This window comes from Arthrobacter sp. Y3223065, from assembly GCF_059090885.1.
The window spans coordinates 1-55,582 of the sequence record NZ_JBNHGC010000004.1 but is presented as its reverse complement, the minus strand read 5'-3'; the positions used below and the strand labels follow the sequence as shown (position 1 = coordinate 55,582).

The following is a 55,582-nucleotide window of genomic DNA, read 5'->3' as shown; positions in this document are numbered from 1 at the left end:
CAGTAGCGATACGCTGGAGGGCATGACTGAGCAACTTGCCGTGGCCGTGCTGGGCGCCGGCGGACGGATGGGCAGCGAGGCCGTCAGGGCCATCCAGACCGCCCCCGACCTGGACCTGGTGGCCGCGCTGAAGCGGGGCGACGCGCTGGAAGAACTGGTGGCCGCGGGGACACAGGTCGTGGTGGACCTGACCACGCCGGACAACACCGAGGCCAACGTCCGCTTCGCCGTCGAGCACGGCATGCACGCGGTGGTCGGCACCACCGGCTGGGACCAGGCCAAGCGGGAGTCGTTGACGGAGCTGCTGGAACAGCACCCTGGAACGGGCGTGCTGATTGCCCCCAACTTCGCGCTCGGTTCCGTGCTGGCATCAGCCTTCGCGGCCACCGCAGCCAAGTACTTCGAATCGGTGGAGATCATCGAGCTGCACCACCCGGACAAGGTGGATGCACCCTCCGGCACCGCCGTCCGGACGGCGCAGCTGGTGGCCGCCGCCCGCCAGGACGCAGACGTCCCCGCCGGCCCTGACGCCACCACCAAGGCGCTCGACGGAGCCCGCGGCGCCGACGTTGACGGCGTGCGCGTGCACAGCGTGAGGCTGCGCGGCCTGGTGGCGCACCAGGAAGTGCTGCTCGGCGGGCCGGGCGAACAACTGACCATCCGGCACGATTCGTTCGACCGCGCCTCCTTCATGCCCGGCGTCCTGCTGGGCGTGCGGACCGTCACCGGGCGGCCCGGACTGACCTACGGACTAGACGGGTACCTGGAACTTCCATGAGCAACACCGGACACACGGGCCCCGCAGCGGACGGCGGCAACGGCAGCATCGGCTGGTATGCCCGGCACGGAGCCAAGATCTGGGTCGGTGTGATCATCGTCCTGCTGGTGGGCTACCTGGGAGCCACGCTGCAGCGGGCCTGGCTGATGCTCACCGAACCCGACCCCGTGGCCAAGGGCCTGGGCGTCGCGCTGGTGGTCCTGCCGGTCATCGGGGCCTGGGCGCTGAGCCGGGAACTGCTGTTCGGCTCGCGGATGTCCAAGCTGGCCCGGACCCTGGAAGCCGAAGGAGGGTTGCCGGTGGACGACCTGCCGCGCACGCCCGGCGGGCGCATCGTGCGGGAGGCGGCCGACCGGGAGTTCCTGGTGTACAAGGCCGAGGCCGAGGCCGCGCCGGACGACTGGCGCAGCTGGTTCCGCCTCTCGTGCGCCTATGACGCTGCAGGGGACCGCAAGCGCGCCCGCGAGTCCATGCGCCACGCCATCACCCTCAGCCGCTCCTAAACCGTTCAGCGGCCCCGGCTGCCGGCCGGCCGGAGTGCCTCGCGGGTCAGCCGCGCCGCGGTGGAGGTCACCAGTTCGAACGGTCCGCGCCACCCCAAGGCCAGGAAAGCCATGCCCACCGCCACCGCCGCCAACGCCTGCCACAGGTAGGCCGGAAGTTCCGGAGCGGCCGGCGGCAACGCGCTGACGACCCAGACGTGGGCAGAGTAGAGGGTCAGCGTCATGGCGCCGGCGCCCGCGAGCGGCAGCAGCAGCCACGGCAGCCGGGAAGTCAGCAGCAGGCACACCGCCAGGACCGCGGCGGAGGTGCCCACCGTGTGCAGCAGGTCAAAGGTCGTTCCGGAATGCGGCGACGCGCCGCCCAGCCACCACCACGAGCCGCGTTGCTCGATCCAGCTCATGTTCACCTGGTACACCAGATCGAAGTCCGGCCGCCGTGCCGCTTCGGTCGCCGCTACCTCCGCATAACCGCCGAGCCGGTCCATCAGGAACCAGGAGCCGGCCTTGGCGGCCACGGCCAGCACCGCGCCCACCGCCAGCAGCCCGAGCTGCACGCCCGTGCGTTGCAGTTCCATGCGCCCGATCAGCAGGCCGGCCAGCAAATACCCGAGCCACTGCACCACGGGATAGTAGCCGGTGAGGAAAATGTCGCTGAGCAGCGTAGCCGGCGTCAGCAGGTCGTAGACCATGGGGTTGTGGCCCAGCTCGGCCGGATGCACGGCCGCTTCGGCCAAGGGCCGCAGCAGGTGGGCCAGCACCGGCGAGAAGACGATCCAGCCGGCCGCCCACAGCGCCAGCACCCCGCGGCGCAGCTGAAGGAACGGCAGCGCACACAGGAACAGGACGCCGTAGTGGACCAGGATCACCGCGACGTTTACTTCCAGCGCGCCCAGCAGCATGCCGACCGTGGCAATGAGCAGCGCACGCACGGCAATGCCCCCGCGGTCCGCGGCAAGGCTCCCGCCGCGGTGGCCGCGGCTGCCGCCGGTGAGCAGCGCCAGCCCGACCCCGGCCAGGACCGCGAACAGCGCCGACGAGCGTCCGGAGAGCACCAGGCCCACGAAGTTCGGCTGCGGATCCGTGCCGGCGGTCCACGGCGAGAAGATGTGGGTCGCCATCATGCCCAGCAAGGCGATGCCGCGGGCCGCATCAATCCCGGCAATCCGCGGGCGGGTGGAACCTGGGCGCATGCACCGATAATCTCACAGCCGGCGGGGAGGCGGCTGTGAACCCAACGGCCGGCGCACGATACCGTGAGGGAATGAACAGGTTCCAGAACCCGGCTGCCGCGCTCACGGAGCGGCCATGATGGGATTCGCAGTCAACGGGGACGACGGCGTGCGGCTGGCTTTCGAGGACACCGGCACCGGGGAGCCGCTGCTGCTGGTCCATGGAACCGCCCTGTCCAAGGCCACCTGGCGGGGGCTGGGCTACCAGCGTGCCCTCAAACCGCGGCACCGGGTGATCTCCCTGGACATGCGCGGGCACGGCCGCAGCGACAAACCGCACGATGAGGGCGCCTACACGATGGAGCGTTTCATGGGCGACGTCGAAGCGGTGCTGGACGCCTGCGGGCTGGAAAGCGCGGACTACTTCGGTTATTCCTTCGGCGCACGGGTCGGACTCGCGATGGCCGTTTACCGGCGGGAGCGCCTGCGTTCGCTCACGATGCTTGGCGGAACCCACCGGAGCATGGCCGGCCAGGTCGGCAAGCTCTTCTTTCCCGACTATCTGGACGCGCTGGAGACGGGCGGGATGGAAGAGTTCCTCCGCCGCTGGAACGAGCGCCGCGCCGTGCCGGTTGACGCGGCCACCCGGCAGGCCTTCCTGGCCAACGACCCGGCAGCGCTTGCCGCCTACTTCCGCGCGGGCGAAGAGCTGCCCGGCCTCGATCCCCGCCAAGTCCAGCGGATCCGGTTACCCGTCCTGCTGATTGCCGGCAGCGAGGACCACCCCCGCGCCGCGGAATCGCGCCAGGCCGCCGCCTTGCTGCCCGACGGACACTTTGCCGAGCTCCCGGGCCTGGACCACGCCGGGTGCCTCTCCGCCCAGGACGACGTGACCGCCTTGCTGACCGATTTCCTGGGCCGCGTCCACACGCCCCGCTGACGAACCCGGGCTGCGCGCCCCGGGCTTGGCGGAGCCACGGCACGTGACGTGTAACTCTGTGTCGCGCCTTGTACGCCATTGCTGATCGGGCCGTCGGACACGGTAACGTTTTCCCTATGGTTGAGTCTGACGTTCGTGAGTATCCTTTCGGCACCATGGTCACCGCTATGGTCACCCCCTTCACGGAGGAGGGCGAGGTCGATTACGGGAAGGCAGCCGAACTGGCGGACAAGTTGGTCCAGGACGGTTCCGACGGACTCGTCGTCACCGGCACCACCGGCGAGACCTCGACGCTCACCGACGATGAGAACGAGGGAATGTTCCGGGCCGTCGTTGAGGCAGTGGGCGGACGGGCCAAGGTGATTGCCGGGTCCACCACCAACGACACCCGCCACTCGATCAGCCTCTCCCGGCGCGCCGCCAGCGCCGGCGTGGACGGACTGCTGATCACCGCCCCCTATTACAACAAGCCCAGCCAGGCCGGTGTGCAGGCCCACATCGAAACCATCGCTTCGGCCATCGGCCTGCCGGTCATGGTCTACGACATCCCCGGCCGCGCCGGCATCAACATCGAGACGGAAACCCTGATCCGGCTGGCGGAGCATCCGCTCGTCGTCGCGCTCAAGGACGCCAAGGCGGACTACGCCGCAACCACCCGGGTCCTGGCCAACACGGACCTGGACGTCTACGCGGGCGACGACGGCCTGACGCTGCCGCTGATGGCGGCCGGCGCCGTCGGCGTGGTCAGCGTGAGCGCGCACGTGGCCACCCGGCAGTTCCGGGAACTCGTCGATGCCGCACTGGCGGGGGACTTCGCCACCGCACGCCGGCTCCACTTCGAACTGGACCCGATCATCCGGGCGGTGATGACACACATCCAGGGTGCGGTCGCTGCCAAGCAAATCTTGAAGTGGCAGGGCGTCCTGCCGAATTCGGTGGTCCGGCTCCCGCTGGTGGAACCGACGGAGGCCGAGCTCGCGCCGGTCCGCGCCGACCTGGCCGAGGCCGGCCTGGCGCTGGGGGTCTGACCACCCTATGAGCGAATCCACCATCACACAGCTGCGCACGCCGCCGCTGCTTGAACCGGGGACGCTCCGCATTGTTCCGCTCGGCGGACTCGGGGAAATCGGCCGCAACATGGCGGTCTTCGAGATCGACTCCAAGCTGCTGGTGGTCGACTGCGGCGTGCTGTTCCCGGAAGAGCACCAGCCGGGAGTGGACCTGATCCTGCCGGACTTCTCGTACATCGAGGACCGGCTCGACGACGTCGTCGGCGTGGTCCTTACCCACGGGCATGAAGACCACATCGGCGCGGTCCCGTACCTGCTGCGGATGCGGCAGGACATCCCGCTGATCGGTTCCCGGCTCACCCTGGCCCTGGTCGAGGCCAAGCTGGCCGAGCACCGGATCAAACCGCATGCCCTCACCGTCACGGAGGGCCAGATCGAGCAGTTCGGTCCCTTCGAATGCGAATTCGTGGCGGTCAACCACTCGATCCCGGACGCCTTGGCAGTCTTCATCCGCACTGCGGCCGGCACGGTGCTGCACACCGGCGACTTCAAGATGGACCAGTTGCCGCTGGACGGCCGGATCACCGACCTGCGCGCGTTCGCCCGGCTGGGGGAGGAAGGCGTGGACCTCTTCATGGCCGACTCCACGAACGCCGACGTCCCCGGCTTCACCACGGCGGAGAACGAAATCGGCCCGGTGCTGGAGCGTTTGTTCGGCCAGGTGCAAAAACGCATCATCGTCGCCTCCTTCGCCTCCCACGTGCACCGCGTGCAGCAGGTGCTCGACGCCGCCGCGGCCCACGGCCGGCACGTGGCGTTCGTCGGCCGCTCCATGGTGCGGAACATGGGCATCGCGGCCAAACTGGGCTACCTGAACGTTCCCGACGGCATCCTCGTGGACCTGAAAAACGTCGAGGACTTCCCGGACGACCGGATCGTGCTGATGTCCACCGGATCGCAAGGCGAGCCGATGGCGGCGCTGTCCCGCATGGCCAACGGCGACCACCGCGTCCAGGTCGGCGCGGGGGACACGGTGATTCTGGCGTCGTCGCTGATTCCGGGCAACGAGAACGCCGTCTTCCGGGTGATCAACGGGCTGCTGAAGCTTGGCGCCGACGTCATCCACAAGGGCAATGCCAAGGTCCACGTGTCCGGCCACGCTGCCGCCGGCGAACTGCTGTACTGCTACAACATCCTGCGGCCCAAGAACGCCCTGCCGGTGCACGGTGAGACCCGCCACCTGATCGCCAACGGCCGGCTGGCCGAGCAGACCGGCGTGCCCGCCGCGAACGTTTTGCTCGCGGACGACGGATCGGTCGTCGACTTGAAGGACGGCACGGCACGCATTGTCGGCCAGATCGAATGCGGCTACGTGTATGTGGACGGATCCAGCATCGGCGAAATCACCGACGCCGACCTCAAGGACCGCCGGATCCTGGGCGAGGAAGGCTTCATCTCCGTCATCACCGTGGTGAACCGCAGCACCGGCCAGATCGTCTCCGGCCCCGAAATCCATGCGCGCGGGTTCGCCGAGGACGATTCGGTGTTCGACGACATCAAACCCAAGATCATCGCCGCCCTGGAAGAAGCCGTGGTCAACAACATGGACCACACGACGTACCAACTGCAGCAGGTGGTCCGCCGGGTGATCGGCACCTGGGTCAACAAGCGGCACCGCCGCCGGCCGATGATCGTTCCCGTGGTCCTGGAGGCCTGATCCCGCAACCGGCGCAGCCGATCCGCCGGGGCGAAATCCCGCGGATGACGCCGGACAGCCGGTAACCTAGCCACTATGGCGACTCGTACTTCCCCTGCCCGAAAAGGCACCCAGCAGTCGCGCGGTAAGGCTACAGGCACCACTGCGCGCTCCTCCTCGGGGCGTTCCAGCAAGACCAAGGTGCTCGACGTGCAGCCCCAGGAGGAGCAACTGCCGCTGCTGGCCCGGCTGATCCATGGGCTGTGGATGGGCGTGGCGCGTCCGGTGGCGGCGGGCGTCCGGAAGCTGGGCCCCGATGTGCGGCCCGATCCCGCACTGCGCCGCGACGGCACCGGCTTCTTCCTGCTGCTGTTGGCCGCCTGCGTGGCCACGGTGGAGTGGTGGGCGCTTGACGGCTGGTTCGGAAACGCCGTGCATGCCATGGCGGGCGGGACCTTCGGCTGGATGGCGCTGGTGTTGCCGGTGCTGCTGCTGATCATGGCCGTGCGCCTGATGCGCTACCCGGAGGACTCGCCCGCCAACAGCCGCATCTCCATCGGCCTCATCCTGGCGCTGGCGTCCGGTTCCGGGCTGGCCCACGTCATCGGCGGGCAGCCCGCGCTGGCCGACGGCTTCGATGCCCTGTGGGCGGCCGGCGGCATGGCCGGCTTCCTGCTTGCCGCACCGCTGGCGGCGGTCAACCTGTGGCTGCCGGTCGCCTTCTACGGGCTGCTGGCCTTCACCAGCATCCTGATCGTGACCGCCACGCCGTTCCGCCACATCCCCATGCGCCTGCGGATGCTCTACGAGCACCTGATGGGCCAGGACCCGTCGGCAGAAGCCGGGCACCGGCCGGCCACCGACGGGCATGACCAAAGCTACCTCTACGCCGATGACCCGGCCAAGGAACGCAAGCCGCGGCGCAGGCTGTTCGGCAAGCGCAAGACCGAAGAGGCCGAGGGCGCCGACGACGAAAGTTTCTACTTCGACGAGGCGTTCGAAACACCGGTGATTGAGGCCGAGGAACCTGAGGAAGAAGCCGGAACGGAGCAGGCGGCACCGGCCGTGCCGCCGGGGGTGCGCAGGCCCACCCAGGCCGAGCTCGCCGTCGAAAAAATCAAGCGCAACCAGGGGCTGGTACCCGAGGGCGCCACCGAGGCGTTGCCGGTGCTGCCTGCCGCCGCGCCGGCGGCCGCAGCCCCCACCGTCCCGTCCAATCCGGTGCAGCCGCAGCCGCCGACCACCCCGATCCCGCAGCGCACCGAGCAGTTGCAGTTGGCCGGGGACGTCGCCTACACCCTGCCGCCCTCGGATTTCCTGCCGCCGGGTCCGCCCTCGAAGGAACGCTCGGAGGCGAACGACGCCGTCGTCAAGGCGCTGACCGAGACGCTGGACCAGTTCAAGGTGGACGCGAAGGTGACCGGGTTCTCCCGCGGCCCGACGGTGACCCGCTACGAGATCGAGCTGGCGCCGGGCACCAAGGTCGAACGGGTCACGGCGCTGTCGAAGAACATCTCCTACGCGGTGGCCAGCTCCGACGTGCGCATCCTGTCGCCGATTCCCGGAAAGTCGGCCATCGGCATCGAAATCCCGAACACGGACCGCGAGACGGTCTCGCTGGGCGACGTGCTCAGGTCGAACAATGCCCGCAAGACCGAGCATCCGATGGTCATGGGCGTGGGCAAGGACGTGGAGGGCGGCTTCGTGCTGGCCAACCTCGCCAAGATGCCGCACCTGCTCGTCGCGGGCGCCACCGGCGCGGGCAAGTCTTCGTTCGTGAATTCGATGATCACCTCGATCCTGATGCGCTCGACGCCGGACGAGGTGCGGATGGTCATGGTGGACCCCAAGCGCGTGGAACTGACCGCGTACGAGGGCGTGCCGCATCTGATCACGCCGATCATCACCAATCCGAAGAAGGCAGCCGAGGCGTTGCAGTGGGTGGTCCGGGAGATGGACACCCGCTACGACGACCTCGCCAACTTCGGCTTCAAGCACATCGATGATTTCAACAAGGCCGTGCGCAACGGGAAGGTTGTGCCGCCGGCCGGGTCCAAGCGCGTGATCAAGCCCTACCCGTACCTGCTGGTGATCGTGGACGAGCTCGCGGACCTGATGATGGTCGCCCCGCGGGACGTTGAGGACTCCATTGTCCGCATCACCCAGCTTGCCCGCGCCGCCGGCATCCACCTGGTGTTGGCCACCCAGCGGCCCTCGGTGGACGTGGTGACCGGCTTGATCAAGGCCAACGTCCCGTCGCGGATGGCGTTCGCCACCTCGTCGGTGACCGACTCCCGCGTTGTGCTCGACCAGCCCGGCGCCGAGAAACTGATCGGCCAGGGCGACGCCCTGTTTCTGCCGATGGGCGCCAACAAGCCCATCCGCGTCCAGGGGGCCTGGGTCTCCGAATCGGAAATCCACCGGGTGGTGGAACACGTCAAGGGACAGCTGCAGGCCGTCTACCGGGAGGACGTCGCCGTCGAGGCGCCGAAGAAGCAGATCGACGACGACATCGGAGACGACCTGGACGTGCTGCTGCAGGCGACCGAACTCGTGGTCACCACGCAGTTCGGCTCGACGTCGATGCTGCAGCGGAAGCTGCGCGTGGGCTTTGCCAAGGCCGGCCGCCTGATGGACCTGCTCGAGTCCAGGGGCGTGGTCGGCCCCTCCGAGGGCTCCAAGGCACGCGACGTGCTGGTCAAGCCGGACGACCTGGCCGCGACGCTCGCCGCTATCCGGGGCGACGAGCCGCCGGCGGCCGCCCCGGGCGAGCCGAGCGAAGCCGATTCGCTGACGGAGGCGCTGGCAGAGAACGCCAACGCGAACCACGGTTTCGACGGCCCGCGTGACTTGGTCGCCGAGGACCTGGACTCCCGGCCGCAGGCGGAGGACTATTACGACGGCGACGATTCAGGGTCCGAGGACGCCTGGAGCCTGACCGGGCGCTGACGAACGTGCCGCACGCCCGGACGGCGGCTGAAGGGGCACGGCAGGCGGGTAGCCTTGAAACCGTGACTGATTCAGTGTCCCGGCCCGTGCCCCTGCTCAATATCGCCAACGTCCTCACCACGGTGCGGATCCTGCTGGTTCCGTTTTTCATCTGGTTCCTGCTGGTCGACGCCGGAGCGGGGCAGCTGTTCCGGTGGCTGGCCGTGGTGGTTTTTGCCATCGCGATCTACACCGACAAGCTTGACGGCGACCTGGCACGGTCCCGAGGCCTGATCACCAACTTCGGCAAGATCGCCGACCCGATCGCCGACAAACTCCTGATCGGCTCGGCCCTGATCCTCCTGTCGGTGCTGGGCGACCTGCCGTGGTGGATCACCATCGTCATCCTGGTCCGGGAGCTGGGCATCACCTTGCTGCGTTTCGTCGTCATCCGCTACGGCGTCATGCCGGCCTCGCGCGGCGGCAAGCTGAAGACCGTACTGCAAACCTTGGCGATCTTCCTTTTCCTCCTGCCGCTGGAGGCATGGCTCGGAGCCTGGGCCGTCTGGGCGGCCTTTGCCGTCATGGCTGTCGCCGTCGTCGTCACCGTGGTGACCGGGGTCGACTACGTGGTCAAAGCCGCGGCGCTGCGCCGTACTGCCCTCGCGAAGACACAGGGCCGGCAGTGAACCACACACCCGCGTCCGAGGTCGTAGGCGCCGCCATCGCAGCGAAGGTGACGTTGGCCACCGCCGAATCCCTGACGGCAGGAATGGTGGCGGCGGAGCTGGCCACCGTGCCGGGAGCTTCGGGTACGCTCCAGGGCGGTGTCGTGGCTTACCAGAGCCGGATCAAGACGACGGTGCTCGGCGTCGACGCGGGGCTGTTGGCGCGCGAGGGCGCGGTCACGGAAGCGGTCGCGTGCCAGATGGCCGACGGCGCCAGGCGCGTGTTGCAGGCGGACATCGCGGTGTCCACCACCGGAGTGGCGGGACCGGAACCGCACGGCGGACGGGATCCAGGAACCGTGTGGGTCGGCGTTGCGTCCCCGGCAGGCACGCGGGCCGTCGAGTTCCGCTTCGAGGGGGACCGCGCCCACATCCGGCGGCTGGCGTGTGAAGCCGCCATCGATGAACTGGGCCGCGCGATCGACGCGGCCGCGGGCCTGGCGGTAACGCGGATTCGGGCCCGGGAACAAAAACTTTGATTCAGTAGTTATCAAAGGGTGTCAGCAACTGTTACGTTGTTGGCCTAGGCTTTGAAGACAGCGGCGCAGGCCGCACACCTCATGAGGGAGCAAGGCGATACAGATGGTAAAGCAGCCCGTGTCCGTAAACGGTGTAGTCCGTTGGCGTGATGTGGGATTGGCCGAAGAACCGCGCACGGAGCAGAAGGAGCGCAAAATGGTGGTGCTACGACACGAAATTGGCGACGTCCTCCGCGATGTCCGGCAGCGTCAGGGACGTACCCTTCGCGAAGTGTCGCACAGCGCCCGTGTCTCCCTTGGATACCTGAGCGAAGTCGAACGCGGTCAGAAGGAAGCCTCGTCGGAACTCTTGTCCTCGATCTGCTCGGCCTTGGACGTTCCCCTGTCGCACATGCTCCGGGAAGTCAGCGACCGCGTCGCTGACGCCGAGGGCGTTGTCATCCCCGACACCGTTCCGCAGGAACTGTCCCGGGAGTTTGTCGGGGCCATTCCCGACGAGCTGCCCGACGAGCTCCGCGGATTGGCTTCCGCCCGCTACTGACCCCAAAACCTGAACCGGCCGGTTTCGCCTCCGTGGCGGAACCGGCCGGTTTTGTTGTACCCGCCGGTGTCCGCGGGCCGCGCCTGCCCGTCGACCGGAACTGCTGCTAGTGGACCGGCGGCTCGTTCGCGTACGAAGCGTTGAGCCGGTCCAGCAACTGTCCCAGCGTGGACAAGTCTTCGACGGACCAGTCGCCAAGACGCTCGTGGAAGGCGACTTTGCGGGCGGCCTGTGCCTCGGCCAGCTTCTCCAGCCCGGCAGGAGTCAGGGTGATCGATTGGGCCCGCCCGTCCAGTGGATCCGCCTCCTTGCCTACCAGTCCCAACTGCTCCAGCATGGCGATCTGGCGGCTGACAGAGGGTTTGCCAACGCCGATGGCCGCCGCCAGTTCGGTCAGGCGCATGGAGCGCTCCCGCTGGAGGATCAGCAGCAGCCCGTAAGCGGCAGGCTCCATATCCGGGTGGACGTTCCGCGCCACCCGGTGCGAGTTCGCCCTGGCCCGGCGCCAGAGCAGGCTCAACTGCCGTTCAAGAGCTTCGATGGCCGCATCGAACCCTGCATCTGCGCTGCCTGTGGCATGGTCTGTCATGGGCTAATTGTAATGAGCGGGATGCAGACGAAGGGCAAGGGCGGCGTGACGCGCCGGATGCGCCGGCGGCTGGCGCTGAATCCGGGTCGCGACCGGTTGTTACCGGACGCACCCGTGAGAAGATGGACGCGTGCGAACCAGTGACTTCTGGCGGTTGATGGACGATGAATTCGGTCCCGCGTACTCGCATGTCCTCGCTGCCGATCTGGTGCTGGGGCAACTCGGGGGCCGTACCGCGGCGGAAGCTCTGGCCGCAGGAATCCCGCCTAAATCCGTGTGGCTGGCCCTCTGCGATGTCCAGGACGTTCCCCCGGAACGGCGCTGGGGCAAGGACCGCGAGCCGCGCGGCTGAAACAGACACGCCCGCGCACAAAAGCCGATATGTTCGAAAGTGTGTTCGGATCCCGCTAAACTTCTACACAGACCCCCGGGTGGACGGATTATCCACACGCTCCGCTGCCGATCCCATATTGTCCGAACCGGCGGTTACGGTCGGAAGACGTCAAGACAAAAAGGCCCGAGGGCCGCAAGAGACTGAGGTGAACAATGGCCGCACCAGCTGACCGCGAGAAGGCACTGGAAGCTGCGCTGGCGCAGATCGACAAGCAGTTCGGCAAGGGGTCGGTGATGCGGCTCGGTGACGACACGCGCGCCCCCATCGAAACGATCTCCACCAGCTCCATCACCTTGGACGCGGCACTGGGCATCGGCGGTTTGCCGCGGGGCCGCGTGGTGGAAATCTACGGTCCGGAATCTTCCGGCAAGACCACCGTGGCGCTTCACGCCGTGGCCAGCGCGCAGAAGAACGGCGGCATCGCAGCCTTCATCGACGCCGAGCACGCCCTGGACCCCGAATATGCCAAGAAGCTTGGCGTTGACACCGACGCCTTGTTGGTATCGCAGCCGGATACCGGCGAGCAGGCCCTGGAAATCATGGACATGCTGATTGGTTCCGGCTCGCTGGATATCATCGTGATCGACTCCGTCGCAGCCCTCGTGCCCCGCGCGGAAATCGAGGGCGAAATGGGCGACAGCCACGTTGGTCTCCAGGCGCGCCTGATGAGCCAGGCCCTGCGAAAGATCACCGGGCGGCTCAGCCAATCGAAGACCACGGCGATCTTCATCAACCAGCTGCGCGAAAAGATCGGCGTGTTCTTCGGCAGCCCGGAGACCACCACCGGCGGTAAGGCGCTGAAGTTCTATGCCTCGGTGCGCATCGACGTGCGCCGGATCGAAACCTTGAAAGACGGCGCCAACCCGGTGGGCAACCGCACCCGGGCCAAAATCGTCAAGAACAAGATGGCCCCGCCTTTCAAGCAGGCAGAGTTCGACATCCTCTACGGTCACGGCATTTCCCGCGAGGGCAGCCTGATTGACATGGGCGTGGAGCATTCGCTGGTCAAGAAGTCAGGCGCCTGGTTCACCTACGACGGTGACCAGCTGGGCCAGGGCAAGGAAAACGCCCGTAAGTTCCTGATCGACAACCCGGACCTGGCAGATGAACTGGAGCGCAAGATCCGGCAGAAGCTCGGGATCGACCCCGTACCGGACAGCGGAGAAGAAGGCGGGCCGAAGCTCAAGGCCGTCGACGGATTCTAGGTGGCCCGCAGGCACGGTCCGGCCGCCGGGCCCACGCCGGGCAGCCCGGCCGATCTGGCGGCCGAGGCGGATCCTCACGCCGTGGCACGCTCGATTGTGCTGGGCGCGCTGACACGGTCCCCGAAGAGCCGCGCCCAGCTGGCCGCAAAGCTGGCTGAGCGCGGCGTCCCGGACGACGTCGCCGAGTCGGTCCTCGATCGATTCGAAGAAGTCAAGCTCATCGACGACGCAGAGTTCGCCGAAATGTGGGTGCGCAGCCGCTCCCAGACCCGGTCCCTTGCCCGCGCCGCCCTCAAGCGGGAACTCGCGGAAAAGGGTATTTCCGGCGACATCGCCGAGCAGGCGCTTGACCAGCTTTCGCCCGACGACGAGCTGGAAGCCGCGCGGGGACTGGTTCGCCGCAAGATCCGTCCCGATTGGCACCTGACGGACCGGTCGGAAAGGGACAAGCATCTGCGGCGGTTGGTTTCCATGCTGGCCCGCAAGGGCTATCCGCCCTCCCTCGCCTACCGGGTTGCGGATGAGGAACTCGGCGACGCCGCCGACCCGGAGTCCTAAGCCCAGCCGTTATGGCTTTGAGACTTTTCCTGAAATGGTCGGTATCATTGTGCGACTGTGAGCCCATCGCATAATGAACGTCGACAATCCACCCAGCTACGCAGGAGCACCCGCAGGCGGCGCCGCCTCCGGATTGCGGCAGGCCTGGCCCTTGGCTCTGTCGCTGCCGTCGGTGCAACGGCGGCAGCGGGCCTCCACAACGGTCAAGGCCCATCCGCAGCCGTGGGAGCCATCGGAGCCCCGGTGGAGCAGCTGATGGGGTGGAGCGACCCGGACGAGGGACAGCGGGCGTTGGCGCGTGCTGCCCAGCGGCAGCAAGAGCACCGGGCGTCCACAGACGCAGCCGCCCCGAAGAATGCCGCCCGGGCGGGGGAAGCACGCCGCGCGGGGGAACCGGAAACTGCCGCCGGACAGCCGGAGGAAGCCGCTGCCGCGGAGGGCGCAGAGCAGGAAGCCGCCGCCCGGAAGAGTGCAGGGCAACAAGGCACCGCCGGGGAGCAGACGGATCCGGCACCGGAGGCCGCGCCGGCGGACGCGGCCGGCGAGGCGGCTGCGGCGGACACGGCCAATGAACACGTCGCACCGGGCGCGGCCGAAGAACAGCTCGCAGCTGGTGCAGCCGCAGAACAAGACGGCTCCCGGGCGCCCGCCGAAGCGCCGAGGAGCGATTCCGGGCCAGGAGACGCCCACGTCGGAGGCGCCCTGTTTTCCCCCGGCTGGGGCGCCGGGGAGTTGGGCTGCCTCGAAACGCTCTGGAACAAGGAAGCGGAAGGGAGCTCCAGCGCTGACGAACCGGCCGGCGGCAAGTATTTCTTCCGGATCGACCGGGGCTTGGACTACATCGAGTCCCGGTACGGTTCGCCGTGCTTGGCACTGGACTTCCGGCTGGACAACAACTGGTACTGATCTTCGGCCCGCAGATTGTGGCCCGTCCCGCCGCAGGCCGTACCCTTGTAAGGTGAGTTTGACTGCCCCTGCCCCGACCATCGAGTTGCAGCCCGAAGCCCGCACCTACCAAGTGCGCACGTTCGGCTGCCAGATGAACGTACACGATTCCGAGCGGCTTGCCGGGCTTCTCGAAGCAGCCGGCATGGTCGAATCCCAAGGCGCGCAGGCCGACGTCGTGGTGTTCAACACCTGTGCGGTGCGGGAGAACGCCGACAACAAGCTGTACGGCAACCTTGGCCAGCTCGCCCCCGTGAAGGAACGCAACCCCGGCATGCAGATCGCCGTCGGTGGTTGCCTGGCGCAGAAGGACCGCGAGACGATCCTCCAGAAGGCGCCCTGGGTGGACGTCGTGTTCGGCACTCACAACGTGGGTTCCCTTCCCGCGCTGCTGGAGCGTGCCCGGCACAATAACGAAGCGCAGCTGGAAATCCTCGAATCGCTCGATGTCTTCCCCTCGACGCTGCCCACCAAGCGCGACGCGGTGTACTCCGGGTGGGTTTCCATCTCGGTCGGTTGCAACAACACCTGCACGTTCTGCATCGTGCCCTCGCTGCGCGGCAAGGAACGCGACCGCCGGCCGGGGGACATTCTGGCGGAGGTCCAGGCCCTGATCGATGACGGTGCCATCGAGGTCACCCTGCTGGGGCAGAACGTGAACTCCTACGGAGTGGAATTCGGCGACCGCGGCGCCTTCGCGAAGCTGCTGCGCGCCTGCGGCAGCATTGACGGCCTCGAACGGGTCCGGTTCACCAGCCCGCACCCGGCGGCATTTACCGACGACGTCATCGACGCCATGGCCGAAACCCCCAACGTGATGCCGCAGCTGCACATGCCGCTGCAGTCCGGTTCGGACAAGGTCCTGAAGGACATGCGCCGCTCCTACCGGTCCACGAAGTTCCTGGGTATCCTCGACAAGGTCCGGGAACGGATTCCGCACGCGGCCATCTCCACCGACATCATCGTCGGCTTTCCGGGGGAGACGGAGGAGGACTTCCAGGCCACGCTGGACGTGGTGGAACGGGCCCGCTTCGCCAGTGCCTTCACCTTCCAGTACTCCAAGCGGCCCGGCACGCCGGCCGCGGAACTGCCGGACCAGCTGCCCAAGGCCGTGGTGCAGGAGCGCTACGAGCGTCTGACTGCCCTTCAGGACCGGATTGCCGCTGAAGAGAACGCCAAACAACTGGGCAGACGGCTCGAGGTCATGGTGACAGCCCAGCAGGGACGCAAAGCGGAAGCAACCCACCGGCTCTCCGGGCGGGCCCGCGATCAGCGGCTGGTGCACTTTTCCGTGCCCGAGGGCGCGCCGGTGCCGCGGCCCGGCGATCTGGTCACGGTGACAATCACCGAGGCGGCCCCCTTCCACCTGATCGCCGACCCGCTGTCCGAAGCGGACTACCAACTGCGCCGCTCACGGGCCGGTGATGCGTGGGACCGCTCCCAGGCAGATTCCTGTGCGGTGCCCGCGGCGCCAGGCAGGCCTGCCCAGGTGTCGCTGGGCATGCCGGCGCTGCCCGGCCGAACCAGCTGACGGCGATGCCGGTCCGCCCGCAAGCGCTGCCGGACGGCCCGGCGGTCATCGCCGTCGTCGGCCCCACCGGATCCGGAAAGTCTGACCTCGCCGTGGCGCTGGCCCGGCGGCTGGGCGGGGAAGTGATCAACGCCGACGCCATGCAGTTTTACCGCGGCATGGATATCGGCACGGCCAAAATAAACCTCGCCGAGCGGCAAGGGATCGAGCACCACCTGCTCGACATCCTCGACGTGACGGAAGAGGCGAGTGTCTCGGCCTACCAACAACAGGCCAGGGAAGCGATCGATGCCGTGCACGGACGGGGGCGCAGGGCCATCCTCGTCGGTGGCTCAGGATTGTATGTACGGGCTGCCCTCGATGCCATCGAGTTTCCCGGCACCGATCCGGCCCTGCGCCGGGCCCTGGAGGAAGAGCTGGAGGCGCGCGGCCTCGCAGCCATGCGGGAACGGCTGGGGCAGGTCGACCCGGTTTCCGCCGGGCGGCTGGCTGATGCCCGCCGGGTCATCCGGGCGCTGGAGGTCCGGCAACTCACCGGGCGTCCGTTCAGCTCCTACATGCCCGAGCGGGAGTATGTCCGCCCCACCGTGCAGATCGGCCTCCGGGTGGACCGCGAGCAGCTAAAGCACCGCCTGGCCGGTCGCGTCCATACGATGGTGGAACGCGGACTCCTGGACGAGGTCGCCGCACTGGACCGGCAGGGTCTGCGCCAGGGCCGAACAGCCTCGCGGGCGCTCGGCTACGCGCAGTTCCTGAAGGTGGTCGACGGCGAATGGACCCGGGACGAGGCTGCCGAGGACACCATCACCGCCACCCGCAAGTTCGCGCGGCGCCAGCTGACGTGGTTCCGCGCCGATCCCAGGATCCACTGGCTCGACTGGGAGGATCCGCTGGTGGCGGACAAGGCGGCCGCGCACATCGCTAAGCTTGAGCCGTGAACAACCCCATTCCTGATCATCTGTCAGCCCTCGCCGGGCTGTCCTTTGCCAAGGGGCACGGCACCGGCAACGACTTCGTGCTGATTGCCGATCCGGACGGCGTCAAGAACATCGGAGCCGAAGCGGTCGCCGGGCTCTGCCACCGCCACCTGGGCATCGGCGCAGACGGGCTCATCCGTGCGGTCCGGTCCCGGCACCTGCCCGAGGGCCGGGAGCTGCTGGAGAGGGCGCCGGAGGCCGAGTGGTTCATGGACTACCGCAATGCCGACGGCTCAACCTCGGAGATGTGCGGCAATGGGGTCCGCGTCTTCGTGCACTTCCTGCTGGCCGAAGGACTGGTTGAGCTGGCGGCGGGGGAATCGCTGACGATCGGCACGCGCGCGGGAGTCAAAATCGTCAGCAGGTCCGCCAACGGCTATGCCGTGGACATGGGGCCTTGGGAGTTCATCTATCCAGCGGAGGCTGCCGCCAGGGCGATGGACTCCACGGTAAGCGCAGGAGGCCTCCAGGTGCCGCGGCCCGCACTGTCGGTGAGCCTGGGGAACCCGCACACGGTGGTCGCCCTTGCCGGGCTCGAAGAACTGGCCGCCACCGAATTGTTCCACGCGCCTGCCGTGGATCCGGTTCCGGAGAACGGCACGAACGTGGAATTTGTCGTGCCGGCGGAACCCCTCGTGGCCGACGGAGCCGGGCACATCAGCATGCGCGTGCACGAGCGCGGGGTGGGGGAGACGCAGTCCTGCGGGACCGGCGCCTGTGCTGCTGCCGCCGCCATCCGCTACTGGGCGGGTGCGGGCGCTCCCGACGACTGGCAGGTCGGGGTGCCGGGCGGCGTCGTCCGCGTCCGGTTCATCCCTGCGGCCGACGGGCGGGAACATGTGGAGCTGAGCGGCCCTGCCGTGCTGGTGTCCCGAGGCACCCTGGCCTGAGGAAAGCGCCTCAGCCGGCCCGCCGGACACAGAGCACACGGAACGCCTTTGCGGTGCTTTCACGGCTCACGGTATAGCCCGACGGCAGCTCGGCCGAAAGCCAGCGCTGCAGGGAGTCCGACCCCAGGTTCTTTTGGACGACCAGCCAGGCGGAGCCCCCCGGTGCGAGCCGGGGCAGCCACATCAACAGCAGTTCGTGGAGCTCGCTCTTGCCGATCCGAATCGGAGGATTGGACCAGATGGTTTGGAACTGCAGGCCCGGGTCGACCTCTTCGGGGCGGCAGGCGCGAACATTGACCAGTCCCAGGGCCGCGGCGTTGTCATTGGTCAAAGCGATGCTGCGTTCGTTGACATCCACAGCCAGCACCGTGGCACCGGGGGACTTCAGTCCCATCGTGAGCGCAAGAGGTCCCCACCCGCAGCCGACGTCCAGCAGGTTGCCTTCCGGTGCCGGCGGCGGGACCTCGTCCAACAGCACCGCCGTGCCCTTGTCTACGCCGTCCGGGCTGAAGATGCCGCCGGCTGTCTGCAGCTGCCGCATGCGGCCGTCCAGCTCGACGGCGAGGGTGCGGCGAACCTCGGGATTGCCTGGCTGCGCGCTGAAGTAGTGCTCTGTTCCCATAATCGGCCAGATTAGTGCGCATACAGCGGAATCGGTATCAAGGCCCACCTAAGCAGCGTCCGCTCTGATACCGTGGAACGCATGAAAAAACAGTGATTGCGCCGCAGCCTGCTGCCCCGTTCGCACCGGGACAGAACGTGCCGATGGTTGAGGCCCTGTCCTCCCCGGCCGCCGGACAATCACCGTTTCCGAAGGCCTCCCCCTTCTGAATGATCCAGCGCAGCCGTTTGAGAAGCCGTGACGGCCCCGGCACTCCCGGTGGCTCCGGCCCCGCACCCGCAGGCGCCGGCAGCCATGCATTTCCCTGCCCGGCACCGCCCGGGCCCATGCCAGGAGGACTTTTGGCGAATCATCCACAAACTGCATCTTCGGGCTCTGCCGGGCGCATCCCGGAGGACTACGATAGGACCACGGACATTTCGAAGGAGAGCATGACCACCAACCACCCCCAGCCGACACCGGAGCCGGAAATGACGCCTGATGAGATCCAGGCAGTCATCGACCGTATCCTGGCCCGCGACACTGCGGCGCGAAGCAAGCCGGGCGTCGGCGGCAGAGCACAGGCTCTCTCCGAACTTGGTGCCGAACATTCCGAATTCGACGGTGACCAGCAGGACCTCGCCGAACGCCGCGCCCTGCGGCGCGTAGCGGGCCTTTCCACCGAGCTTGAGGATGTCACCGAGGTTGAGTACCGGCAGCTGCGTTTGGAACGCGTGGTCCTCGCCGGCCTCTGGACCGAAGGAACGGCCGACGACGCGGACAATTCCCTGCGGGAACTAGCAGCGCTGGCGGAAACCGCCGGTTCCGAAGTGCTGGACGGTATCGTTCAGCGCCGGCTAAAGCCGGATCCGGGGACTTTCCTGGGTTCCGGCAAGGCACAGGAGCTGCGCGACATTGTGATGTCCACCGGTGCGGACACGGTCATTGTCGACGGCGAGCTGTCGCCGTCGCAGCGCCGCGGTTTGGAAGACATCGTGAAGGTCAAGGTCATTGACCGTACCGCGCTCATCCTGGACATCTTCGCGCAGCATGCCAAGAGCCGCGAAGGCAAGGCCCAGGTAGAGCTTGCCCAACTTGAGTATCTGCTGCCCAGGCTCCGCGGCTGGGGCGAGTCGATGTCCCGCCAGGCCGGCGGGCGCGTGGGGGCTGCCGGCGGCGGCATCGGTTCCCGAGGGCCCGGTGAGACGAAGATCGAGCTGGACCGCAGGCGCATCCGTACCCGGATGGCGAAGCTGCGCCGCGAGATCACCGCCATGAAGCCGGCACGGGAAACCAAGCGTGCCAACCGGCGCCGGAATGCGGTGCCGTCGGTGGCCATTGCCGGCTACACGAATGCCGGGAAATCGTCGCTGCTCAACCGCCTGACCGATGCGGGTGTGCTGGTGGAGAATGCCCTCTTCGCCACCTTGGACCCGACCGTCCGCCGGGCGGAAACCCCGGATGGTATCGGTTACACGCTCGCCGACACCGTTGGCTTCGTCCGGTCGTTGCCGACGCAACTGGTGGAAGCCTTCCGCTCCACACTGGAGGAAGTCGCCGACGCCGATGTCATCCTGCACGTCGTCGATGTCTCGCATCCCGACCCGGAGGGCCAGATCGCCGCCGTGCGCGAGGTGCTGACCGAGATTGAAGCGCGGCACATTCCGGAAATCGTGGTGCTGAACAAGGCCGACGCCGCGGATCCCTTCGTGGTCGAGCGCCTGCGCCAGCGCGAACCGCGGCACGTCGTGGTCTCGGCGCGCACCGGGCAGGGCATCGACGAGCTGCTTCGGCTGGTCAGCGAGACGATACCGCGGCCCAGCGTGAAGCTGCAGCTGCTGGTGCCCTACGACCGGGGCGAAGTGATCAGCCGCTTACACAACGAAGACGCCGAAATCCTCTCCATGGAGCATGGAGAGGACGGTACGCGCCTCGACGTGATGGTGCGCGAGGGCCTGGCATCGGAGCTGGAACAGTTCATCCGGAATGACTGATCTCCAGGTTCCCGCCGGCGAGGCGTTGCGGCTGCTTGATGTCGCGGTGCAGGGGATGGGCGGCCAGCACCGTGCCGGCCAGCATGAGATGGCCGCGAAAGTGGCCGAGGCTTTTGACCGCCGGCAGCACCTGCTGGTGCAGGCGGGCACAGGCACCGGCAAGTCGCTGGCCTATCTCGTGCCGCTCATGGTCCAGGCGCTGCAGGGGGAAAAGCCCGCCATCGTCTCGACCGCGACGCTGGCGTTGCAATCGCAGATCGTCAAGCGTGATCTGCCGCGGCTCTTGGAGGCCGTCGCCGACGAGCTTCCCAGGCCGCTGGACGTCGCTTTACTCAAAGGCAGGAACAATTACCTCTGCCTGCACAAGCTGGCGGGCGGCTTTCCGGACGAAGATGCACCGGCGGCACTGTTCAGCCTGGGCGAGGACGCCGTTCCGCATCCTGCTCCGGCCGGCTCGGCGGCGGCTTCCGGCGCATCGGGCGCACTGGGCAAGGAGGTCGTGCGCCTGCGCGAGTGGGCACAGGGGACCGAAACCGGCGATCGGGACGAACTGGTGCCCGGTGTCAGCGACCGGGCGTGGCGCCAGGTCTCCGTCGGGTCGATGGAATGCCTGGGCGCCCAAAAATGTCCCCTGGCGGCCGAGTGCTTCAGCGAACTGGCACGGGGCCACGCGGCAGAGGCAGACATCGTGATCACAAATCACGCCATGCTGGCCATCAACGCCTTCGAAGGCGTGGCCGTGCTCCCGGACTACGATGTGGTGGTCATCGACGAGGCCCATGAGCTGCAGGACCGCGTCACCAGCGCCGTCGCGGGGCAACTCTCCGCTGCCATGGTCCGCACCGCCGCCTCCACGGCGCGCAAGCACACGGGGATCAGCGTGGAACCGCTGAACTCCGCGGCCGACGCCCTGGAGGACGTCCTGCAGTCGGTGCCGACCGGGCTGTTGGCGGCCGGCCTCCGCGAGGAGCATGAATTGGTGCTCACGCAACTGCGGGAAGCCGCCCGTACAGCGCTTTCCGATTCCAAGCCGGAGGGTGCGGGGGCAGCGGACGGCGGCCGGCAGATGGCGCGGTCACGGCTCTCTGCCGTGCTGGAGCTGGCTGAACGGCTGCTGTCCGCGCCCGACTCCCGGGAGGTCATCTGGGCGACCCGTCCCAGTACTTATGGCGAGACCGGCGACTACGCCGCCAATGACGACCAGCCGGCAACGCTGAACATAGCGCCGCTCTCCGTGGCGTCCCGGCTGCGCGAAGGCCTGTTCGACGAACACACGGTGGTGCTCACCTCGGCAACATTGTCCGTCGGGGGAACCTTCGACGCAGTAGCCGGGTCACTCGGACTGCTGGGAGCAGGCGCGCCGGCCTATTCCAGCGTTGATGTGGGCAGCCCCTTCGATTACCCCCGGCAGGGCGTGCTGTACGTGGCGTCACATCTGCCCAAGCCAGGCCGGGGCACCAGCCCCGAGCAGCTTGCTGAACTGGAGGAGCTCCTGCTGGCCTCGCGCGGCGGCGCCCTGGGCTTGTTTTCTTCGCGGCGTGCGGCAGAAGAAGCTGCAGCGGAGATGCGCGAGCGCACCGACCTGACCATCCTGTGCCAAGGAGAATCATCGATGTCGGCACTGGTCCGCCAATTCGCCGAGGAACCGGACGCATGCCTGTTTGGCACCATGACGCTCTGGCAGGGCGTCGACGTTCCCGGTGCAGCGTGCCGGCTCGTGGTCATCGACCGGATTCCGTTCCCCCGGCCGGACGACCCGCTCACGACCGCCCGAACCCGGTCCGTGGCGCAGGCCGGGGGAAACGGTTTCATGACCGTTTCGGCGACCCATGCGGCTGTGCGGCTGGCGCAGGGGGCAGGCAGGCTGATCCGCGCCTCCAATGACCGGGGAGTTGTGGCCGTGCTGGACTCACGGCTGGCGACAGCACGCTACGGGGGCTTCCTGCGCAGCGCCCTGCCGCCCTTCTGGAGCACCAAGGACGGCGCCATGGCACGTCAGATCCTGGAGAGGCTGGCTGCTGCCGCTGCCTGAACGGGCCGTGGCAGCAGCCACGCGGGAGCGGTCGTCCGCCCGCAAACCGGGCACGGGCGAAGTCTCCCGCTGACCGGCAGAGGGGGAACTGAGTAGCTTGCGGCGGGTCAGAGGGCCCGCATCACCGAGACAACCTTGCCCATGATGGTTGCGTGGTCTCCCAGAATCGGTTCGTACTGGGTGTTCTGCGGCAGCAGCCAGGTGTGTCCGTCGCGCTGCCGGAAGGTCTTGACCGTGGCTTCGTCGTCGAGCAGCGCCGCCACGATGTCGCCGTTCTCGGCCGTGTGCTGCTGGCGCACCACTACCCAGTCGCCGTCACAGATAGCCGCATCGATCATTGAATCGCCCGAAACCCTGAGCATGAACAACTCGCCGTGGCCCACGAGCTGACGAGGCAGGGGCATGACGTCCTCGACCGCCTGATCCGCCAGGATCGGCCCGCCTGCCGCGATCCGTCCCACCAGCGGCACCATCGCCGTGTCGGACGACGTGGTGAGTTCAGATACTGCAACGCCGCTGGAGCTGCGCAGCTGCTGCGGTTCATCGACTCCGACGATTTCCACACCCCCGTGCTCGAGTGTCAGCGGAGTCAGGATTTCCATCGCACGGGGACGCTTAGGGTCGCGCCTGATGTAGCCCATCTTCTCGAGTTGGGCCAGCTGATGCGTGACGCTGGACAGGCTCGCCAAGCCGACGGTGTCACCAATCTCGCGCATCGACGGAGGGTATCCGTTGGACATGACGGATCGCTGGATCGTCTCCAGGATCTTCTTCTGCCGCGGCGTCAGGCTGCGTCCCACTTTGACGGGTCGGCCGCGTCGCCTGGCTCCGGCTTTGGTGGTGCTCTCTTCGGACATATCCGGCCCCGGTCTCCCGTAGTGGTCCACGCGCCGGTGCTGCGGTAGCGGAACCGCGCATGGATTGTTGTCTCGGCTGTTTTGTCGGTGGCGGCTGGTGCACTGCTCTTACCGCCGCTTGACGCTTCCAACGCTAGGCGAGGCGGTGGTGAATTTCAAACATTTGTTCGACTGAGTCTCGACAATGTTCGATCACCAGTGCTAGAACTGTAGGAGAGACGTTCGAAGATATATTCGAACGCGACAGCCAGACGATCGAAACCAGCCGAAATAGATCGAAAATCGGAAAGGTGACACCATGTCCGCCCAGCTCGCACCGCAGGCCGCCGGCGTCCGTACCAGCACCAACCTCCGGCTGACCCGCAGAGGCCGTTTGTTGCTGATTGGCCTGCCGCTGATGCTGGCCGCGGCCGCCGCCCTGACCTTGATCGGTTTCTTCACGGCGCCGGCAATGGCCGCCGCCGGGGGGCTGGGGCCGGGGCCGGCGTCAACTGTCACGGTTGGCAGCGGCCAGACGCTGTGGGACGTGGCGGTACGGTCCGCCCCCGACCGCAACCCTCACGATGTCATTTTCGAGATCGCGCAATTGAACGGCCTCCAGGGAGACATCGTCCATGCCGGCCAGCAGCTGCTGGTCCCGTCCGCGCGCTGAGGCAGCCGTAACATGAGCTGCTTCGGCCCGCCCGATTCCTGCCCCGGGCGGGCCGAAGCTTAAACTGGACCGGTGAGTGAGCAGTTAGAACGCCTGAACCGCCTGCCGTTGCGGGACAATCTTCGGGGCTTGGAGCCCTATGGTGCGCCCCAGTTGGAGGTTCCCGTCCTCCTGAATGTCAACGAAAACACCCACGGACTGCCCGACGCCGTCCGTCAGGCCATCGTCTCGGCCGTTAGCGACGCGGCCGCGGGCCTGAACCGGTATCCGGATCGCGAGTTCACGAAGTTGAGAACGGCACTGGCCCGCTACTTGGGGCACGGCCTCACCGCAGGGAACATCTGGGCTGCCAACGGATCGAATGAAGTCCTGCAGCAAATCCTCCAGGCCTTCGGCGGCCCCGGCCGTACCCTGCTGAGCTTCCCGCCCACCTATTCGATGTACCCGCTGCTGGCCAGCGGGACGGACACGGATTATGTGGCTGTTCCGCGGGGGGCAGACTTCACATTGTCGCCGGACGCTGCCGCCGCTGCCGTGGCCGACTCCGCCGCAAACGTCGTCGTTCTTTGTTCGCCCAACAACCCGACGGGAACCGCCCTGGGCCTCGACGTCGTGGAGGCCGCGTATGAAGCAGGCGAGGCCTCCCAGGCCATCGTGATCGTGGACGAGGCCTACGCCGAGTTCGCCCACGCCGGAACGCCGAGCGCGCTGACTTTGTTGCCGGGGCGGGAGAGACTCATTGTCTCCCGCACTATGAGCAAGGCCTTCGCGCTGGCAGGCGCCAGGGTAGGGTACCTTGCCGCCGCCCCGCAGATTACCGACGCGCTGCGGCTGGTCCGCTTGCCCTACCACCTCTCGGCGGTGACGCAGGCAACGGCCCTGGCCGCCTTGGAGCATGCCGATGCCCTGCTGGCCAATGTTGAGGACATCAAGGCTCAGCGGGACCGCATTGTCGACGGGCTGACCGGACTGGGGCTTAAACCGGCGCCGTCCGACTCAAACTTTGTGTTTTTCGGCGGGCTGGAGGACCCCCGCTCCGTGTGGCAGGGACTCCTGGAAGCCGGTGTGCTGATCCGCGACGTAGGGATCCCCGGCCACTTGCGGGTGACCGCCGGCACTGAGGCCGAGACCACAGCCTTCCTCGACGGCATCAAGGCCCTCGTGGCGAGCCCCGTCTCCTAAACTAGTAAGAGCGAACCGGTTTGCGCCGGTCGACCAATTCGTCAAAGGACTCCCATGACCGTGGAAACCACCACCGGACGTACCGCACGCCTCGAACGCATCACCAGCGAGTCGTCCGTGCTGGTTGAACTGGACCTCGACGGCACCGGCCGCTCCGAGATCAGCACCACCGTGCCGTTCTACGACCACATGCTCACCGCCCTGTCGAAGCACTCGCTGGTCGACCTGACCGTGAAGGCCAGCGGAGACACGCACATCGACGCGCACCACACCGTCGAAGACGTCGCCATCACGATCGGGGAGGCCCTGAAGGAGGCACTGGGCAGCAAGGCCGGAATCCGCCGGTTCGGCGAAGCAACGGTGCCCCTGGACGAAGCGCTGGCCCACGCCGTCGTGGACATCTCCGGCAGGCCCTACCTGGTGCACGCGGGAGAACCGGCAGGCCAGGAGTACCACTTGATCGGCGGGCACTTCACCGGGTCGCTGACCCGCCACGTCTTCGAATCGATCACACTGCACGCCCAGATCTGCCTGCACATGCGCGTGCTGGGTGGCAGGGACCCCCACCACATCGTCGAGGCCCAGTTCAAGGCCTTCGCCCGGGCGCTTCGCGCCGCCGTCGAAGCCGATCCACGTGTCGAGGGCATTCCCTCGACGAAGGGGGCCTTGTGACCGCTGCGCCCAAGGTCACGGTACTGGACTACGGCTCCGGGAACGTGCGCTCGGCAGTCCGTGCGCTGGAGCATGTGGGAGCCGACGTCACGCTGAGCCATGCCTCCGACGACGTCCTGGAGGCCGACGGGCTGTTGGTTCCCGGGGTCGGCGCCTTCGCCACGGTCATGAAGGGGCTAAAGTCCGTGGACGCGCTTCGCTGGATTGGACGCCGGGTGGCCGGCGGACGGCCCGTGCTGGGCATCTGCGTGGGCCTGCAGGTCATGTTCGAAGAAGGCGTTGAACATGGCGTGCGCACGCAGGGTGTGGGGGAATGGCCGGGAACCGTGGAAGCGTTGCCGGCGGAGGTCGTCCCCCACATGGGGTGGAACACCGTGGACGCCGCGGAGGGCAGCCGGCTGTTTGCCGGAATCGAAGACGAGCGCTTCTACTTTGTGCACTCCTACGGTGTGCAGCACTGGAACTTCGATGTGACCCAACCCGCGATGACACCGCCGCTGGTGACGTGGTCCACGCACGGCGCCCCGTTCATAGCGGCCGTTGAAAACGGTCCGCTGAGTGCTACCCAGTTCCATCCGGAAAAGTCAGGAGACGCCGGCGCCGAGCTGCTGCGCAACTGGCTGAAGGCGCTGAGGTAGCCATGGGCAGCATTCTCCTGATGGCCCTGGCCGGGCTGCTGGCCGGCGGCGCCATCTCGTTCCGGCAGCAGCGGCTGTCCAAGTGGTTGGTTATCGTCTTCTGGATCCTCGCCGGCATGTCGCTGCTGGCTGCCTACCTGCTCACCCTCGGCCCGGCCGAGTAACCACATCCATCCCGCGCAGCTGACGGCGCGCAGAAAGCGGAAGAACCATGACGAACCAAACCTCCATCCTCGAACTCTTGCCCGCAGTCGATGTTGCCGACGGCCAGGCCGTCCGGCTGGTCCAAGGCGAAGCCGGCAGCGAGACCGGCTACGGAGACCCGCTGGAAGCCGCCCTGGCATGGCAAAACGACGGGGCGGAATGGGTGCACCTGGTGGACCTCGACGCGGCGTTCGGCCGGGGCAACAACACGGAAGTGCTCCGCCGGGTCTCCGACGAACTGAAAATCAAGGTGGAGCTGTCCGGCGGCATCCGCGACGACGCTTCATTGGAGCGTGCGCTTGAGTTCGGGGCCGCACGTGTCAATCTGGGAACCGCCGCCCTGGAAAACCCGGAGTGGACGGCCCGCGCCATTGAACGGCACGGGGACGCCATCGCCGTCGGCCTCGATGTCCGTGGCACCACGCTGGCGGCCCGCGGCTGGACGCAGGATGGCGGCGACCTCTGGGAGGTGCTGGCCCGCCTCGAAGACGCCGGCTGCGCCAGGTACGTGGTGACCGATGTGACCAAGGACGGAACACTGCGTGGACCCAACGTGGATTTGCTCCGGCAGATGTGCGAGCGGACCGACAAGCCGGTGGTGGCCTCCGGCGGGATCTCCAGCCTGGATGATCTGCGGACGCTGCGCGCACTGGTTCCGGCCGGAGTTGAGGGAGCGATTGTGGGCAAGGCCCTGTACGCGGGCAAGTTCACGCTGCCCGAAGCGCTCGACGTTGCCGGACGGCGCTGAGAGACCAGCATGGGCAAGAAGGAGCTGCCCGCCCATATTGCCGCTGCGCTGGCGGGAGCCGGCGGCGCGGGGGACTCTGCCGGCCAAAGCTGGGCCGGGCGGGACCTGAGTGGTGAAGGAAATCCGCTCCATCAGTTCGACCACGACGACGGCAGCGCGGATCCCGGCTACGAGGCGGCGCTGCAATGGCTTGCCGCCGGAACCGGCGGCGAAGCGGAAGTAGTGGCTGCCCTGGCGAATGCCCGCGTTTTCGTGCCCATCGTGGCGACGCTGGGAGAAGAAGCCGAGGGCAGCCACGGCCTGACGTCGGATAAACAGGCGGACATGGCCGTGGTGACGTTGCAGGCGCCGGATGGGCGCCGGGCACTGCCGGTATTCAGCAACACGGCCGCTCTGGAAGCCTGGCATCCCCAGGCCCGGCCGGTTGCCGTCGAGGCACCGCGGGCGGCGCTGGCGGCCGTGTCCGAAGACGCCGAACTGATGGTTATGGACCCGGGCGCCGCCCTGACATTCGTGGTTCGGCGGCCCGCAGTGTGGGCGTTGGCCAAACAGCACGAATGGGTGCCCTCGTACCGGGATCCGGCGCTGTTGGAATGGGTGGCCGAAGCCACGGGCGGCGAGGAGGCCGTCCTGGCCGCGTCCGTGGAACCCGGAACCGGCATCGCGGTCCGGGCGGCAGACGGATCGGTAGTGGCCGGCGGTGGCCACGGACCGGAACTGCGCTTGGTCCTGCAGGTGCAAGACGGGCTGGGGCGCGAGGAGTTGGGCGCCTTGGCGGGACGGATCCAACGGCGGCTCCAAGCCAGGCAGGAGTTTGCCGAGCGGGTGGATTCGCTGGAGCTGAAGTTCACGCGCTGAGTTCCGCCCGCTGGCAGCCTCATCCGGAAGCGCAAAGAAAAAGGACGACGCCGGTGCGTGGCACCGGCGTCGTCCTTGTCAGTACTGGAAGCCTGGTCAGTTGACCGGACCCGTGAACTTCTCACCCGGGCCCTTGCCCGGGTCGTCCTGGATCACCGATGCTTCGCGGAAGGCGAGCTGCAGGGAGCGGAGGCCATCACGCAACGGTCCGGCATGCTGGCTGCCGATCTCCGGCGCGGCAGCGGTGACGAAGCCGGCCAGTGCGGTGATCAGCTTGCGGGCTTCATCCAGGTCCTTGAGCTCTTCCGCATCGTCGCCGGCGGCCAGGCCGCACTTAACGGCGGCGGCGCTCATCAGGTGGACGGCCGCGGTAGTAATGACTTCCACGGCGGGCACTTCGGCGATGTCGCGCATCTGGCCCAGGACTTCCTGTTCCTGGGTGGAGGCAGGACCGGCGTCAGGCGCGAAGCTGTGGCGGTGGCCGTCGGTCTGCGGATTGTTATCTGGGCTGCTCATACTGGTAAGCTTGTCACAGACCAATTGGATCCCGTTACTTATGTGCCTCAAAGCACGTGCGGAGCAGGATTCAATCTGCAAGCGGAGACCTCTCCCACCCGTCGGTATGGCTAGCCAGAGCTGCCGGGTCCAGGTCGGCAGGCTGAGGCCGGAAACCTTCACTTGAGGGCGCCCGGGCCAGCCGGTGGAACGTCTGCTGTTTCCGCCTGCCGCCACTTTGAGGCCTTCGATTGCGCTTGCAATGGGAGGCCTTCTTTCATTGCAGGCGGCAGCCGATTTTCAGTGACAGGAGCCACACATTAGCGAGCCAAGAATCAATGATCGTATCCGCGTTCCCGAGGTGCGGTTAGTCGGACCGAACGGCGAACAGGTGGGGATCGTCCGTATTGAGGATGCCCTGCGCCTGGCCACGGAATCGGATCTTGACCTGGTTGAGGTCGCACCGCAGGCCAAGCCTCCGGTGTGCAAGCTTATGGATTTTGGCAAGTACAAGTATGAGGCTGCGGTCAAGGCCCGTGAGGCGCGCAAGAACCAGACGAACACTGTGCTCAAGGAAATCCGGTTCCGCCTGAAAATCGACAAGCACGACTACGAGACCAAGCGCGGCCACGCGCTGCGGTTCCTCGCGGCTGGCGACAAGGTCAAGGCCATGATCCAGTTCCGCGGCCGCGAACAGCAGCGCCCGGAAATGGGCATTCGCCTTCTGCAGAAGTTCGCCGAGGACGTCGCCGAGGTCGGCGTGATCGAATCGACTCCGCGCATTGACGGCCGCAACATGGTCATGGTGATCGGCCCGACCAAGAACAAGGCAGAAGCCAAGGCAGAGGCCCGGCGGGCCGCCCAGAAGGCTGACGCCAAGGCAACGAACGATGCCAAGAAGCAGCAGGTGGACACCTCAGCCGACCATGATCCGCTGACTCAGAGCCTGGGCGACTTGATGCCGGAAGGCCTTGCCGCGATGGCAAGCCAGCCGGAGGAAACCGCCGAAGCACCTGCGCAGACTGATGCTGAGCCTGCGGCTGAGGTTGAGCACGCAGTTGAGGTCGAGGCCGCGGAGCAGCCTGAAGCCGAGGCTGCGGTTGCAGCCGAGGCGGAGCCCGAGGTTGAGGCCGAGGCCGAGCCTGCGGCCGAGGTGGAAGCAGAGGCTAAGCCGGCCGCTCAGGCCAAGCCGGCAGCTCAGCCCAAGCCGGCAGCCGAGGCTAAGCCGGCCGCTCAGGCAAAGCCGGCAGCCGAGACCAAGCCGGCAGTTCCGGCGAAGCCCGCAGCCCCCGCGGCCGAGGCCAAGCCCGCAGCACCCAAGCCCGCCGCCCGGCCCAAGCCGGCAGCGCGGCCTGCAGCACCCAAACCTGCTGGCCGGTCCGGTTCCAAGAACTAAGACCGTACAGAGAGCATCCGGCATCCGGCCGGGCACGGTTCCGTGCCCGGCGCCGGTAAACAAGTAAACCGCCGGTGCCCGTTTGCGGCACCGCACGAGCCGACGGTCGGCAGCGACCCGAGGAGACGTAAGGAGAACGGCAGCCATGCCGAAGCAGAAGACCCACAGCGGCGCCAAGAAGCGCTTCAAGCTCACCGGCAGCGGCAAGCTCAAGCGCCAGCAGGCCAACCGCCGCCACTACCTGGAGCACAAGCCTTCCACGCTGACCCGCCGCCTTGCCAGTGACAAGATCGTTGCTCCGGCCGACGTGCGCAACATCAAGAAGATGCTCGGCATCTGATTTTCTCCCCTCCGGTCCGCGCGGTGACGCCGCAAGGACCATCCAGCTAGTTTTGCCCCCGGCCGCCGATTGCGGCGGCCGAACACCGGGCACCAATCATCAAAAGGAGTACGCACGTGGCACGTGTGAAGCGGGCGGTTAACGCCCACAAGAAGCGCCGGGTCATCCTGGACCGGGCTGCCGGATACCGCGGACAGCGGTCCCGCCTGTACCGCAAGGCCAAGGAACAGCTGCTGCACTCGTTCGTGTACAGCTACGGCGACCGCCGCAAGCGCAAGGGTGATTTCCGCCGCCTGTGGATCCAGCGCATCAACGCTGCATCCCGCGCCAACGGCCTGACCTACAACCGCCTCATCCAGGGCCTGAAGGCCGCCGAGGTCCAGGTCGACCGCCGCATGCTGGCCGAGCTGGCCGTGTCCGACGCCGGCGCCTTCGCCGCGCTGGTACAGGTAGCCAAGGACGCCCTGCCGGCTGACACTTCCGCTCCCGCAGAGCGTCAGCCCGCCGCCGCCAAGCCTGCCGCCGCCAAGGCCGCTCCGGCCGCCAAGGCCGCCGCGCCTGCCGCTGAAGCGGGCGAAGTTGCCGGCGCCGTGAAGGCCGTTGACGGCGAGGACGCTCCCGCCGGCTACAGCATCAAGGGCAACCAGTCCAAGAAGTACCACGTCCCGGGCTCCACCTGGTACGAGAACACCACGCCCGTGTACTGGTTCGAGTCCGTGGAAGCCGCCAAGGCTGCCGGTTTCGAGCCCGCCGGCGGCGAGGCCCGCCAGAAGGTCGCCGAATAAGCACCGATGCATAAACGCCCATGTGGCGACGTTATAGTCGCTGTATGAGCACTACCGGGCGCCCGCAAGCCGTCATGTCCAACCCCCGAGCCGATCGGGTCAGGGATGTGGCAAAGCTTGCCGGGCGCTCGGTGCGTTTAAAGCGCCGCCAATTCCTGGCCGAAGGCCCGCAGGCTGTCCGCGAGGCCCTGTCCGCCCACCGCGCGCATCTTGGCGCCGGAAACAGCGGCATCGTGGCCGAGGTCTTCGCCACCGAAGCCTGCCTGGACCGCTCGCCTGAACTGGCGGACCTCGCCGACGGCGTGCCGTTGCGGCTGGCCACCGATGCGGTTCTGGCGGCAATGGCAGACACCGTCAACCCCCAGGGGATCGTGGCCGTCTGCCACTACCTGGACCGGCCGCTGAACGAGGTCCTGCAAAGCAAACCCCTGCTGCTGGCGGTCATGGTCCGGGTGCAGGACCCGGGCAACGCCGGCACCATCCTGCGGGCGGCCGATTCCGCCGGCGCCGATGCCGTGATACTGACCAACTCCAGCGTGGACATCTACAATCCCAAGGCCGTGCGTTCCACGGCCGGATCGCTCTTCCACCTGCCTGTGGTTAACGGGCACGATTTCGGCGACGTGGCCGCCGCCGTACGCGCCGCCGGCGCAACCGTGCTGGCAGCTGACGGCTACGGCACCATCGATCTGGACGATTTGCAGGACCGCAGTGCCTTGGCCCGGCTGGGAGAAGCTCCCGCAGCCGGGGACGAGGGCGGGGCCGGCCTTCCGGATCTGGCGGCGCCTACCGCCTGGTTCTTCGGGAACGAAGCCCAAGGGTTGTCGTCCGAAGAGCTCGCTGCCGCGGACCATCGGGTGGCCGTGCCGGTTTACGGCCAGGCCGAAAGCTTGAACGTCGGCACGGCCGCCACGGTCTGCCTGTATGCCTCCGCAAGGTCCCAGCGGCGGCGCGGACCCGCAGGATAGCTGCTCCCGATCGGCCCAAGCGGGAACGTGCCGTACGCAGCATCCGAACGATCCTGACACTGCGGATCAGGCGAAGCCGGGACTTCCGGCCGGGGCATGATCCTCAGGTGAGGCTGCGCCGTTTCTCAAGCGCCCCGCTAAGACCGGCGATGACCAGTCCCAAGGATGCCAGCCCGGCGCCGACCAACGCCGGCGCGGCATAGCCCCAGCCCCAGGAAATCACGAGGCCGCCTAGGAAAGCACCGAGGGCATTGGCCATGTTCAGCGCCGAATGGTTCAGCGAGGCGGCCAGCGTCTGGGCGTTGGGGGAGGCATCCATGAGGCGGGTCTGCAACGCCGGGATCAGGCTCGATCCTGCGGCACCGAGGAGGAAAACGAGTGGAATCGCCAGGGCAGCAACGGACGAGGCCGCCCAGAAGAACACCAGGATCACGATGATCGCCGTCATGACCTGGTAGATGGTCCCCATCACGGAGTGGTCCGCCAACCGGCCGCCAATGAAGGTGCCGACGACCATACCCAGCCCGTAGAGACCGACAATCAGCGGCAGGGCGGCCGGGGCCAAACCCGTCACTTCGGTCATGGTGGGGCTGATGTAGGAATATACGGCGAAGAATCCGCCGAAACCGACCACGCCAATCAACAGCGCCAGCCAGACCTGGATCCGTCTCAGCGCGCCGAGTTCCCGGCGGATGCCGGCCTCTGCATGCGCGGGGCTGAAGGGGACCAGACGCTGGATCATCAGTACGGTCAGCGCGCCGACGATGCCCACGGCCACGAACATCAGCCGCCAGCCGTATTGCTGGCCCAGCCACGTCACCAACGGCACGCCGACGACGTTGGCCACGGAGAGCCCCAGCATGACCATGGCGACCGCCTGCGCGCGGCGGGTGGGGGAGACCAGCGAGGCGGCCAAGACGGCGGCCACGCCGAAGTAGGCGCCGTGCGGCAGGCCGGAAATGAACCGGGTGACCAGCATCGTGGCGTAGTCGGGCGCGAACACCGACGAGAGGTTCCCGAGCGTGAACAGGACCATCAGCCCCAAAACCATGTGCTTGTGCGGAAGCTTGGCTCCGAGGGCGGCGAGCAGCGGTGCACCGACCACCACGCCCAGGGCATAGGCGGAAATCAAGTGCCCGCTCTCCGGGATGGAGACGTTCAGGCCGGCCGCCACGTTCTGCAGCAGGCCCATGATGGCAAATTCCGTGGTGCCGATGCCGAAGCCGCCCATGGCCAGCGCAACGATGGCCCACGCCGTCCGGCGGTTTTCGGTCTGCCTCCGGGCGGCGGCGAGTGTGGGGGAATTCATGATCGGCTTTCGGTCGAACGGTCAAGTGGGCGCCGGCGCAAGGGTTGGCGTGCCACGGCATACGGCACGGGCGGCAGTTGCGGGCACCGGCTGTCACTGTACGGCAACGCGGCCGCGCGGCATCCCATTCCGGACCCGTGTGGGCTGTGGGCTGCGGCATAGTCCGGGCCGGGCGGGTCGGGAGCGACCGGCACCGTAGACTGATCGGCGTGCAACTGAGCCTGAAACAGATTGTGGGGGCAGCCATCTTCGATGCCCGCGAAGCCCCGAGCAGATTACTGGCCGCCCGGCGCTCCGCGCCAGAGGCGCTGGCCGGCCTGTGGGAGTTCCCCGGCGGCAAAGTGGAGCCGGGGGAGAGCTGCGAGGACGCCCTGCGCCGCGAAATCCGCGAAGAACTGGGAGTCGGCATAGAGCTGGGAACCGAAGTCTCCGGCCCGCTCCCGCAGGGGTGGCCGCTGAATGAAGCGGCGGCCATGCGGGTATGGTGTGCCTACATCACCGACGGACTGCCGCAGCCGCTGCAAGACCACGACGAATTGCGCTGGGTCCGGCTGGAGGCGGCAGAAGCCGCGGCCTTGCCTTGGATCCCCGCCGATTTTCCGATCCTCGAAGCTGTGCTCACCGCTGCAGGCGACACCGCCAACCGTCCCGCCTGACGGCTCCCGCCGGACCCCCTGCGGGCCAAACATTGCGGGCCCTCAGAACAAGGTTGCCTGTCCCGCTGCGGCCGGCACGCCGGCCGGCGCCGCCGGGCGATCCGCCGGTGGCCGAACCGCTACGTCGCGCAGCCGGGCTGTGTTTTCCAAACCGTGCCGGCGCTTGGCTGCCCCGACCCGGGCGGCCAGCCAACGTCGATAATCCTTGGCGGCATACGTGCCGCCGTCGTAGAGGCGGCGGTACCTGCCGACCAGTTGCGGGTATTCCTTGGCAAGCCACTGCAGGTACCATTCCCTGGCGCCGGGACGCAGGTGCAGCGCTCCCGCCGTCATGCTGGTGGCCCCGGCGGCAGCCACGGCCGCGCAGAGCTCGTCGAGCGCGTCCTCCGAGTCGGTTAGCCAGGGCAGGATCGGCATGGCCATCACCGAACAAGGCAGGCCGGCGTCGCTCAGCTTGGCGATCAGCTCCAGCCGGGCCCGCGGGGTCGGTGTTCCCGGCTCCACGCGGTGCGCCAATCCCGCGTCGGTCATGGCGAGCGAAATCCCCATGCCGACGTCAACGTCCCTGGCCGCCTCGCGCAGCAGCGGCAGGTCACGGGCCAGCAAGGTGCCCTTGGTCAGGATCGAAAACGGCGTTCCCGACGCGGCCAGGGCCTTGATGATCTCCGGCATCAGCTTGTAGCGGCCCTCGGCCCGCTGGTAAGGATCAGTGTTGGTGCCCATGGCCACGTGTTCGCGCTTCCAGGACGGCCGGGCAAGCTCGCGCCGGAGAACCTCGCCCACGTTCACCTTGACGACCAACTGGCTGTCAAAATCGAGCCCGGTGTCCAGGTCAAGGTAGCTGTGGGTCTTGCGGGCGAAGCAATACACGCAGGCGTGGCTGCAGCCACGGTAGGGGTTGATGGTCCATTCGAACGGCATCCGGGACCCTGCGCCCACGCGGTTCAGCGCGGACTTGGCCATGACCTCATGGAACGTGATGCCGGCGAAACCGGGGGTCTGGACGCTCCGGACGAGTCCGGACAACGGGAGCAGCGCTCCGGGTTCCGCTTGCTGGGAGGACCACCTCATTCTTTAAGTAGAACACATCTTCGAACTGGGCGACAGGGCCCGAGGGAGTCCAGCAGGAAATCTAGCCGGAGGCCCGGGGGCCGGAAGGAAACTCAGCGCGCCGCCCGTTTCGGCCGCGAAGCGCGCTGTCCCGGTCCCCGCCGCACCCGCCGCTCGGCGTAGCCGCCCGACTGCAGCCCGGCCCAGCGCTCGAAGATGTTCCGGGATGCCGGGTCGCCGGTCCGCCACCACGACCACGCAGCGGCGCAGGCGTACAGCGGCAGGAACGGCAGGCCGAGGCACCAGGCATATTGGCTGCTGTGGCGGGACTCGTGGCCCAGCAGCACCGGGTTGCCGGCCAGCCCGGCCGCGGCGTCGCGGAACAGCACCACGTTGCCCACGGTGAAGGCAGCGGCCTTCGGCAGCCCGGGCCGGAAGCCGTGGGCCAGGATCAGGCCGTGCGGGCCAGGGTGCAGGCTGCAGCGGACCGCGGCGGCGAGCCCCAGTCCCACCAGGGTGGAGCCGTTAACCAGGTTCCAGGCGGCACGCAGCTTCTCGGACGGCGTCATGGGCTTATCGTAAGCGTTTCGAGTCGGTGCCAGCCCGTGAACTAGACTGGACTGGTTGCCCGTGCGCGGGCAGAAACCCTTTAACCTAATCCGAGGTCCCCACAGCACATGTCTGACGTGACACCCCCAGCCCTGGAGCCGCCCGTCCCGAGCCCCCTCGACGAAGCCGCGGTTGCCGCCGCCGTCGAGCAGGCAGTGATGGCTTTTAAGGCTGCCTCCGACCTGGACGGGCTCAAGACTGCCCGGCTCGCCCACGCCGGCGAGAAATCCCCGCTCAGCCTGGCCAACCGCGAAATCGGCAAGCTGGCCAAAGAGGACAAAGCGGCCGCCGGCAAGATCGTTGGTCCGGCCCGCGGGCGCATTAACCAGGCGCTGGCCGCCCGCACCGCCGAACTGGAAGCCGAACGGGAGGCGCAGATCCTCGTCGAGGAGGCCGTGGACGTTACCGCGGCTCCGCGCCGCCGCCGTCCCGGTGCCCGGCACCCGCTCTCCACGCTGCAGGAACGGGTCAGCGACATCTTCGTGGGCATGGGCTGGGAGGTCGCCGAGGGGCCGGAGGTGGAATCCGAGTGGTTCAACTTCGACGCCCTGAACTTCAAGCCGGACCACCCCGCCCGGGAGATGCAGGACACCTTCTTCGTGGAGCCACCGGAAGCCCATCTGGTGCTGCGGACCCACACATCGCCGGTGCAGGTCCGCTCCATGCTGGAACGGGACCTGCCCGTGTACGTGCTCTGCCCGGGCCGGACATTCCGCACCGATGAGCTGGACGCGACCCATACGCCGGTTTTCCACCAGTTTGAAGGCCTGGCCGTGGACAAGGGGCTCACGATGGCCGACCTGCGCGGCACCCTGGAGCACTTCTCCCGGCAGATGTTCGGCGCCGAGGCCAAGATCCGGCTGCGCCCGGCCTACTTCCCGTTCACCGAGCCCTCCGCCGAGATGGACATCTGGCACCCGGGTGCCAAGGGCGGCCCCCGCTGGATCGAGTGGGGCGGCTGCGGCATGGTCAACCCCAATGTGCTGCGCGCCGCCGGCATCGATCCGGAGGTCTACTCCGGTTTCGCCTTCGGCATGGGGATCGAACGCACCCTCATGTTCCGCAATGACGTCCCGGACATGCACGACATGATCGAAGGCGACATCCGCTTCAGCCAGCACTTCGGGATGGAGATCTAGAACTATGCGTATTCCCCTTTCCTGGCTGCGCGAGTACGCGCAGGTTCCCGCAGACGCCACCGCCGAGGACGTCATGGCCGACCTCGTCAAGGTCGGGCTCGAAGAAGAGGACGTCCACCGTCCGTCCGATTCGATCTCCGGGCCGATCGTGGTGGGCCAGGTCCTCGACCTGGTCAAGGAGCCGCAGTCTAACGGCAAGACCATCAACTGGTGCCACGTCCGTGTAGCGCCCGAAGGCGCCGGACAGCCGCTCGCCGGCGACGGCATCGACCCGTCCGGCGTGCAGGGCATCGTCTGCGGGGCCCACAATTTCGAGGTTGGCGACAAGGTCGTGGTGACGCTGCCCGGCGCCGTGCTGCCGGGGGATTTCCGGATCACCCCGCGCAAAACCTACGGGCACACTTCCGCCGGCATGATCGCCTCCGCCCGGGAGCTCGGCATCGGCGACGACCACGACGGCATCATTGTGCTCTCCCGGCTGGGCCTCGACCCCGAAATCGGCACCGACGCGATGGAACTGCTCGGCCTGACCGACGAGGCGGCCGAGATCAACGTGACGCCGGACCGCGGCTACTGCTTCTCCATTCGTGGCGTGGCCCGCGAATACGCGCTCGCCACCGGCACCGAATTCATCGATCCGGCCAGCCGGGTCGATGTCTCCGAAGCAACCGGCGAGGGCCACCCCGTCCGGCTCGAAGACCAGGCTCCGGTCTACGGCAAGCCCGGCTGCGACCGCTTCGTGGCGCGCACGGTCCGCGGCGTCGACCCGTCGCGGCCTACGCCCCAGTGGCTGGCCTCCCGGCTGCGCCTGGCCGGCATGCGCTCCATCTCGCTGGTCGTGGACATCTCCAACTACGTGATGCTGGAACTGGGCCAGCCGCTGCATTTCTACGATGCGGACAAGCTTCAGGGCCCCATCGTGGTGCGCCGGGCCAATCCGGGCGAGACCCTGGTGACCCTGGACGGCAAGGAGCGCCGGCTCTCCACCGAGGACCTGCTGATCACCGATGACCGCGGCGCCATCGGCCTGGCCGGCGTGATGGGCGGTGCCGAAACCGAGGTCGGGGACGGAACCGCCAATGTGCTGATTGAGTCCGCCCACTTCGACGACGTCTCCATGGGCCGCACCCGCCGCCGGCACAAGCTGCCGTCGGAGGCGTCCCGGCGCAACGAGCGCGGAGTGGACTGGGAAATCGCGGATGAGGCAGCTCAGCGTGCCGTGGACCTGCTGGTCGAACTCGCCGGCGGCACCGCCGACACCACCGCCACGGATGCCGGGGCACGTCCGGCGCCGGTCGAGATCGACCTGCCCGACGGGTTCGCCTCCCGCCTCATCGGCTTCGAGTACACCGCGGGGCAGATTGAATCCGCCCTCACCGGCATCGGCGCTTCCATCGAAGCGTACGACGGCGGCCTGCGCGTCACGGCGCCCAGCTGGCGTCCCGACCTGGCCATCAAGGAGGACCTGGTCGAGGAAATCGCCCGGCTGGTGGGCTACGACCGGATTCCGGCCACCCTGCCGGTGGCACCGCCCGGCCGTGGCCTGACCCGTGGCCAGCAGCAGCGCCGCCGCGTGCTGCAGTCGCTGGCCGACGCCGGCCTGACCGAGGTGCTCAGCTACCCGTTCGTTTCCACCGGGCAGAACGAAACCTTCGGAACTCCCGAGGCCGGGTCCGGGGTCGCCGCCGTCAAGCTGGCGAATCCGATCTCCGCCGAATTCGGGTACCTGCGCACCAGCCTGCTGCCGGGCCTGCTGGAGACCGCACGCCGTAACCATTCCCGCGGCTTCCGCGATCTGGCGTTGTACGAAGGCGGCCTGGTGTTCCTGCCCGGCGACAAGACCGGGTCCTCGATCCTGCCCCCGCTGGGCGCCAAGCCATCGGACGAGGTGCTCGAGGAACTGCAGGCCGGGATCCCCGACCAGCCCTGGCACGTGGCCGCGGTCCTGATCGGGCACGAGGCGGCACCGGGCGCAGGGTTCACACCCCGCCACTGGGAATGGTCGGACGCTCTGGACGCCGCACTGGCTGTCGGCGACGTCCTCGGCGTTGAACTGGTCGTTGCCCAGGGACAGCACCAGGCCTTCCACCCGGGCCGCACCGCGCAGTTGTCGCTGCGCACCGGCGAGGTGGTCGGCTACGCCGGCGAGCTGCATCCGAAGCTGCTCCAGGATTGGGACCTGCCGGCGCGGACCGCCGTCATGGAACTGGACGGGGAGGCGCTGTTTGAGGCCGCCGCGGACGTGATCGTGGCCAAGCACCTGTCCACCTACCCCGTGTCCACCCAGGACGTAGCGCTGGTCGTCGATTCGTCGATCCCGGCCGAGGCGGTCCGCGAGGCGCTGCGGGAAGGCGCCGGCGAACTGCTGGAAGATGTAGCCCTGTTCGACGTTTATTCGGGCACCGGGATAGAGCACGGGAAGAAATCGCTGGCGTTCGGGCTGAGGTTCCGGGCGGATGACCGCACGCTGACCGCCGACGAGGCCTCCGCGGCACGGGCGCAGGCCGTGGAACTGGCCGCAGCCCGCTGCGGTGCCGTTCAGCGGTAACCGGTTACTGCCATGAATGACGACGGCGGGGCCCACCGACGCAGGTGGGCCCCGCCGTCGTGGGGGAAAGGGAAAAGGAACGCATGAAGGCCCAGGTGATACTGCAGTTGGTGCAGCTGCAAAACGGGTTCCCGGCCGCCAGCGAGCCGGACCGGCGTCCCAGCATCCGCGCGCGCACCCGTGAAGCCGTCCGCCTGCTGGCGGCGCAGGAACTGAACGTCGACGCCGACCGGATGCGGCTCGCCTTCGACTGCCGCCAATGCCCGCGGGGCAATGATGGCCGGCATGGCCAGCCGCAGCTGCTGCTGGACGGCGCTCCGGCGCCCGCCCGCCTGAGCTACGCCCGCTCGGGCCGCTGGCTGCTGGCCGCGCTGTCCTTCCGGCCCGTGCTGCTCGGAGTCGACATCGAAGACGCTTGGGCGGACGCTTTCCGGCCGGAGGACAACATCGATGCCGTCATGCTCACCGAATCGGAGCGGACCCTGGTGGAACGGGCAGCCGACCCGCGCCTCCTGCGGGCCCGGCTGTGGACCAGGAAAGAGGCCGTGCTGAAGTCGACCGGCCATGGCCTGCGGCTCTCACCGGATACGATCGGCGTCGCCGGTGCCGACGGTGAACCCGAGCTGTCCGGCTGGCCCGGGGAAGCAGGGGACCGCCCCGGGCTGCAACTGCTGGACCTCACGCTGGCGGATGCCGGCGGGGACGTGCCGCCCGGTCTCGCCGCGGCGCTGGCGGTGGGCGGGTCGGCCGACCCGAAAATCACCTACCGGGAAACTGTGGCAGTCCACGGCTGAACAGCTAGGGTGACAGCAGTAGCTCCGCCCTCCGCCCGCCCGCCGTGGTTTCCTCATCCACCAGAGCCAGGAACGCCGGCGTATCCACCGAGCCGCGGGCGTTGCCGGCACCTGGGGGCTACGGGGCCAGCAGCAGCTTGCCTGTGGTGCGGCGGGCCTGCAGGTCCTCGTGTGCCTGCGCTGCCTCGGCGAGGGAATATGTTCGGCCGATCCGGATGTCCAGGCGGCCGGACAGGACGGCGTCGAACAATTCGCTAGAACGCCAGCGCCGTTCCTGTGGCGTCAGCAGATGGTCGGCCAGCTTGGGGCGGGTGACGAACAGCGATCCGGCGTGGTTGAGCCGCTGCAGGTCGAACGGCGGCACCTGGCCCGACGCGCCGCCGAACAGCACGAGCATGCCGCGGGTACGCAGGCTGGCCAGCGAACCGTCGAAGGTGTCCTTGCCGACACCGTCGTAGACCACGTCCACGCCCGTCCCGGCGGTCAGTTGGTGCACCTTCCGGGCAAAATCGTCGTAGCGGAGGACTTCATCCGCCCCCGCGCTGCGGGCCAGTTCTTCCTTCTCGTCGGTGGACACCGTGGTGATCACCCGGGCGCCCTTGGCTTTGAGCAACTGTGTCAGGATCAGGCCGACGCCGCCGGCACCCGCATGGGTGAGCACCGTCTGGCCGGGCTGGACCCTGAAGCTGGAGTTGATCAGGTAATGCGCCGTCATGCCCTGCAGCGGGATGGCGGCCGCCACTTCGTCGGCCACGCCCTCCGGCACCGGGAGCGCGGCCTCTGCGGAGACCACGGTGTACTCCGCGTAGGTGCGGTCGCCTTCGGCGAAGGCGACGCGGTCGCCGGGGGCGAACCCGTCGACGCCGGCGCCGACGGCTTCGACCGTGCCGGCCGCTTCGGAGCCGGGCGTGTAGGGGAATTGGACGTTGTAGACGCCGCTGCGCTCATAGGTCTCGACGAAGTTCACACCTGCCGCGGCCACCTTCACCAGCAGTTGGCCCGGGCCGGGCTGCGGCGTGTCGACCTCGCGCAGTTGCAGTACTTCCGGACCGCCGGGAGCGGCGGCCACGATTGCCTTGGCCATGTAGGGTCTCCTTAAACGTGCTCGGGGCTGTCGGTGCCGGCAGGAATCGGCCACGGCGGGCCGGCCGGCTCTGAAACCATCGTAGGCGCTGCCGAGCCGCGTCCCGCCAGCCCGCTCCGCCGGCAGCGCTCCTGCATAAATATCCTGTCTGCTGCATACTTTTGCTGTATGCTGAATGCCATGACAATCAAGGTTGCAGTGTCCGGTGCCAGCGGTTACGCGGGTGGTGAGGTCCTCCGCCTGCTGGCGAACCATCCCGAGGTCTCCATAGGAGCCATTACCGCGCACAGCAATGCCGGCTCGCGGTTGGGGGAACTGCAGCCGCACCTGCATTCTCTGGCGGACAAAATCCTGGTCGACACAACCGCCGCGAACCTGGCCGGGCACGACGTGGTGTTCCTGGCGCTGCCGCATGGTGCCAGCGCGGACATCGCCGCCGCGCTGCCGGCAGACACGCTGGTGGTGGATGCCGGCGCGGACCACCGGCTGGTCGACCCGGTGTCCTGGGAGAAGTTCTACGGCACCGCCCACGCCGGCAGTTGGCCCTATGGCCTTCCCGAACTTCCCGGCCACCGGGAGAAGCTGCGGGGCGCCCGCCGGATCGCCGTCCCGGGCTGCTATCCGACCAGTTCGCTGCTGGCGCTGACTCCGGGCTTTGCGGCCGGGCTGCTGGAGCCCGGCGACGTGGTGATTGTCGCTGCCTCCGGTACCTCCGGGGCCGGCAAGTCCGCCAAGGTGCACCTGATCGGTTCGGAAGTCATGGGCGGCATGAGCCCGTACGGGGTTGGCGGAGGCCACCGGCACACTCCGGAAATCGAGCAGGGGCTCTCGGCGGCCGCCGGCGAGGCGGTCACGATCTCGTTCACCCCGACCCTCGCGCCGATGAGCCGCGGCATCCTGACCACGGCCACCGCGCGCGTCAAGCCCGGTACGGATGCCCAGGCATTGCGGAGCGCCTGGGAATCCGCCTACGCGGACGAGCCCTTTGTGCACCTGCTGCCCGAGGGCCAGTGGCCGAATACCAAGTCAGTGCAGGGCAGCAACCACGCCGTGCTGCAGTTGGCCTTCGACGAGCACGCGGGCCGCGCCGTCGTCACCTGCGCCATCGACAACCTCACCAAGGGAACCGGCGGCGGCGCCATCCAGTCCATGAACATCGCCCTCGGCCTCGACGAGACCGCCGGCCTGACCCACCAGGGGATTGCACCGTGAGCGTTACCGCACCCAAGGGATTCCGCGCCGCCGGTGCCACCGCCGGCCTGAAAGCCTCCGGCAAGCCCGATGTCGCCCTGGTGGTCAACGACGGACCGCAGCGGACGGCGGCGGCCGTCTTCACGTCCAACCGCGTGGCGGCCGCACCGGTGCACTGGTCACGGCAGGTCGTCGGCGACGGCCGGGCGGACGCGGTCGTGCTCAACTCCGGCGGCGCCAACGCCTGCACCGGGGCCGAGGGTTTCCAGAACACCCATGCCACCGCCGAGAAAACGGCAGACCTGCTCGGGATTTCATCGGGCGACGTGGTGGTGTGCTCCACCGGGCTGATCGGCGAGCAGCTGCCAATGGACAAGCTGCTGCCGGGAGTCGAAGCGGCGGCAGCGGCCTTGTCCGACGACGGCGGCGCCGACGCTGCCGAAGCCATCATGACCACCGATTCCATGTCCAAGCAGGCCCTGTTCACCGGCGGCGGGTACAGCATCGGCGGCATGGCCAAGGGCGCCGGCATGCTGGCCCCGGGCCTGGCCACCATGCTGGTGGTCATCACCACGGACGCCGAACTGGCACCGCCGGCGCTCCAGGCGGCGCTGCGCGAGGCCACGCGGTTGACTTTCGACCGGACCGATTCCGACGGCTGCATGTCCACCAACGACACCGTGGTGCTGCTGGCTTCGGGCGCTTCCGGGACACTTCCTTCGCTGGAAGACTTCACGGCTGCGCTGACCGGCGTCTGCGCGGATCTGGCCCGGCAGCTGATCACCGATGCCGAGGGCGCCAGCCACGACATCGCGGTCACGACCATCAACGCGGCTTCCGAGCGGGATGCGGAAACCGTGAGCCGCGCCGTGGCCCGCTCCAATTTGTTCAAGACCGCCATTTTCGGCAAGGATCCGAACTGGGGCCGCGTGCTGTCCGCGGTGGGCACGACCGACGCCGCCTTCGAGCCGGACCAGCTCAACGTCAGCATGAACGGCGTGCAGGTCTGCCGAAACGGCGGTGTGGGCGAACCGCGCGACCTGGTGGACCTGAACGGCCGCGACGTGGCCGTGGTGATCGACTTGAACGCCGGCAGCGAAACCGCAACCATCTGGACCAATGACCTCACGCACGAGTACGTGCATGAGAACTCCGCCTACTCCAGCTGAGGACCGACGATGAACACAATGCTGATGGCCCAGGACAAGGCCGCCACGCTGATCGAGGCCCTGCCCTGGATCCAGCGGTTCGCCGGAACCACCATGGTGATCAAGTACGGCGGCAACGCCATGGTCAACGACGAACTGCGGCAGGCGTTCGCCGAAGACATCGTCTTCCTCCACCACGCCGGCATCAAGCCGGTGGTCGTCCACGGCGGCGGCCCGCAAATCAACGCCATGCTCTCCCGGCTGGGCATCGAGTCCGAGTTCAAGGGCGGCTTGCGGGTCACCACGCCCGAAGCCATGGACGTGGTGCGCATGGTGCTCACCGGACAGGTCGGCCGGGAACTGGTGGGCCTGATCAATTCGCACGGGCCGTACGCCGTGGGCCTCTCCGGTGAAGACGGCGGGCTGCTGCAGGCAGTGCGCACCGGCACCGTGGTGGACGGCGAAGACGTCGACCTGGGCCTGGTCGGCGAAGTGGTGGGCGTCAATCCGTCCGCCATCCTGGATCTGCTCGACGCCGGTCGCATCCCGGTGATCTCCACCGTGGCACCGGAAATCGGCGGCGACGGCGAAGGCACCAACCAGGTGCTCAACGTCAACGCCGACACCGCGGCCGCTGCTGTCGCGGACGCTTTGCACGCCTCGCGGCTGGTCATCCTCACCGACGTCGAGGGGTTGTACGCCAACTGGCCGGACAAGTCCTCCTTGATTTCTTCGCTGACGGCGGGGGAGCTGCGCGAGCTGCTGCCGCGGCTGCAGTCCGGCATGATTCCCAAGATGGAAGCCTGTTTGAAGGCGGTCGACGGGGGAGTGGAGCGGGCCGCCGTCGTCGATGGCAGGATGCCGCACTCGATCCTGCTGGAAATCTTTACCGCAGCCGGCATCGGCACCCAGGTCGTTCCGGACGGAGACGCAGCATGAACACCACACATACCGTTTCCCCGGCTGCCGGCCTCGCCGGGCTGGAAGGACTGGAAGGCCTGGACAACCAGCAGCTGTTGGAGAAGTACCGCCAGTCGCTGATGGGGGTCTTCGGAACCCCGCAGCGCGTCCTGGTCCGTGGCAAGGGCTGCACCGTCTGGGACGCGGACGGCAGGGAATACCTCGACCTGCTCGGCGGAATTGCCGTGAACGCCCTGGGCCATGCGGACGAGTTCCTGACCGGGGTCGTGGCCGCCCAGCTGTCCACCCTCGGCCATGTCTCGAACTTCTTCACCAGCCCGGCACAGATTGCGCTGGCGGAGCGGTTGCTGCAGCTCGCCGCCGCTCCGGCCGGTTCCAAGGTGTTCTTTGCCAACTCCGGCACCGAAGCCAACGAAGCGGCGTTCAAGCTGGCCCGGCGCAACTCCAGTCCCACCCGGACCAAGATCCTTGCCCTCGAGGGGGCGTTCCACGGCCGGACCATGGGGGCCCTGGCGCTGACGGCCAAGCAGTCCTACCGCGAACCGTTCGAACCGCTGCCCGGCGGTGTGGTCCACCTGCCCTTCGGTGACGAGGACGCCCTCCGCGCCGCCGTCGACGAGTCCGTGGCCGCCGTGGTGCTGGAACCAATCCAGGGGGAGGTGGGCGTCCGGCCGCTGCCCCAGGGCTATCTGAAGGCGGCCCGCGAACTTACCGAGGTCGCGGGCGCGCTGCTGATCCTGGACGAGGTGCAGACCGGCGTCGGCCGCACCGGCAACTGGTTCGCGTTCCAGGGCGCAGTGGCCGGCGGCGAGCAGATCCTCCCGGACGCCATCACCCTGGCCAAGGGCCTGGGCAGCGGGCTGCCGGTCGGCGCGTTGATCACCTTCGGCGCAGCAACCTCGCAGCTCCTGACGGCGGGCCAGCACGGCACCACGTTCGGCGGCAACCCGGTGGCGACGGCGGCCGGCCTGGCGACGCTGCACGCCATCGAGTCGCGCGGGCTGCTGGCTCATGTGACCGGGCTCGGGGAGCGGCTGCGCGCGGACCTGGCCGGCACGGAACACGTCGTCGAGGTCCGCGGCGAGGGCCTGCTGATCGGCATCGACCTGGATGCCGACATCGCCGCCGCCGCGGTGGCTGCCGCGCTGGAGGCCGGCTTCATCATCAACAACCCCGGTCCGCGCACGCTGCGGCTGGCTCCGCCGCTGATCCTGACCGCCGAAGAGGCCGCCCGGTTCACCGCCGCGCTGCCGGACATCCTGACCACCGCGGCTGCCCGGGCCGCCGCAACCAGCAAGGACGCAACATGACCCGCCACTTCCTGAAGGACACCGACCTCAGCCCGGCCGAGCAGGCGGAAGTGCTGCAGCTGGCCGCTGAGATGAAGCAGTTTCCCTACCGCTACCAGCCGTACGCCGGAGACGGGGCCGGCCGTCAGACCGTTGCCGTGATCTTCGACAAGACCTCCACGCGCACCCGGGTGTCCTTCGCCGCCGGGATCGCGGACCTGGGCGGCGTGCCGCTGGTCATCAACCCCGGCGAATCACAGCTGGGACACAAAGAGTCCGTCTCCGACACCATCAAGGTAATGGAACGAATGGTCTCTACAGTGGTCTGGCGGACCTACGCCCATGCCGGGCTGGAGGAGATGGCGGCGATCTCCCGTGTGCCGGTCATCAACTCGCTTTCCGACGACTATCACCCCTGCCAGCTGCTGGCTGACCTGCTGACGGTCCAGGAACACAAAGGCAAGCTGGCCGGCCTCACCATGGCCTACCTGGGCGATGCCGCCAACAACATGGCCAACTCGTACCTGCTCGCGGGCGCGACGGCGGGGATGCACGTGCGGATCGCCGGACCCGCCGGACACCTCCCGGACGCATCGGTCGTGGCCGAAGCCGAAGCACGCGCCGCCGAAACCGGCGGATCGGTACAGATCACTACGGATCCCGCGCAGGCGCTGGCGGAGGCCGACGTCGTCGCCACGGACACGTGGGTCTCGATGGGGCAGGAAGACGAAAAGGCGGAGCGGCTGGAACTGTTCAAGGACTACGCCGTGGACCAGGCGGCCCTGAAACTGGCAGCTGACGACGCCGTCGTGCTCCACTGCCTGCCCGCCTACCGGGGCTACGAGATCGCCGCCGAGGTGATCGACGGCCCCCAGTCGGTGGTGTGGGACGAGGCGGAGAACCGGCTGCACGCCCAGAAGGCGCTCATGGCATGGCTGATGGACAAGTCGTCGCTGGCTCCCCTGGCCGGGAGCTGACGGCGATGAACACGATGCCGGCCACCAAGACCGCCCGCCAGGCCAAGATCACCGCGATCCTCACCGGCGAGTCGGTGCGCTCGCAGGCGGAACTGGCCGCACGGCTGGCGGACGAGGGAGTCCAGGTCACCCAGGCCACGCTCTCGCGGGACCTGGTGGAATTGGGCGCGGTACGGGTGCGCGGCCAGGACGGCGGGCTGATCTATGCGGTGCCCAGCGAGGGCGGGGAACGCGCACCGCAGAGCGGTGTGACCCAGGAGATCCTGGATGCCCGGCTGGCCCGGCTCTGTGCCGACCTGCTGGTCACCGCCGAGGCCTCCGCAAACCTGGTGGTCCTGCGGACACCGCCCGGAGCCGCCAACTTCCTGGCGCTGGCCATCGATCACTCGGTCATGCCGTCGGTTCTGGGCACAATTGCGGGCGACGACACCGTCCTGCTGGTGACACGGGACCCGGCCGGCGGAGCGGCGCTCGCCGCGCGGTTCCTGCAGTTTGCCGACGAATCCTCGCGCAACGCCTGACCCAATAACCTAGTCGCAGCAGCAACTGCGGCAGCCGGCGCGGAAGCCGGCGCAACCAGCCATCTCCGCGGCCGGCACGGCAGGGTGCGGAACCGTCACCAGGGCAACCTGGCGGAAAGGGAAGACATAACGTGACGCAGGAACCGAAGAGCACCGGAGCAGGGCACACCAACGAGGGCGCCCTGTGGGGCGGCCGCTTCGCCGGTGGCCCGGCCGATGCCCTGGCCGCGCTGAGCAAGTCCACGCATTTCGACTGGCGCCTGGCACAGTACGACATCGCAGGTTCCCGCGCCCACGCCAGGGTGCTGCACAAGGCCGGGTTGTTGGACGACGCCGAACTGCACGGCATGCTCGCAGCCCTGGACCAGCTCGACGACGACGTGCGGTCGGGCGCGTATGTGGCGGCCGAGTCGGACGAAGACGTGCACGGCTCCCTCGAGCGCGGGCTGATCGAACGGGCGGGCGCGCAGCTGGGCGGCAAGCTTCGTGCCGGGCGGTCCCGCAACGACCAGATTGCCACCTTGGGCCGCATGTACCTGCGCGACCATGCGCGGATCATTGCGGGGGGCGTGCTGGCAACCATTGACGCGCTGCTCAGCCAGGCCCGCCGGCATCCGGATGTCGCCATGCCCGGCCGCACGCACCTCCAGCACGCGCAGCCGGTGCTGCTGTCCCATCATTTGCTGGCCCACGCTTGGGCGCTGCTGCGGGATGTCCAGCGGCTGGCGGACTGGGACAAGCGGGCCGCCGTCTCTCCCTACGGCTCCGGGGCCCTGGCCGGTTCCTCGCTCGGCCTGGACCCCAACGCCGTCGCGGCGGACCTCGGCTTTGAATCCGCGGCCTGGAACTCGATCGACGGGACTGCCTCGCGGGACGTCTTTGCCGAATTCAGCTGGGTGGCAGCCATGATCGGCGTGGACCTGTCCCGGATATCGGAAGAAGTCATCCTTTGGGCCACCAAGGAATTCTCCTTCGTGACCCTGGACGATGCCTACTCCACGGGCTCCTCGATCATGCCGCAGAAGAAGAACCCGGACGTCGCGGAATTGGCCCGCGGAAAGGCCGGCCGGCTGATCGGCGACCTGACGGGGCTCTTGGCCACCCTCAAGGGCCTGCCGCTGGCCTACAACCGTGATCTGCAGGAAGACAAGGAACCGGTCTTTGACGCGGCCGACACCCTGGAGCTACTGCTGCCCGCGGTCGCCGGCATGATCGAAACCCTGGGCTTCAATACCGAGCGGCTGGAAGCGCTGGCCCCGCAGGGTTTCGCGCTGGCCACCGACATCGCCGAATGGTTGGTCCGGCAAGGCATTCCGTTCCGGGAGGCACACGAACTTTCCGGCGCCGCCGTCAAACAGGCCGAAAGCCGCGGAGTGGAACTCTGGGACCTGACGGACGAGGAATTCGCTGCCATCTCCCCGCACTTGACTCCGCAGGTGCGTGAAGTGCTCACGGTTGAAGGTTCGCTGGCCAGCCGCAGCTCGCAGGGCGGCACCGCGCCGGCCGCCGTGGCCGCCCAGATCGCGGCTCTTGAAACAGGGCTGGAAAGCGCGCGCCGCTATGCCTCCGGCGGCCGCCCCTGAACCCGCCGACGGCCGGCGCGGGGTAAGTTACCAGCCGGTAGCAAATGGTGCTGCGGTAGTTTGTGAAGCGACGGGTCAAGAGCCACTGAGCCGAGGGAGCAGGCATGTCGACGCTGAGCCAGGACGAGGAAAAGCTGGTGCCGGAGGGACGGATCGAGCGGGTTGACGGAGACTACGTCCTGGCCTTCGACCGACAGCTCGATTACCCGCGCAGCTACATCTGGAGCCTCCTAGCGGAAAAGGACAAGGTCGCCAAATGGCTGGGCAACCTTGACGCCGACTGGCAGCTGGGCCATACCTACGAGCTGGACCTGGGCGGTGGCGTCACCAGCGGCACGGTCTTGCAGCTGAATCCGCCGCTCAGCCTGCAGATCAGCTGGGAGGACGAGCTAGGGCAGGAGGCGGTCATCGAATGGCGGGTGCTGGAGAGCGACGGCGGGACCCTGCTGCAGTTCCGATCCCGCGCCGAGGGGCCGGACTTCCTCACCGAAGGCAGCGCGGGCTGGCAAACAATCCTGGACGCGCTCGGCGCTGTCGCGGCCGGGCGGCCGCCGGATCTGGAGCCCGACCGATGGACGCGGCTGCGGGAAGCCTATTCCCGCCAGTACCAGCTATCGCATTCGATGGGCACCGCCGAAAGGGATTCGGGACGCACCAGCCTGCGTTTCGATCGGTTGCTTGATGCCGCCCAAACCCAGGTCTGGGCGGCCCTGACGGAGCCGGATCTGCTCGGCAGGTGGCTGGGTCCCGGTCGCGTGGAGCTGCAGGTTGGCGGTGCCGTCGAATTCAACCTGCCGGAACGCACGGTTAACGGGGACGTGGAGTATGTGCTCGCCGACAGCCGGCTCGACTACACCTGGACGGCTCCGGAGGGCACCGGGACCGTGCACTGGATGCTGGAACCGGCCGACGGCAAGACCCGTTTGCTGCTGGTGCACAACGTAGGGCGGGAGATTTCGCCGGAAAGCCTGATGGCCCGCTGGCATGCGCGGCTGGATGCCCTCGCCACGGTGCTTGCCGGCGGTCATGTGCATGATTCGGCCCACCGGCTCGAAGCCTTAACCCGCTTCTACCAGCGGGCGCAGCCAGCCTAGTGGACGCAGCCTTACTTCACTGGCTCGGCCGGTCCGCCGTGGATGTTGCTCCGGGGCTGCTCGGCGCCCGGCTGACACACACCACGTCCGAGGGAACGGTAGCCGTGCGGCTTACCGAGGTAGAGGCCTACATGGGCGAGCACGACCCGGGATCGCATGGCTTCCGCGGTCCGACGAACCGCAACAAGGCGATGTTCGGCCCGCCCGGCCACATCTATGTCTACTTCACCTACGGCATGCACCATTGCGTGAATATCGTGTGCGGCCATGAGGGCCAGGCCACCGGTGCCTTGCTCCGCGCCGGTGAGATCACGCAAGGCCTTGACCTTGCCAGAAGCCGGCGCGCCTCGGCCAAGAACGACGCGGAATTGGCACGGGGGCCGGCCCGGCTGGCCACTGCGCTGGGGCTTACGTTGGAGGACAACGGCCGGGCCTTCACCGAGGGGGAACTGGAACTGGCACGACCGGCGGTCCGGGCATCCCATCAGCATGTGCGGACCGGGCCGCGGGTGGGCGTCAGCGGCGAGGGCGGCACCGCCGCCTACCCGTGGCGTTTCTGGCTCGAAGGGGACCCGACGGTCTCGCAGTACCGGGCCGCGAAGCCGCGGCGGCGCGCCGGCAGCGGGTAGGGTAGACGGGTGAATGAACGCCCCCGCGAATCAGTTGAAGCCATGGTCAACCGTCTTTCGGAAACGGTTCGGGACTATCCGAAGCCAGGGATCATCTTCCGGGACCTGACTCCTGTATTCGCCGACGGCGAGGCGCTGCACGCCTTGGTGCACGCCTTGATCGACCCGTTCGAGGGCCAGTTCGACGCCGTCGCCGGCGTCGAGGCGCGCGGATTCCTGCTGTCGGCCGCGGCCGCGTACGCCTCCGGCACAGGAGTCATCACCGTGCGCAAGAAAGGCAAACTGCCGCGCAGGACGATCTCGGAAGATTATGCACTGGAGTACGGCACGGCCACGCTCGAAATCCATGCCGACGAACTGCTGCCGGGTTCGCGCGTGCTGATTCTGGACGATGTGCTGGCCACCGGCGGGACCCTCGGTGCGGCCTGCCGTCTTTTCGAACGGGCCGGAGTGCAAGTTGCCGGATTCGGCGTGGTCCTCGAACTCTCGGCCCTGCGGGGCAGGTCTGCCCTGACCGGACACCGCATCCGCTCGTTGGTGCGTGAATAGCCACCCTCTTATGCGCCCTTGGCGAAAGGGCCCGTGCCCGCCCGCCCAGGGTCGTCCTGGCGGAAGAAAATTTACCGCGCCGGTAGTAGAATGGACGGTCTGCCTTTTGGGGAGGGAAAACACGTATGCCTGAATCGCCTTCGGCCCATGCCGAGCTTGAAATTGAGCGCGCCTACGTGGCCGGGCTGTACCGCCGGCTGGAAGAATTGCGCGCCGAAAAACAGGAACAGTTGGCCCGCGTCCGCAGCAGCGGTGCGGTGGGAAGCATGCAGAACATTTCCGAGCGTGACGCGTTCGCGACGATGTACGAGGACCGGCTGGCGCAGCTGAACGCCGTGGATGACCGGTTGGTGTTCGGCCGACTCGATCTGGACGACGGCGACCGTCGCTACATCGGACGAATCGGACTCAGCACAGCAGATCTGCAGCAGTTGATGGTCGACTGGCGGGCGCCGGAAGCCGGGGCGTTCTACCAGGCGACGGCCTTTGAACGGCTGGGTGTTCGACGGCGCCGCCATCTGATTTTACAGGGGCACCAGGTCAAGGGCATCGAAGACGACGTGCTGGATTCGACCATGCTCGCCGAGGGCGGCACCCTGCAGGGCGAAGGCGCCCTGTTGGCGGCGCTGAATTCGAAGCGGACCGGTGCCATGTCCGACATTGTCGGCACCATTCAGGCCGAACAGGACCGCATCATCAGGGCCCCGATGTCGGGGATCCTCGTGGTTCAGGGCGGTCCCGGAACGGGCAAGACCGCCGTCGCCCTGCACCGGGCGGCGTACCTGCTGTATTCGCACCGCGAACGGCTGAAGTCCGCCGGCGTGCTGCTGGTGGGACCGTCGAACTCTTTCATGAAGTACATCGAGCGTGTGCTTCCCTCGCTGGGCGAGACCGGCGTGGTTATGTCCACCCTGGGCGGCCTCATGCCCGGGATCCGGGCCGTGTCCGAGAGCAACCCCGCCGTGGCCGAGATCAAGGGCCGCCTGGCCATGGCCGACGTCGTCGCCAACGCAGTAGCCAACCGCCAGAGACTCCCGGCGGAACCGCGCAAGCTCAACGTCGAAGGGACCATGCTGACCCTGACACCGCGCCAAGTGGCACGGGCACGCGACCGGGCACGGGCGACCGGCAAACCACACAACGCCGCCCGGGTCACGTTCGTGAAGATCCTGCTGCGCGAACTGGCGGACCAGTTGGGTGAGGCACTGGAGAAATCGTCCGGACCGGGCAACAACGCCGACCGCGCCTACCTTGTCGAAGACGTGCGCACTTCACGCGATGTGAGGGTGGCACTGAACCTGGCGTGGATGCCGCTGACTCCGGAAAAGCTCATCGGAGAACTGCTCAGCAAGCCGGCCCACCTCGCGGCAGCCGCCCCCGACCTGACGGAAGCCGAACGCAATCTGCTGCTGCGCCCCGCGGACGCGCCGTGGACGGAAGCCGACGTGCCGCTGCTCGATGAAGCCGCGGAGCTGCTTGGCGACATGGACGCCTCGGGCGGGCGTGACAAGGCCCAGCGGGATGCGGAGCGGGCCCGCGACGTCGCCAATGCCGAACAGTCGCTGCGGAACGTCGACCAGATGCTGCGTGACATCGGGATCGACGGCGTGGTCAGCGCCGAGGACCTGGCCGGTTACAACCAGGCGCAGCAGACCCGCTTCACGGCTGCCGAACGGGCCGCCGTCGACCGCACCTGGGCCTTCGGCCACATCGTGGTTGACGAGGCGCAGGAGTTGTCGGCCATGCAGTGGCGACTGCTGATGCGCCGCTGTCCGCTCAAGTCGTTCACCGTCGTCGGCGATATCGCCCAGACGAGTTCGGCTGCCGGCGCGGAATCGTGGCAACAGGCACTCGAGCCGTTCGCCGGCGACCGTTGGCAGCTTGAAGAACTGACGGTGAACTACCGCACGCCTTCCCAGATTGCGCAGGCGGCCGTCCGGATGGCCAACGCTGCGGGCCTGGTCGTGTCGGCCCCGAAGGCGGTGCGGGACGGCCGCTGGTCACCGGTAGTGGACCGGGTGCCGGAGGGCCGCATGGTCGAACGGCTTCTGGAGGTCATGCCCGAGGAGCTTGCTGCTGCCGACGGCGGTCTGTTGGCTGTCATTGCCTCCGACCACCGCCTGCCGGAGGTCCGGGATGCGCTGACCGCAGCCTACGGGGCACGCGTGGGCGGGGGTGCCGGTGGGATGGAACAGGACATCAGCGTGCTCGGTCCGCAGGAGGCGAAAGGCCTGGAGTTCGATTCCGTCGTAGTGCTTGAGCCGGCCGAGCTTTTGCACCGTGTCGGCGGCCGCGTCGGGGATCTCTATGTCGCCATGACCCGTCCGACCCAGCGGCTCCGGCTGCTGGCCGAAGGCGACGTCCCCGAGGGCATTGAAGGCTGATAATTTGGTAACCGTGACTAATACGTTTCTCGCTTCCCAACGCAACGACCCTGGTTTTGCCAACGTTTGGCAGGAACTGAAGTGGCGCGGCCTTATCCATGTTTCGACCGACGAAGCCGAACTGGAGAAGCTGCTGGCGGGGGACCCGATCACGTACTACTGCGGCTTCGACCCCACCGCTCCAAGCCTCCACCTGGGCAATCTGGTCCAGCTGCTGACCATGCGGCGGCTGCAGCTGGCGGGGCACAAGCCGCTGGGCCTTGTTGGCGGTTCCACCGGGCTGGTCGGCGATCCTCGGCCCACCGCCGAGCGCACCATGAACACCAAGGAAACCGTCGCCGAGTGGGTGGACCGCCTGAAGGGACAGGTGCAGCGTTTCCTGGACTTCGACGGTGCGAACCCCGCGCGCATGGTCAACAATCTGGACTGGACAGCCCCGATGAGTGTGCTGGACTTCCTGCGCGACATCGGAAAGCACTTCCGCGTCGGGACGATGGTCAAGAAGGACATCGTCGCGTCCCGGTTGAACTCAGAGGAGGGGATCAGCTACGCGGAATTCAGCTACCAGATCCTGCAGGGCATGGACTACCTGGAGCTGTACCGGCAGTACGGCTGCATCCTGCAGACCGGCGGGTCGGATCAGTGGGGAAACCTCACCAGCGGTATCGAGCTGATCCGCAAGGTGGAAGGCCAGTCCGTTCACGCCATCGGCACGCCGCTGATCACGAACTCGGACGGAACCAAGTTCGGCAAGAGCGAGGGCAATGCCATCTGGCTGGATGCTGACATGTGCAGCCCGTACGCCATGTACCAGTTCTGGCTCAATACGGCCGACGCGGACGTCGTCCAGCGGCTCAAGGTCTTTACCTTCCGCTCCCGCGAAGAAATCGAAGAGCTTGAGCGCGCCGTGGCCGAACGGCCGCATGCCCGCGAGGCACAGCGTGCCTTGGCCTATGACGTGACATCGATTGTGCACGGCCCCGCAGCCACCGACAAGGTTATCGCCGCTTCTTCGGCCCTGTTCGGGCAGGGCGACCTGGCCGAGCTGGACGAAGCGACTCTTATCGCTGCCACTGCCGAGCTGCCCAGCGCAGTCACCGGTGCCGATACCACCGGCATCATCGACCTGTTGGTCCGGTCGGGTCTGGCCGCCAGCAATTCCGCGGCGCGACGGACCGTCGCCGAGGGCGGCGCCTACGTCAATAACCAAAAAATTACCGATCCGGACGCCGCGGTCGGGAGTGAACAGCTCCTGCACGGCAAATACCTGTTGATGCGCCGCGGGAAGCGAACGCTCGCCATGGTCGAAGTGTCTGCCTGATTTCGCCGGCGTTCGAAACGTCAGCCCCGGCCACGTCGAAGGGCCCGCAGTCTCCCGTGTTAAAGGGAGGCCGCGGGCCCTTCGGCATCAGTGGCGGGTGTCACCCACCGGCGATTTGCGGGCCGCGCCGGTGCCGTGTAATGTTTTCTGAGTCGCCGCCGCTGGTTGTGAAACAGCCGGCAGGAAACGCGGCAAGCCCCTTCGATAAAATGACAGCGACTGTCATGCGCCCGAGTGCGCAGGCAAATTAGCTGGTTTTTTGTGATGGGTTCGTGCCTTTTCTTTAGTTAAATGAAGCGGAAACGCGGATTTGACAGAAAGAAAAGGGATGGAATAAAGTAGAAACATCGCAACGAAGAAAAACAAAGAGAATCTCGGAAGAAATTCTTTCTGAAAAGTATTCGTTTGCTCCTGTTGTTTGAGAACTCAATAGTGTGCCAAGTTTGTTGATACCAATTATTTATTGGTTGAAAGTGCCGTGGCGTGCCGCCCCTGTGGTGTGT

Annotated in this window: 54 protein-coding genes; 45 read left to right on the top strand and 9 right to left on the bottom strand. The window is 67.6% G+C overall.

What is annotated here, in order from left to right:
- Nucleotides 1-22 precede the first annotated feature (22 nt).
- Both dapB and AC5RUK_RS12025 read left to right on the top strand, forming a co-directional pair.
- Nucleotides 23-778 carry a 4-hydroxy-tetrahydrodipicolinate reductase gene (gene dapB / locus AC5RUK_RS12030; protein ID WP_494152310.1) on the top strand — a complete coding sequence of 252 codons (756 nt, stop codon included), beginning with the start codon at nt 23-25 and terminating at the stop codon, nt 776-778.
- Nucleotides 775-1,281: a tetratricopeptide repeat protein gene (locus AC5RUK_RS12025; RefSeq protein ID WP_493988179.1), complete on the top strand. Its 507-nt coding sequence runs from the start codon at nt 775-777 to the stop codon at nt 1,279-1,281. Before dapB ends, AC5RUK_RS12025 begins: the two co-directional genes overlap by 4 nt.
- Nucleotides 1,282-1,286: 5 nt before the next feature.
- Here the strand turns inward: AC5RUK_RS12025 and AC5RUK_RS12020 are convergent, their stop codons facing one another.
- Nucleotides 1,287-2,471: a heparan-alpha-glucosaminide N-acetyltransferase domain-containing protein gene (locus tag AC5RUK_RS12020; RefSeq protein WP_494152309.1), complete on the bottom strand. Its 1,185-nt coding sequence runs from the start codon at nt 2,469-2,471 to the stop codon at nt 1,287-1,289.
- A gap of 115 nt (nt 2,472-2,586) precedes the next feature.
- On the opposite strand from AC5RUK_RS12020, the gene AC5RUK_RS12015 reads away from it, so the two are divergent.
- From AC5RUK_RS12015 to AC5RUK_RS11985, 7 genes are all read left to right on the top strand, one after another.
- On the top strand, nt 2,587-3,390 hold the full coding sequence (locus tag AC5RUK_RS12015) for an alpha/beta fold hydrolase (RefSeq protein WP_493988181.1): 804 nt from the start codon (nt 2,587-2,589) through the stop codon (nt 3,388-3,390).
- A 116-nt stretch (nt 3,391-3,506) separates the two neighbouring features.
- Complete coding sequence (gene dapA, locus AC5RUK_RS12010) at nt 3,507-4,418, top strand: 4-hydroxy-tetrahydrodipicolinate synthase (protein WP_493988182.1); 912 nt, start codon at nt 3,507-3,509, stop codon at nt 4,416-4,418.
- Nucleotides 4,419-4,425: 7 nt separating this feature from the next.
- Complete coding sequence (locus AC5RUK_RS12005) at nt 4,426-6,117, top strand: ribonuclease J (RefSeq protein ID WP_493988183.1); 1,692 nt, start codon at nt 4,426-4,428, stop codon at nt 6,115-6,117.
- Nucleotides 6,118-6,192: 75 nt separating this feature from the next.
- Entirely contained in the window at nt 6,193-9,045 is a 2,853-nt protein-coding gene (locus AC5RUK_RS12000; RefSeq protein WP_494152308.1) for an FtsK/SpoIIIE family DNA translocase, read from the top strand.
- Nucleotides 9,046-9,107: 62 nt separating this feature from the next.
- The gene (gene pgsA / locus AC5RUK_RS11995) at nt 9,108-9,713 is read left to right on the top strand and encodes a CDP-diacylglycerol--glycerol-3-phosphate 3-phosphatidyltransferase (RefSeq protein WP_494152307.1); all 606 of its coding nucleotides are present in this window, start codon (nt 9,108-9,110) and stop codon (nt 9,711-9,713) included.
- Complete coding sequence (locus AC5RUK_RS11990; RefSeq protein WP_494152306.1) at nt 9,710-10,231, top strand: CinA family protein; 522 nt, start codon at nt 9,710-9,712, stop codon at nt 10,229-10,231. Before pgsA ends, AC5RUK_RS11990 begins: the two co-directional genes overlap by 4 nt.
- A 103-nt stretch (nt 10,232-10,334) precedes the next feature.
- Nucleotides 10,335-10,772 carry a helix-turn-helix domain-containing protein gene (locus AC5RUK_RS11985; protein ID WP_493977754.1) on the top strand — a complete coding sequence of 146 codons (438 nt, stop codon included), beginning with the start codon at nt 10,335-10,337 and terminating at the stop codon, nt 10,770-10,772.
- Between the two features lie 106 nt (nt 10,773-10,878).
- On the opposite strand, the gene AC5RUK_RS11980 is transcribed toward AC5RUK_RS11985, so the two are convergent.
- Nucleotides 10,879-11,361: a MarR family winged helix-turn-helix transcriptional regulator gene (locus AC5RUK_RS11980; protein ID WP_493977755.1), complete on the bottom strand. Its 483-nt coding sequence runs from the start codon at nt 11,359-11,361 to the stop codon at nt 10,879-10,881.
- Nucleotides 11,362-11,491: 130 nt separating this feature from the next.
- On the opposite strand from AC5RUK_RS11980, the gene AC5RUK_RS11975 reads away from it, so the two are divergent.
- The 7 genes from AC5RUK_RS11975 to dapF all read left to right on the top strand — a co-directional run bounded on the left by AC5RUK_RS11975 (nt 11,492) and on the right by dapF (nt 17,861).
- Entirely contained in the window at nt 11,492-11,713 is a 222-nt protein-coding gene (locus AC5RUK_RS11975) for a DUF3046 domain-containing protein (RefSeq protein WP_493988188.1), read from the top strand.
- A gap of 194 nt (nt 11,714-11,907) precedes the next feature.
- Nucleotides 11,908-12,960: a recombinase RecA gene (gene recA / locus AC5RUK_RS11970; RefSeq protein ID WP_493988189.1), complete on the top strand. Its 1,053-nt coding sequence runs from the start codon at nt 11,908-11,910 to the stop codon at nt 12,958-12,960.
- 81 nt (nt 12,961-13,041) lie between these two features.
- The gene (locus tag AC5RUK_RS11965; RefSeq protein WP_494152305.1) at nt 13,042-13,518 is read left to right on the top strand and encodes a regulatory protein RecX; all 477 of its coding nucleotides are present in this window, start codon (nt 13,042-13,044) and stop codon (nt 13,516-13,518) included.
- Nucleotides 13,519-13,740: 222 nt separating this feature from the next.
- A complete protein-coding gene (locus tag AC5RUK_RS11960) occupies nt 13,741-14,424 on the top strand; it encodes a hypothetical protein (protein ID WP_494152304.1) in 684 nt (227 codons plus the stop codon).
- Between the two features lie 52 nt (nt 14,425-14,476).
- Nucleotides 14,477-15,994, top strand: coding sequence for a tRNA (N6-isopentenyl adenosine(37)-C2)-methylthiotransferase MiaB (gene miaB / locus AC5RUK_RS11955; protein ID WP_494152303.1), 1,518 nt, complete (start codon nt 14,477-14,479; stop codon nt 15,992-15,994).
- Nucleotides 15,995-15,999: 5 nt separating this feature from the next.
- A complete protein-coding gene (gene miaA, locus AC5RUK_RS11950) occupies nt 16,000-16,932 on the top strand; it encodes a tRNA (adenosine(37)-N6)-dimethylallyltransferase MiaA (protein WP_494152302.1) in 933 nt (310 codons plus the stop codon).
- The gene (gene dapF / locus AC5RUK_RS11945; RefSeq protein WP_494107904.1) at nt 16,929-17,861 is read left to right on the top strand and encodes a diaminopimelate epimerase; all 933 of its coding nucleotides are present in this window, start codon (nt 16,929-16,931) and stop codon (nt 17,859-17,861) included. Before miaA ends, dapF begins: the two co-directional genes overlap by 4 nt.
- A 10-nt stretch (nt 17,862-17,871) precedes the next feature.
- Here dapF and AC5RUK_RS11940 read toward each other — a convergent pair whose 3' ends face one another.
- On the bottom strand, nt 17,872-18,483 hold the full coding sequence (locus tag AC5RUK_RS11940) for a class I SAM-dependent methyltransferase (protein WP_493988195.1): 612 nt from the start codon (nt 18,481-18,483) through the stop codon (nt 17,872-17,874).
- Between the two features lie 431 nt (nt 18,484-18,914).
- On the opposite strand from AC5RUK_RS11940, the gene hflX reads away from it, so the two are divergent.
- Together hflX and AC5RUK_RS11930 are read left to right on the top strand one after the other, a co-directional pair.
- Complete coding sequence (gene hflX, locus AC5RUK_RS11935; RefSeq protein WP_494107902.1) at nt 18,915-20,456, top strand: GTPase HflX; 1,542 nt, start codon at nt 18,915-18,917, stop codon at nt 20,454-20,456.
- Entirely contained in the window at nt 20,449-22,488 is a 2,040-nt protein-coding gene (locus tag AC5RUK_RS11930; protein ID WP_494152301.1) for an ATP-dependent DNA helicase, read from the top strand. The genes hflX and AC5RUK_RS11930 overlap by 8 nt, the downstream gene beginning before the upstream one ends.
- Nucleotides 22,489-22,595: 107 nt before the next feature.
- On the opposite strand, the gene lexA is transcribed toward AC5RUK_RS11930, so the two are convergent.
- Nucleotides 22,596-23,345, bottom strand: a complete 750-nt coding sequence (lexA, locus tag AC5RUK_RS11925; RefSeq protein WP_493988198.1) for a transcriptional repressor LexA — start codon at nt 23,343-23,345, stop codon at nt 22,596-22,598.
- 298 nt (nt 23,346-23,643) lie between these two features.
- On the opposite strand from lexA, the gene AC5RUK_RS11920 reads away from it, so the two are divergent.
- The 7 genes from AC5RUK_RS11920 (at nt 23,644) to AC5RUK_RS11890 (ending at nt 28,299) form a co-directional block, all read left to right on the top strand.
- Nucleotides 23,644-23,997 carry a LysM peptidoglycan-binding domain-containing protein gene (locus tag AC5RUK_RS11920; RefSeq protein ID WP_494152300.1) on the top strand — a complete coding sequence of 118 codons (354 nt, stop codon included), beginning with the start codon at nt 23,644-23,646 and terminating at the stop codon, nt 23,995-23,997.
- A gap of 72 nt (nt 23,998-24,069) precedes the next feature.
- Complete coding sequence (locus AC5RUK_RS11915) at nt 24,070-25,179, top strand: histidinol-phosphate transaminase (RefSeq protein ID WP_494152299.1); 1,110 nt, start codon at nt 24,070-24,072, stop codon at nt 25,177-25,179.
- 54 nt (nt 25,180-25,233) lie between these two features.
- Nucleotides 25,234-25,851: an imidazoleglycerol-phosphate dehydratase HisB gene (gene hisB / locus AC5RUK_RS11910; protein WP_493988201.1), complete on the top strand. Its 618-nt coding sequence runs from the start codon at nt 25,234-25,236 to the stop codon at nt 25,849-25,851.
- Entirely contained in the window at nt 25,848-26,489 is a 642-nt protein-coding gene (gene hisH, locus AC5RUK_RS11905) for an imidazole glycerol phosphate synthase subunit HisH (protein WP_494152298.1), read from the top strand. The genes hisB and hisH overlap by 4 nt, the downstream gene beginning before the upstream one ends.
- Before the next feature lie 2 nt (nt 26,490-26,491).
- Nucleotides 26,492-26,653, top strand: a complete 162-nt coding sequence (locus AC5RUK_RS11900; protein WP_493988203.1) for a hypothetical protein — start codon at nt 26,492-26,494, stop codon at nt 26,651-26,653.
- 47 nt (nt 26,654-26,700) lie between these two features.
- Nucleotides 26,701-27,441 (top strand): bifunctional 1-(5-phosphoribosyl)-5-((5-phosphoribosylamino)methylideneamino)imidazole-4-carboxamide isomerase/phosphoribosylanthranilate isomerase PriA, encoded by a 741-nt coding sequence (gene priA, locus AC5RUK_RS11895; RefSeq protein ID WP_494152297.1) that lies wholly within the window; start codon nt 26,701-26,703, stop codon nt 27,439-27,441.
- Nucleotides 27,442-27,450: 9 nt separating this feature from the next.
- Nucleotides 27,451-28,299, top strand: coding sequence for an SseB family protein (locus tag AC5RUK_RS11890; protein ID WP_494152296.1), 849 nt, complete (start codon nt 27,451-27,453; stop codon nt 28,297-28,299).
- Between the two features lie 96 nt (nt 28,300-28,395).
- Here AC5RUK_RS11890 and AC5RUK_RS11885 read toward each other — a convergent pair whose 3' ends face one another.
- Nucleotides 28,396-28,815 carry a DUF1844 domain-containing protein gene (locus AC5RUK_RS11885; protein WP_493988205.1) on the bottom strand — a complete coding sequence of 140 codons (420 nt, stop codon included), beginning with the start codon at nt 28,813-28,815 and terminating at the stop codon, nt 28,396-28,398.
- A gap of 340 nt (nt 28,816-29,155) precedes the next feature.
- Between AC5RUK_RS11885 and infC the strand changes: the two genes are divergently transcribed.
- The 4 genes from infC (at nt 29,156) to AC5RUK_RS11865 (ending at nt 32,283) form a co-directional block, all read left to right on the top strand.
- Complete coding sequence (gene infC, locus AC5RUK_RS11880) at nt 29,156-30,190, top strand: translation initiation factor IF-3 (RefSeq protein ID WP_494152295.1); 1,035 nt, start codon at nt 29,156-29,158, stop codon at nt 30,188-30,190.
- A gap of 145 nt (nt 30,191-30,335) precedes the next feature.
- A complete protein-coding gene (gene rpmI, locus AC5RUK_RS11875; RefSeq protein WP_493977772.1) occupies nt 30,336-30,530 on the top strand; it encodes a 50S ribosomal protein L35 in 195 nt (64 codons plus the stop codon).
- Nucleotides 30,531-30,646: 116 nt separating this feature from the next.
- Nucleotides 30,647-31,315 (top strand): 50S ribosomal protein L20, sunset domain variant, encoded by a 669-nt coding sequence (gene rplT, locus AC5RUK_RS11870; protein WP_493988207.1) that lies wholly within the window; start codon nt 30,647-30,649, stop codon nt 31,313-31,315.
- A 44-nt stretch (nt 31,316-31,359) separates the two neighbouring features.
- Entirely contained in the window at nt 31,360-32,283 is a 924-nt protein-coding gene (locus AC5RUK_RS11865; RefSeq protein ID WP_494152294.1) for a TrmH family RNA methyltransferase, read from the top strand.
- 103 nt (nt 32,284-32,386) lie between these two features.
- Here the strand turns inward: AC5RUK_RS11865 and AC5RUK_RS11860 are convergent, their stop codons facing one another.
- Entirely contained in the window at nt 32,387-33,592 is a 1,206-nt protein-coding gene (locus AC5RUK_RS11860; RefSeq protein WP_494152293.1) for an MFS transporter, read from the bottom strand.
- Nucleotides 33,593-33,807: 215 nt separating this feature from the next.
- Between AC5RUK_RS11860 and AC5RUK_RS11855 the strand changes: the two genes are divergently transcribed.
- Nucleotides 33,808-34,248, top strand: coding sequence for a (deoxy)nucleoside triphosphate pyrophosphohydrolase (locus tag AC5RUK_RS11855; protein ID WP_494152441.1), 441 nt, complete (start codon nt 33,808-33,810; stop codon nt 34,246-34,248).
- Nucleotides 34,249-34,290: 42 nt separating this feature from the next.
- Here the strand turns inward: AC5RUK_RS11855 and AC5RUK_RS11850 are convergent, their stop codons facing one another.
- Both AC5RUK_RS11850 and AC5RUK_RS11845 read right to left on the bottom strand, forming a co-directional pair.
- The gene (locus tag AC5RUK_RS11850) at nt 34,291-35,319 is read right to left on the bottom strand and encodes an Rv2578c family radical SAM protein (protein WP_494152292.1); all 1,029 of its coding nucleotides are present in this window, start codon (nt 35,317-35,319) and stop codon (nt 34,291-34,293) included.
- 92 nt (nt 35,320-35,411) lie between these two features.
- Nucleotides 35,412-35,867 (bottom strand): hypothetical protein, encoded by a 456-nt coding sequence (locus AC5RUK_RS11845; RefSeq protein WP_494152291.1) that lies wholly within the window; start codon nt 35,865-35,867, stop codon nt 35,412-35,414.
- 108 nt (nt 35,868-35,975) lie between these two features.
- Between AC5RUK_RS11845 and pheS the strand changes: the two genes are divergently transcribed.
- The 3 genes from pheS (at nt 35,976) to AC5RUK_RS11830 (ending at nt 40,388) form a co-directional block, all read left to right on the top strand.
- Nucleotides 35,976-37,046 (top strand): phenylalanine--tRNA ligase subunit alpha, encoded by a 1,071-nt coding sequence (pheS, locus tag AC5RUK_RS11840; RefSeq protein ID WP_493988212.1) that lies wholly within the window; start codon nt 35,976-35,978, stop codon nt 37,044-37,046.
- Nucleotides 37,047-37,050: 4 nt separating this feature from the next.
- Entirely contained in the window at nt 37,051-39,594 is a 2,544-nt protein-coding gene (gene pheT, locus AC5RUK_RS11835) for a phenylalanine--tRNA ligase subunit beta (protein ID WP_494152290.1), read from the top strand.
- A gap of 83 nt (nt 39,595-39,677) precedes the next feature.
- Nucleotides 39,678-40,388: a 4'-phosphopantetheinyl transferase family protein gene (locus tag AC5RUK_RS11830; RefSeq protein ID WP_493988214.1), complete on the top strand. Its 711-nt coding sequence runs from the start codon at nt 39,678-39,680 to the stop codon at nt 40,386-40,388.
- Nucleotides 40,389-40,506: 118 nt separating this feature from the next.
- Here the strand turns inward: AC5RUK_RS11830 and AC5RUK_RS11825 are convergent, their stop codons facing one another.
- Nucleotides 40,507-41,472: a quinone oxidoreductase family protein gene (locus AC5RUK_RS11825; RefSeq protein WP_494152289.1), complete on the bottom strand. Its 966-nt coding sequence runs from the start codon at nt 41,470-41,472 to the stop codon at nt 40,507-40,509.
- Between the two features lie 180 nt (nt 41,473-41,652).
- On the opposite strand from AC5RUK_RS11825, the gene argC reads away from it, so the two are divergent.
- From argC to tyrS, 12 genes are all read left to right on the top strand, one after another.
- The gene (gene argC, locus AC5RUK_RS11820; RefSeq protein WP_493988216.1) at nt 41,653-42,684 is read left to right on the top strand and encodes an N-acetyl-gamma-glutamyl-phosphate reductase; all 1,032 of its coding nucleotides are present in this window, start codon (nt 41,653-41,655) and stop codon (nt 42,682-42,684) included.
- Nucleotides 42,681-43,832: a bifunctional glutamate N-acetyltransferase/amino-acid acetyltransferase ArgJ gene (gene argJ, locus AC5RUK_RS11815; protein ID WP_494152288.1), complete on the top strand. Its 1,152-nt coding sequence runs from the start codon at nt 42,681-42,683 to the stop codon at nt 43,830-43,832. The genes argC and argJ overlap by 4 nt, the downstream gene beginning before the upstream one ends.
- A gap of 9 nt (nt 43,833-43,841) precedes the next feature.
- Nucleotides 43,842-44,750 carry an acetylglutamate kinase gene (gene argB, locus AC5RUK_RS11810; protein ID WP_493988218.1) on the top strand — a complete coding sequence of 303 codons (909 nt, stop codon included), beginning with the start codon at nt 43,842-43,844 and terminating at the stop codon, nt 44,748-44,750.
- The gene (locus AC5RUK_RS11805; RefSeq protein ID WP_494152287.1) at nt 44,747-46,042 is read left to right on the top strand and encodes an acetylornithine transaminase; all 1,296 of its coding nucleotides are present in this window, start codon (nt 44,747-44,749) and stop codon (nt 46,040-46,042) included. Before argB ends, AC5RUK_RS11805 begins: the two co-directional genes overlap by 4 nt.
- On the top strand, nt 46,039-46,998 hold the full coding sequence (argF, locus tag AC5RUK_RS11800) for an ornithine carbamoyltransferase (protein ID WP_494152286.1): 960 nt from the start codon (nt 46,039-46,041) through the stop codon (nt 46,996-46,998). The genes AC5RUK_RS11805 and argF overlap by 4 nt, the downstream gene beginning before the upstream one ends.
- 5 nt (nt 46,999-47,003) lie before the next feature.
- Entirely contained in the window at nt 47,004-47,519 is a 516-nt protein-coding gene (locus AC5RUK_RS11795) for an arginine repressor (protein ID WP_493988252.1), read from the top strand.
- 131 nt (nt 47,520-47,650) lie between these two features.
- Nucleotides 47,651-49,102 (top strand): argininosuccinate lyase, encoded by a 1,452-nt coding sequence (gene argH / locus AC5RUK_RS11790; RefSeq protein WP_494152285.1) that lies wholly within the window; start codon nt 47,651-47,653, stop codon nt 49,100-49,102.
- 104 nt (nt 49,103-49,206) lie between these two features.
- The gene (locus AC5RUK_RS11785; RefSeq protein WP_494152284.1) at nt 49,207-50,196 is read left to right on the top strand and encodes an SRPBCC domain-containing protein; all 990 of its coding nucleotides are present in this window, start codon (nt 49,207-49,209) and stop codon (nt 50,194-50,196) included.
- Nucleotides 50,196-50,825 carry a DNA-3-methyladenine glycosylase gene (locus AC5RUK_RS11780; RefSeq protein ID WP_493988223.1) on the top strand — a complete coding sequence of 210 codons (630 nt, stop codon included), beginning with the start codon at nt 50,196-50,198 and terminating at the stop codon, nt 50,823-50,825. The genes AC5RUK_RS11785 and AC5RUK_RS11780 overlap by 1 nt, the downstream gene beginning before the upstream one ends.
- Before the next feature lie 42 nt (nt 50,826-50,867).
- Nucleotides 50,868-51,374 carry an adenine phosphoribosyltransferase gene (locus tag AC5RUK_RS11775; RefSeq protein WP_493988253.1) on the top strand — a complete coding sequence of 169 codons (507 nt, stop codon included), beginning with the start codon at nt 50,868-50,870 and terminating at the stop codon, nt 51,372-51,374.
- Nucleotides 51,375-51,499: 125 nt separating this feature from the next.
- On the top strand, nt 51,500-53,758 hold the full coding sequence (locus AC5RUK_RS11770) for a HelD family protein (RefSeq protein ID WP_494107883.1): 2,259 nt from the start codon (nt 51,500-51,502) through the stop codon (nt 53,756-53,758).
- Between the two features lie 13 nt (nt 53,759-53,771).
- Complete coding sequence (gene tyrS, locus AC5RUK_RS11765) at nt 53,772-55,079, top strand: tyrosine--tRNA ligase (protein WP_493988225.1); 1,308 nt, start codon at nt 53,772-53,774, stop codon at nt 55,077-55,079.
- Nucleotides 55,080-55,582: the final 503 nt, after the last annotated feature.

What these genes read in the sequence shown, in the direction of transcription:
- AC5RUK_RS11860 (WP_494152293.1), bottom strand. Translation starts at nt 33,592, where the DNA reads ATGAATTCCCCCACACTCGCCGCCGCCCGGAGGCAGACCGAAAACCGC.
- AC5RUK_RS11985 (WP_493977754.1), top strand. Translation starts at nt 10,335, where the DNA reads ATGGTAAAGCAGCCCGTGTCCGTAAACGGTGTAGTCCGTTGGCGTGAT.
- AC5RUK_RS11805 (WP_494152287.1), top strand. Translation starts at nt 44,747, where the DNA reads ATGAACACCACACATACCGTTTCCCCGGCTGCCGGCCTCGCCGGGCTG.
- AC5RUK_RS12005 (WP_493988183.1), top strand. Translation starts at nt 4,426, where the DNA reads ATGAGCGAATCCACCATCACACAGCTGCGCACGCCGCCGCTGCTTGAA.
- AC5RUK_RS11825 (WP_494152289.1), bottom strand. Translation starts at nt 41,472, where the DNA reads ATGGCCAAGGCAATCGTGGCCGCCGCTCCCGGCGGTCCGGAAGTACTG.
- lexA (WP_493988198.1), bottom strand. Translation starts at nt 23,345, where the DNA reads ATGTCCGAAGAGAGCACCACCAAAGCCGGAGCCAGGCGACGCGGCCGA.
- pheS (WP_493988212.1), top strand. Translation starts at nt 35,976, where the DNA reads ATGTCTGACGTGACACCCCCAGCCCTGGAGCCGCCCGTCCCGAGCCCC.
- hflX (WP_494107902.1), top strand. Translation starts at nt 18,915, where the DNA reads ATGACCACCAACCACCCCCAGCCGACACCGGAGCCGGAAATGACGCCT.
- argF (WP_494152286.1), top strand. Translation starts at nt 46,039, where the DNA reads ATGACCCGCCACTTCCTGAAGGACACCGACCTCAGCCCGGCCGAGCAG.
- dapB (WP_494152310.1), top strand. Translation starts at nt 23, where the DNA reads ATGACTGAGCAACTTGCCGTGGCCGTGCTGGGCGCCGGCGGACGGATG.
- recA (WP_493988189.1), top strand. Translation starts at nt 11,908, where the DNA reads ATGGCCGCACCAGCTGACCGCGAGAAGGCACTGGAAGCTGCGCTGGCG.
- AC5RUK_RS12000 (WP_494152308.1), top strand. Translation starts at nt 6,193, where the DNA reads ATGGCGACTCGTACTTCCCCTGCCCGAAAAGGCACCCAGCAGTCGCGC.
- rpmI (WP_493977772.1), top strand. Translation starts at nt 30,336, where the DNA reads ATGCCGAAGCAGAAGACCCACAGCGGCGCCAAGAAGCGCTTCAAGCTC.
- AC5RUK_RS11930 (WP_494152301.1), top strand. Translation starts at nt 20,449, where the DNA reads ATGACTGATCTCCAGGTTCCCGCCGGCGAGGCGTTGCGGCTGCTTGAT.
- AC5RUK_RS11890 (WP_494152296.1), top strand. Translation starts at nt 27,451, where the DNA reads ATGGGCAAGAAGGAGCTGCCCGCCCATATTGCCGCTGCGCTGGCGGGA.
- AC5RUK_RS11850 (WP_494152292.1), bottom strand. Translation starts at nt 35,319, where the DNA reads ATGAGGTGGTCCTCCCAGCAAGCGGAACCCGGAGCGCTGCTCCCGTTG.
- AC5RUK_RS11795 (WP_493988252.1), top strand. Translation starts at nt 47,004, where the DNA reads ATGAACACGATGCCGGCCACCAAGACCGCCCGCCAGGCCAAGATCACC.
- AC5RUK_RS11900 (WP_493988203.1), top strand. Translation starts at nt 26,492, where the DNA reads ATGGGCAGCATTCTCCTGATGGCCCTGGCCGGGCTGCTGGCCGGCGGC.
- pheT (WP_494152290.1), top strand. Translation starts at nt 37,051, where the DNA reads ATGCGTATTCCCCTTTCCTGGCTGCGCGAGTACGCGCAGGTTCCCGCA.
- AC5RUK_RS12025 (WP_493988179.1), top strand. Translation starts at nt 775, where the DNA reads ATGAGCAACACCGGACACACGGGCCCCGCAGCGGACGGCGGCAACGGC.
- argC (WP_493988216.1), top strand. Translation starts at nt 41,653, where the DNA reads ATGACAATCAAGGTTGCAGTGTCCGGTGCCAGCGGTTACGCGGGTGGT.
- AC5RUK_RS11865 (WP_494152294.1), top strand. Translation starts at nt 31,360, where the DNA reads ATGAGCACTACCGGGCGCCCGCAAGCCGTCATGTCCAACCCCCGAGCC.
- AC5RUK_RS11885 (WP_493988205.1), bottom strand. Translation starts at nt 28,815, where the DNA reads ATGAGCAGCCCAGATAACAATCCGCAGACCGACGGCCACCGCCACAGC.
- AC5RUK_RS11980 (WP_493977755.1), bottom strand. Translation starts at nt 11,361, where the DNA reads ATGACAGACCATGCCACAGGCAGCGCAGATGCAGGGTTCGATGCGGCC.
- AC5RUK_RS11940 (WP_493988195.1), bottom strand. Translation starts at nt 18,483, where the DNA reads ATGGGAACAGAGCACTACTTCAGCGCGCAGCCAGGCAATCCCGAGGTT.
- AC5RUK_RS11920 (WP_494152300.1), top strand. Translation starts at nt 23,644, where the DNA reads ATGTCCGCCCAGCTCGCACCGCAGGCCGCCGGCGTCCGTACCAGCACC.
- argB (WP_493988218.1), top strand. Translation starts at nt 43,842, where the DNA reads ATGAACACAATGCTGATGGCCCAGGACAAGGCCGCCACGCTGATCGAG.
- AC5RUK_RS11785 (WP_494152284.1), top strand. Translation starts at nt 49,207, where the DNA reads ATGTCGACGCTGAGCCAGGACGAGGAAAAGCTGGTGCCGGAGGGACGG.
- AC5RUK_RS12015 (WP_493988181.1), top strand. Translation starts at nt 2,587, where the DNA reads ATGATGGGATTCGCAGTCAACGGGGACGACGGCGTGCGGCTGGCTTTC.
- AC5RUK_RS11775 (WP_493988253.1), top strand. Translation starts at nt 50,868, where the DNA reads ATGGTCAACCGTCTTTCGGAAACGGTTCGGGACTATCCGAAGCCAGGG.
- AC5RUK_RS11770 (WP_494107883.1), top strand. Translation starts at nt 51,500, where the DNA reads ATGCCTGAATCGCCTTCGGCCCATGCCGAGCTTGAAATTGAGCGCGCC.
- hisB (WP_493988201.1), top strand. Translation starts at nt 25,234, where the DNA reads ATGACCGTGGAAACCACCACCGGACGTACCGCACGCCTCGAACGCATC.
- AC5RUK_RS11830 (WP_493988214.1), top strand. Translation starts at nt 39,678, where the DNA reads ATGAAGGCCCAGGTGATACTGCAGTTGGTGCAGCTGCAAAACGGGTTC.
- AC5RUK_RS11845 (WP_494152291.1), bottom strand. Translation starts at nt 35,867, where the DNA reads ATGACGCCGTCCGAGAAGCTGCGTGCCGCCTGGAACCTGGTTAACGGC.
- AC5RUK_RS12020 (WP_494152309.1), bottom strand. Translation starts at nt 2,471, where the DNA reads ATGCGCCCAGGTTCCACCCGCCCGCGGATTGCCGGGATTGATGCGGCC.
- miaA (WP_494152302.1), top strand. Translation starts at nt 16,000, where the DNA reads ATGCCGGTCCGCCCGCAAGCGCTGCCGGACGGCCCGGCGGTCATCGCC.
- priA (WP_494152297.1), top strand. Translation starts at nt 26,701, where the DNA reads ATGACGAACCAAACCTCCATCCTCGAACTCTTGCCCGCAGTCGATGTT.
- dapA (WP_493988182.1), top strand. Translation starts at nt 3,507, where the DNA reads ATGGTTGAGTCTGACGTTCGTGAGTATCCTTTCGGCACCATGGTCACC.